The sequence below is a fragment of the Kitasatospora sp. NPDC001225 genome, assembly GCF_053597855.1.
Window position 1 is genome coordinate 1 of sequence record NZ_JBSFJC010000077.1, and the last position, 42,256, is coordinate 42,256.

32 protein-coding genes, 2 tRNA genes and 1 pseudogene are annotated in these 42,256 nt (G+C 74.9%); 21 read left to right on the top strand and 14 right to left on the bottom strand.

Going from position 1 to position 42,256, the window contains the following annotated elements; genetic code table 11:
• Positions 1 to 239: 239 nt before the first annotated feature.
• From ACWDCZ_RS24545 to ACWDCZ_RS24560, 4 genes are all read right to left on the bottom strand, one after another.
• Positions 240 to 914, bottom strand: a complete 675-nt coding sequence (locus ACWDCZ_RS24545) for a nucleoside/nucleotide kinase family protein (RefSeq protein WP_388047543.1) — start codon at positions 912 to 914, stop codon at positions 240 to 242.
• A gap of 99 nt (positions 915 to 1,013) precedes the next feature.
• Positions 1,014 to 1,970: a S66 peptidase family protein gene (locus ACWDCZ_RS24550; protein ID WP_449816971.1), complete on the bottom strand. Its 957-nt coding sequence runs from the start codon at positions 1,968 to 1,970 to the stop codon at positions 1,014 to 1,016.
• Between the two features lie 122 nt (positions 1,971 to 2,092).
• Positions 2,093 to 3,100, bottom strand: coding sequence for a tryptophan--tRNA ligase (gene trpS, locus ACWDCZ_RS24555; protein WP_234348619.1), 1,008 nt, complete (start codon positions 3,098 to 3,100; stop codon positions 2,093 to 2,095).
• 269 nt (positions 3,101 to 3,369) lie between these two features.
• Positions 3,370 to 4,944 (bottom strand): APC family permease, encoded by a 1,575-nt coding sequence (locus ACWDCZ_RS24560; protein WP_049657998.1) that lies wholly within the window; start codon positions 4,942 to 4,944, stop codon positions 3,370 to 3,372.
• A 324-nt stretch (positions 4,945 to 5,268) separates the two neighbouring features.
• Here ACWDCZ_RS24560 and ACWDCZ_RS24565 point away from each other — a divergent pair, with 324 nt between their 5' ends.
• Both ACWDCZ_RS24565 and ACWDCZ_RS24570 read left to right on the top strand, forming a co-directional pair.
• Positions 5,269 to 6,381 carry an ABC transporter substrate-binding protein gene (locus ACWDCZ_RS24565; protein ID WP_449816972.1) on the top strand — a complete coding sequence of 371 codons (1,113 nt, stop codon included), beginning with the start codon at positions 5,269 to 5,271 and terminating at the stop codon, positions 6,379 to 6,381.
• 319 nt (positions 6,382 to 6,700) lie between these two features.
• Complete coding sequence (locus ACWDCZ_RS24570; protein WP_449816973.1) at positions 6,701 to 7,885, top strand: hypothetical protein; 1,185 nt, start codon at positions 6,701 to 6,703, stop codon at positions 7,883 to 7,885.
• Positions 7,886 to 7,988: 103 nt separating this feature from the next.
• Here the strand turns inward: ACWDCZ_RS24570 and ACWDCZ_RS24575 are convergent, their stop codons facing one another.
• On the bottom strand, positions 7,989 to 8,522 hold the full coding sequence (locus tag ACWDCZ_RS24575) for an NUDIX hydrolase (RefSeq protein WP_049660777.1): 534 nt from the start codon (positions 8,520 to 8,522) through the stop codon (positions 7,989 to 7,991).
• Positions 8,523 to 8,646: 124 nt separating this feature from the next.
• On the opposite strand from ACWDCZ_RS24575, the gene ACWDCZ_RS24580 reads away from it, so the two are divergent.
• On the top strand, positions 8,647 to 9,654 hold the full coding sequence (locus ACWDCZ_RS24580; RefSeq protein ID WP_449816974.1) for an ATP-grasp domain-containing protein: 1,008 nt from the start codon (positions 8,647 to 8,649) through the stop codon (positions 9,652 to 9,654).
• A 98-nt stretch (positions 9,655 to 9,752) separates the two neighbouring features.
• Here ACWDCZ_RS24580 and ACWDCZ_RS24585 read toward each other — a convergent pair whose 3' ends face one another.
• On the bottom strand, positions 9,753 to 13,820 hold the full coding sequence (locus ACWDCZ_RS24585; protein ID WP_449816975.1) for an ABC transporter ATP-binding protein: 4,068 nt from the start codon (positions 13,818 to 13,820) through the stop codon (positions 9,753 to 9,755).
• Positions 13,821 to 14,269: 449 nt separating this feature from the next.
• Entirely contained in the window at positions 14,270 to 14,971 is a 702-nt protein-coding gene (locus tag ACWDCZ_RS24590; RefSeq protein WP_449816976.1) for an SACE_7040 family transcriptional regulator, read from the bottom strand.
• Between the two features lie 131 nt (positions 14,972 to 15,102).
• On the opposite strand from ACWDCZ_RS24590, the gene ACWDCZ_RS24595 reads away from it, so the two are divergent.
• From ACWDCZ_RS24595 to ACWDCZ_RS24610, 4 genes are all read left to right on the top strand, one after another.
• Entirely contained in the window at positions 15,103 to 16,815 is a 1,713-nt protein-coding gene (locus ACWDCZ_RS24595) for a carboxyl transferase domain-containing protein (protein ID WP_449816977.1), read from the top strand.
• A 142-nt stretch (positions 16,816 to 16,957) separates the two neighbouring features.
• Positions 16,958 to 19,237: an ATP-binding protein gene (locus tag ACWDCZ_RS24600; protein ID WP_449816978.1), complete on the top strand. Its 2,280-nt coding sequence runs from the start codon at positions 16,958 to 16,960 to the stop codon at positions 19,235 to 19,237.
• Entirely contained in the window at positions 19,234 to 20,226 is a 993-nt protein-coding gene (locus ACWDCZ_RS24605) for a hydroxymethylglutaryl-CoA lyase (protein WP_449816979.1), read from the top strand. The genes ACWDCZ_RS24600 and ACWDCZ_RS24605 overlap by 4 nt, the downstream gene beginning before the upstream one ends.
• A 178-nt stretch (positions 20,227 to 20,404) precedes the next feature.
• On the top strand, positions 20,405 to 21,595 hold the full coding sequence (locus ACWDCZ_RS24610; RefSeq protein WP_387968197.1) for an acyl-CoA dehydrogenase family protein: 1,191 nt from the start codon (positions 20,405 to 20,407) through the stop codon (positions 21,593 to 21,595).
• Positions 21,596 to 21,777: 182 nt separating this feature from the next.
• Here ACWDCZ_RS24610 and ACWDCZ_RS24615 read toward each other — a convergent pair whose 3' ends face one another.
• Positions 21,778 to 22,254 carry a universal stress protein gene (locus tag ACWDCZ_RS24615; RefSeq protein ID WP_049653914.1) on the bottom strand — a complete coding sequence of 159 codons (477 nt, stop codon included), beginning with the start codon at positions 22,252 to 22,254 and terminating at the stop codon, positions 21,778 to 21,780.
• Positions 22,255 to 22,710: 456 nt separating this feature from the next.
• Between ACWDCZ_RS24615 and ACWDCZ_RS24620 the strand changes: the two genes are divergently transcribed.
• A complete protein-coding gene (locus ACWDCZ_RS24620) occupies positions 22,711 to 23,022 on the top strand; it encodes a hypothetical protein (RefSeq protein ID WP_449816980.1) in 312 nt (103 codons plus the stop codon).
• A gap of 434 nt (positions 23,023 to 23,456) precedes the next feature.
• Positions 23,457 to 24,605: an HAD family hydrolase gene (locus ACWDCZ_RS24625; RefSeq protein ID WP_449816981.1), complete on the top strand. Its 1,149-nt coding sequence runs from the start codon at positions 23,457 to 23,459 to the stop codon at positions 24,603 to 24,605.
• Positions 24,606 to 24,766: 161 nt separating this feature from the next.
• Here ACWDCZ_RS24625 and ACWDCZ_RS24630 read toward each other — a convergent pair whose 3' ends face one another.
• Positions 24,767 to 25,573 (bottom strand): GNAT family N-acetyltransferase, encoded by an 807-nt coding sequence (locus tag ACWDCZ_RS24630; protein WP_449816982.1) that lies wholly within the window; start codon positions 25,571 to 25,573, stop codon positions 24,767 to 24,769.
• Positions 25,574 to 26,592: 1,019 nt separating this feature from the next.
• Here ACWDCZ_RS24630 and ACWDCZ_RS24635 point away from each other — a divergent pair.
• The 5 genes and pseudogenes from ACWDCZ_RS24635 to ACWDCZ_RS24655 form a co-directional block, all read left to right on the top strand.
• Positions 26,593 to 27,598 (top strand): annotated as a pseudogene (locus tag ACWDCZ_RS24635) (helix-turn-helix domain-containing protein); the annotation flags it as partial.
• A gap of 847 nt (positions 27,599 to 28,445) precedes the next feature.
• Entirely contained in the window at positions 28,446 to 29,048 is a 603-nt protein-coding gene (gene orn / locus ACWDCZ_RS24640; RefSeq protein ID WP_117487861.1) for an oligoribonuclease, read from the top strand.
• A gap of 196 nt (positions 29,049 to 29,244) precedes the next feature.
• Positions 29,245 to 29,320, top strand: a tRNA-His gene (locus ACWDCZ_RS24645).
• Positions 29,321 to 29,537: 217 nt separating this feature from the next.
• Positions 29,538 to 29,984: a DUF4442 domain-containing protein gene (locus tag ACWDCZ_RS24650; RefSeq protein WP_049660764.1), complete on the top strand. Its 447-nt coding sequence runs from the start codon at positions 29,538 to 29,540 to the stop codon at positions 29,982 to 29,984.
• Positions 29,985 to 30,093: 109 nt separating this feature from the next.
• A complete protein-coding gene (locus ACWDCZ_RS24655) occupies positions 30,094 to 31,011 on the top strand; it encodes a hypothetical protein (RefSeq protein WP_449816983.1) in 918 nt (305 codons plus the stop codon).
• Between the two features lie 117 nt (positions 31,012 to 31,128).
• On the opposite strand, the gene ACWDCZ_RS24660 is transcribed toward ACWDCZ_RS24655, so the two are convergent.
• From ACWDCZ_RS24660 to ACWDCZ_RS24670, 3 genes are all read right to left on the bottom strand, one after another.
• A complete protein-coding gene (locus ACWDCZ_RS24660; protein ID WP_449816984.1) occupies positions 31,129 to 31,587 on the bottom strand; it encodes a GNAT family N-acetyltransferase in 459 nt (152 codons plus the stop codon).
• 169 nt (positions 31,588 to 31,756) lie between these two features.
• The gene (locus ACWDCZ_RS24665) at positions 31,757 to 32,662 is read right to left on the bottom strand and encodes a spermidine synthase (RefSeq protein ID WP_449816985.1); all 906 of its coding nucleotides are present in this window, start codon (positions 32,660 to 32,662) and stop codon (positions 31,757 to 31,759) included.
• A 105-nt stretch (positions 32,663 to 32,767) separates the two neighbouring features.
• Positions 32,768 to 33,283 (bottom strand): hypothetical protein, encoded by a 516-nt coding sequence (locus tag ACWDCZ_RS24670; protein ID WP_310593138.1) that lies wholly within the window; start codon positions 33,281 to 33,283, stop codon positions 32,768 to 32,770.
• 262 nt (positions 33,284 to 33,545) lie between these two features.
• Here ACWDCZ_RS24670 and ACWDCZ_RS24675 point away from each other — a divergent pair, with 262 nt between their 5' ends.
• Positions 33,546 to 35,168, top strand: a complete 1,623-nt coding sequence (locus tag ACWDCZ_RS24675; RefSeq protein WP_449816986.1) for a tetratricopeptide repeat protein — start codon at positions 33,546 to 33,548, stop codon at positions 35,166 to 35,168.
• Between the two features lie 55 nt (positions 35,169 to 35,223).
• Here ACWDCZ_RS24675 and ACWDCZ_RS24680 read toward each other — a convergent pair whose 3' ends face one another.
• Positions 35,224 to 35,880 carry a histidine phosphatase family protein gene (locus ACWDCZ_RS24680; protein WP_074005115.1) on the bottom strand — a complete coding sequence of 219 codons (657 nt, stop codon included), beginning with the start codon at positions 35,878 to 35,880 and terminating at the stop codon, positions 35,224 to 35,226.
• Between the two features lie 253 nt (positions 35,881 to 36,133).
• Here ACWDCZ_RS24680 and ACWDCZ_RS24685 point away from each other — a divergent pair, with 253 nt between their 5' ends.
• From ACWDCZ_RS24685 to ACWDCZ_RS24695, 3 genes are read left to right on the top strand one after another with little or no spacing between them, the layout of a single operon-like run.
• Entirely contained in the window at positions 36,134 to 37,363 is a 1,230-nt protein-coding gene (locus ACWDCZ_RS24685; RefSeq protein WP_449816987.1) for a hypothetical protein, read from the top strand.
• A complete protein-coding gene (locus ACWDCZ_RS24690; protein WP_074005113.1) occupies positions 37,360 to 38,958 on the top strand; it encodes a hypothetical protein in 1,599 nt (532 codons plus the stop codon). The genes ACWDCZ_RS24685 and ACWDCZ_RS24690 overlap by 4 nt, the downstream gene beginning before the upstream one ends.
• Positions 38,958 to 40,319, top strand: coding sequence for an AAA family ATPase (locus tag ACWDCZ_RS24695; protein WP_074005112.1), 1,362 nt, complete (start codon positions 38,958 to 38,960; stop codon positions 40,317 to 40,319). Before ACWDCZ_RS24690 ends, ACWDCZ_RS24695 begins: the two co-directional genes overlap by 1 nt.
• A 24-nt stretch (positions 40,320 to 40,343) precedes the next feature.
• Here ACWDCZ_RS24695 and ACWDCZ_RS24700 read toward each other — a convergent pair whose 3' ends face one another.
• On the bottom strand, positions 40,344 to 40,670 hold the full coding sequence (locus ACWDCZ_RS24700; protein WP_449816988.1) for a hypothetical protein: 327 nt from the start codon (positions 40,668 to 40,670) through the stop codon (positions 40,344 to 40,346).
• A gap of 281 nt (positions 40,671 to 40,951) precedes the next feature.
• On the opposite strand from ACWDCZ_RS24700, the gene ACWDCZ_RS24705 reads away from it, so the two are divergent.
• The 3 genes from ACWDCZ_RS24705 (at position 40,952) to ACWDCZ_RS24715 (ending at position 42,177) form a co-directional block, all read left to right on the top strand.
• The gene (locus ACWDCZ_RS24705) at positions 40,952 to 41,305 is read left to right on the top strand and encodes a hypothetical protein (protein ID WP_074005111.1); all 354 of its coding nucleotides are present in this window, start codon (positions 40,952 to 40,954) and stop codon (positions 41,303 to 41,305) included.
• A 184-nt stretch (positions 41,306 to 41,489) separates the two neighbouring features.
• Complete coding sequence (locus ACWDCZ_RS24710; RefSeq protein ID WP_380777990.1) at positions 41,490 to 42,035, top strand: bifunctional DNA primase/polymerase; 546 nt, start codon at positions 41,490 to 41,492, stop codon at positions 42,033 to 42,035.
• 68 nt (positions 42,036 to 42,103) lie between these two features.
• A tRNA-Lys gene (locus ACWDCZ_RS24715) sits at positions 42,104 to 42,177 on the top strand.
• The last annotated feature ends 79 nt before the right edge of the window (positions 42,178 to 42,256 follow it).

The window sequence follows — 42,256 nt, forward strand, 5'->3', positions numbered from 1 at the left end:
TCCAACTCGCCGGTGTCTTCCGGGGTTTGACGCCCTGTCCGACGTTTCAAACTCTAGCCGATCCCCGCTCCGAAAAGCGAATCCGACCGCAACCCGATAAAACGAGCACGCCGAATAAGCACCAGGTCACAGCGCCGAAAAGCGCAAACGACCGGCACGAACCGGAAGTGGTGTTTCAGAGGATTGGCCGCTCCGGGACCGTCCGCGCAGACGCGTGTCCGGTGCTCCCTGCCGAGCGACTAGGAAACACTACCCCTGTCCGGCGCCGGAGGCAAACCCGTCCCGGAGACGGTGCGGGTGCAGAGCGCCCGGCCCGGCTTCACGTACTCGCCGTTGGGGTGGTCGTTGCCGGTGACCCAGTGGCGGGCGGTGGCCTCGTCACGGCCGCCGTCGCGGTGCCGCCGGAGCAGGCGCTCCTCGCGGACCTCGTCCTCGGCGTGGACGTACCAGAGCTCGTGCAGCAGGCGGCGGGCGTCGGGCCAGGGGGTTTCGGCGGAGGCGAGGTAGTTGCCCTCGGTGATGACGAGCCGGGTCCGCGGGCGGACCACGTGGCGGGCGGCGACCGGCTCGTCCAGGGTGCGGTCGAAGTCCGGGACGTAGATGTCCTGGAACCGGTCGCCGGCGATCCGGCGCAGCAGGGCGACGTAGCCGTGGGCGTCGAAGGTCGCCGGGGCGCCCTTGCGGTGGGTCAGGCCGAGGCGGTCGAGCTGGGCGCCGGAGAGGTGGAAGCCGTCGAGCGGGACGTAGGCGGCGGTGCCGGGGCCTTCGGCCCGCTCGACCTCGGCGACCAGGTGGCGGGCCAGGGTGGACTTGCCGGCGCCGGGCGGGCCGGCAAGTCCGAGGATCGTACGGGCGTTGCTGCCCGGGCCTCGGAGGAAGCCGAGGGCAAGGGCGGTGAGGCGGTCCTCGTTCATGGCCGCACCCTACTCAGCGCGCGCCTCCTGTTCAGTGCGCCTCTTTGCTCAGTGCGCCTCTTTACTCAGTGAACCTCTTCGCTCGGCGGTCGGCTTTGCTCAGCGGTCGGCGAGGGCGGGCAGGTCCAGGGTGAGGGTGCCGGCGTCGGCGTCGAGCAGGGCGGGCACGCCGAGCGGGACGGTGAGGGTGGAGGGGCAGTGGCCGAAGCCCAGTTCCCAGAGCACGGGGACGCCGAGCCCGCCGAGCCGGTCGAGCATCACGTCCCGGACCCGCTGGGGCCGTCCGCAGCCCTCCCAGGAGCCGAGGGCCAGGCCGGCCACGCCGTCGAGGGCTCCGGAGCGCAGGAGCTGGGTCAGCAGCCGGTCGAGCTGGTAGGGGTGCTCGTTCACGTCTTCGAGCAGCAGGACGGTGCCCTCGTACGAGGGACGGGCGGCGGGCGTGCCGCGCTCGGCGGTGAGGACGTGGAGGCAGCCGCCGGCCGTGACGCCGCGGGCGCGGCCGGGGACGAGCGGGGCGGCGGTGGGCGAGGTGAGGACGGTGACGGCGGCGGGGGCGAAGAGGGTGCGGCGCAGGTGCTCGGCGGTCGGGCCGTCGGAGACGAAGGAGGCGCCGGCGGCCAGCGGTCCGTACAGGGTGGCGAGGCCGAGCCGCCGGGCGAAGGCCTCGTGCAGGGAGCTGACGTCGCTGAAGCCGATGAAGGGCTTGGGGGCGGCGGCGCGCATCGCGGTCCAGTCGAGCAGGTCGACGATGCGGTGCACGCCGTACCCGCCGCGGGCGCAGATGACGGCGTCGACGGTGGGGTCGAGCCAGGCGGTCTGGAGGTCGGCGGCGCGGTCGGCGTCGGTGCCGGCCAGGTAGCCGAGGGTGGGGTGGGTGTCGAGGACGTGCGGGGCGACGGTCACGCGGAGCCCCCAGGAGCGGAGGATCGCGCACCCGGCGGTGAGACGTTCGGCGTCGACGGGACCGCTGGGGGCGACGACGGCGACGTGGTCGCCGGGGCGCAGGTGCGGCGGGCGGGTCAGCCCCTGGCCGGGTGTGGTCGGGTGCTGGTCCATGGGCCGGGCCACCTTTCGGACGCGGAAGCGGGGTTCGGGCGGTCGCGCCGTGGCCGCGACCGCCCGGTGACGATATGCCCCGTGCCGACCGGCCGATGTCCGCCGGCCGGCGTGAGGGCTCTTCAGATCGCCGCCCCCATCACCTCCCGCACCTCGGCGAGGGTGGCGTCGGCGACGGCGTTGGCCCGTTCGGCGCCGTCGCGCAGGACCTGCCGCAGGTGGCCCCGGTCGGCGGCGAGTTCGGCGCGGCGGGCGCGCAGCGGGCGGAGGAACTCGTTGACGGACTCCGTGACGGTGCGCTTGAGCGCGGCGGCGCCGCCGTCGCCGATCTCCTCGGCGACGGCCTCGGGGGCCCGGTCCTGGCAGAGGGCGGCGAGCAGGACGAGGCTGGAGACCTCGGGCCGGTCGACCGGGTCGTAGCCGATCCGGCGGTCGGCGTCGGTCCTGGCGCCGCGGATGATCCGGGCGGTCTCGTCCTCGGTGGCGCCGAGGGCGACGGCGTTGCCCCGGCTCTTGCTCATCTTTCCGCCGTCGGTGCCGAGCAGCATCGGGGCTTCGGAGAGCAGGGCCTGCGGACGGGGGAAGACGGCGCTGCCGTCGGCGTGCGGGTAGCGCTCGTTGAAGCGGCGGGCGACGGTGCGGGCGACTTCGAGGTGGGGCAGCTGGTCCTGGCCGACCGGGACCAGGTCGGCCTTGCAGAAGAGGATGTCGGCGGCCTGGTGGACGGGGTAGGTGAACATCAGCCCGCTGACGGCGGACTGCCGGGAGTGGGTGATCTCGTCCTTGACGGTGGGGTTGCGGCCCAGCTCTGCGACGCTGACCAGGCTGAGGAAGGGGAGCAGCAGCTGGTTGAGGGCGGGGACGGCGCTGTGCGGGAAGATCGTCGCCCGCTCGGGGTCGAGGCCGGCGGCGAGGTAGTCGAGGACGAGGTTCTCGGTGTGCTCGGCGAGCCGGTCGGCGAGGTCGCGGTCGGTGATGACCTGGTAGTCGGCGACCACGACGAACATCTCGACGCCCTGGTCCTGGAGCCGGACCCGGTTCCGCAGGGTGCCGAAGTAGTGGCCGAGGTGGAGCGGTCCGGTGGGGCGGTCCCCGGTGAGGACGCGGTGGGCTGCCGGGTCGTCGGACAGGACGGACGCGGCGGCGACGGCGGTGGCCGCGGCGGCGGCGGGACCGGCAGTGGTGGGGACGGTGGCGGTAGGGACGGTGGCGGTGGTCAAGGTGTCTCTCCTCGGTACGGCGGTGGTGGCGGCCGTCCGGGGCGAGGGGCCCGTCCTACGGAAAACGCAGCAGGGCCGTCCATCCCGGACGGCCCTGCTCAGGCGAGTGGTGTGGCCGTCCTAGGACGGCCACCAGCACAGGCCGATGAAGCGCTTCATGCGCCCCACGGTAGCGGCAGTCAGTCCTCCACGACCAGTGCCGGGGTGTCCTTGTGCAGCGTCTCGCCGCGGAAGAACTCCGGCCGGATGAAGCCGTACCAGGTCATCAGGCCCGCGCCGAGCAGCAGGATGCCGACGCCGATCACGAAGACCGAGCCGATGCCGAAGACCGAACCGCTGCCGTAGTCGGGGGCCCAGGCGTCGGTGAGGGTCTGGAGGAAGACCGCGGTGAGCAGCACGCCGCCGACGAACGGGGCGACGCCCTTGAGCAGCAGCGCGCGGACACCGGTGCGCAGCGAACCGCGGAAGTACCAGACGCAGGCGAAAGCGGTCAGTGCGTAGTAGAAGCAGATCATCAGACCGAGCGCCAGGATGGTGTCCTGGACGACGTTCTCGCTGATCAAGCTCATCCCGACGTAGAAGACCGCGGTGGCGATGCCCGCCGCGACGGTGGCGTAGCCGGGGGTGCGGAAGCGCGGGTGGACGGCGCCGAAGCGCGGCGGCACGGCGCGGTAGGCGCTCATCGCGAGCAGGGTGCGGGCCACCGGGATGAAGGTGGTCTGCAGGCTGGCGGCGGCGCTGGCGACGACGGCCAGGAAGAGCAGGATGCTCCACGGCGAGCCGAGCACCGGACGGGCCAGCGCGGAGAAGACGTTGTCGGCGGTGGCCGGGTTGCCGAGGCCGTTGCCGGTGCTGCCGACGCCCGCGAACATCTGGGAGGCGATCGCGACCAGCAGGTACGAGCCGACCAGGGTGACCATGGAGATCATCGCGGCGCGACCGGGGGTCTTGGCGCTGCCCTGGGTCTCCTCGTTCATGGTCAGGCAGGTGTCCCAGCCCCAGTACATGAAGATCGACAGCGACAGCCCGGCGGTGAACGCGCTGAACGAGCTGACCTCGAGCGGGTTGAGCCAGGAGAAGGAGAAGCCGATCGAGTCGGGCAGGTCGCCCGAGGCGGCCTTCCCGATGGCGATGACGGAGAAGAGCAGCAGCACGGCCAGCTGGAGGCCGACCAGGCTGTACTGGAACCACTTGGTCGCGGTCATCCCCCGGTAGCTCATCGCGGTGGCGCCGGCGATCAGCAGGACCACGGTGAGCAGGTGGACGGCCTTGTTCTGGTCGAGTTCGGTGACCCAGCTGCTGCCGGTCATCTCCCCGAGCATCAGGTACAGGAAGTCGGTCGCGACCCCGGCCAGGTTGGAGAGCACGATGATGGTCGCCACCGTCAGGCCCCACCCGGCCATCCAGCCGACCCGGGGACCGAAGGCCCGGACGCCCCAGGTGAAGGACGTGCCGCAGTCCGGGAAGTCCTTGTTCAGCTCCTTGTACGCGAACGCGACGAGCAGCATCGGCAGGAAGCCGGCCAGGAACACCGCCGGCATCTGCACCCCGACCGCGGTGACGGTCGGGCCGAGTGTGGCGGTCAGGCAGTAGACCGGGGCGACCGTCGAGACGCCCAGCACCACACTGCTCAGCAGGCCGACGGAACCGCCCCGTAGACCCTTGTCCCCCGCTCCCCCAGCGGTCCCCTGATCGACGGGGACCCCACCACTGATGCCACTGACCGGGGCACCCTGCGGAGCGCCGGGCGCCATTGCCCGGCCGCTGCTCGTGTGCTCTGAGAGCTGCTGATCAAACACCAGCGCACCCTAGAGGCGGGCGTGGAAGGTTGAGTAGACCAACCCTTGGTGATCTAAACCACTTGCTTCGATTCGTTCTCGTGACGGCTGTTCGGGTGGATGTATTTACGGCTTGTTAACCCATGTACCTTTGTTTCAAAGGAGTTGGGCCAAGAAAATTTCTCCCTTTTGCCAAGGTTCGACCAGGTTTGCCCCCGGCCCGGACGGGCCGCTCCCCCCACCGCTCCCCGAGTCGGATAGGTTTGCCTAACCTAATTTCGATCGTGAAAGGAGCGTCGCGTGCCCCCCACCTCCGACGACCCGGTCCTCTCCCCCCGCACCTCCGGCCGTCGCCGGTTCCTCACCGCCGGGATCGCCGGCGGGGCGGTGCTCGGCCTCGGCGGACTCCTCACCGCCTGCGGCAGCTCCGGCGGATCAGGCGGGTCGGGCAGCAGCGGTTCGACCCCGGCCGGCGGCGGCTCCTCCCCGAACCAGAAGTCGGTCAAGCAGGGCGGGGACGACTACGCCGCCGTGATCGAGAAGATGAAGGGCTTCGGCACCGACGCCGCCCCCGGCGTCTACCCGCGCACCCTCAGGCACGCGATGGGCGAGACGGTGCTCCCGGCCAGGCCCACCCGGGTCGTGGTGCTGGACACCGGCGAGCTCGACAACGTCGTCGCCCTCGGCATCCAGCCGGTCGGCATCGTGTACACCGACGGCTCCAAGTCCCTGCCGTCCTACCTCAAGGACAAGGCCGGCAGCCCCGCCGCCGTCGGCACCATCAACAGCCTCAACCTGGAGGCCATCGCCGCGCTCAAGCCCGACCTGATCCTCGGCAGTCAGCTGCGCGCCCAGGACCAGTACGCGCAGCTCTCCAAGATCGCGCCGACCGTCTTCTCGCTGCGCCCCGGCTACCCGTGGAAGCAGAACTTCCTGCTCAACGCGAGCGCCTTCGGCCTGGAGGCCGAGGCCAAGACCCAGCTCGACGCGTACCAGGCGGCCGCCGCGGCGATCGGCGCGAAGCTCGGCGACAAGCGGCCCACCATCACGCCGCTGCGCTTCATGCCGGGCCGTACCCGGCTCTACGCGGAGCTCTCCTTCATCGGCACCATCCTCACCGACGTGCCGCTGCCGCAGCCCGGGATCGAGCAGGTCAAGGAGCTCGCGGTGGAGGTCAGCCCGGAGCAGATCGACAAGGCCGACGCCGACTGGATCTTCTACGGCGTGTACGGCAGCCCCAGCTCGACCAACCAGGACGCGGTGCTCGGCGGCGCGCTCTGGAAGACGCTCGGTGCGGTCAAGTCCGGTCAGGCCCGGCCGGTTTCGGACGAGACCTGGTTCCTCGGGCTCGGCGTCATGGCGGCGAACGTGGTGCTCAACGACCTCAAGGGCTTTGTCGCGCCCGGCAGTTGAGCCAGGTAGGTGAATCCGCCGGGTGAGTCCGTCGGGTGAGCCCGGGTGTGAGCCCGGAGTGAACCCGGCCGGCCGGGCCTGGTCGGCGTCGGCGGGCGGAACGGGGCGGCGTTCCGGTCGTACGGCAACAGTGCCCGCCCGGCGCCGTCTTGGGCGATCCCCGGGTGGGCCCGGGTGGGCCCGCGACGGTCCCCGGGTGATTCCGTGGTGGTATCGCGGCGGTGTCGCGGTGGTATCGCGCACACCACCGGGTTGGACGCTTGGAGCTGATCGCGTGGTGCGGGAGGATCGTCGGGACCGTTTCCCGAAGGGCCCGCAGATGACCTCGCTCCACCCCGCCGCAACCGACCCGTCCCTGCCCGGCCCGCCCCGGGACAGCGCCGGATCCTCGCCCCCGCCCGCCCCGACCGGCCCGCCCGGCTCGCCCGTACCGATGTGCTCGATCGCGACCGCCACCGAGCCCGGTGCGGCCGCGCCCGGCACCCCGGAGGCGACGGCCCGCCCCGACTCGGTGCCGCAGCCGCGCAGCCGGTACGACGCGGAGGCGCCGCCCGTCCTGCCCGCGGCCGCTCCGGAGGCCGGTGGCGAACCGGCGGACGGCGACCGGACGGACGGCGACCCGCACGACGATGATCCGACCACGGCACGGCTGCGGGCGGCGTTCGCCGAGCGGCTGCGGGCCGCGCACTTCCAGGGCCGCTCCGTCGCCGAGCTGGCGGCCGCGTGCCGCCGACCGGTCGCGGAGGTGCGGGCCCTGCTCGGCCTCGACGCGGAGGCCGAGGACGGGTTCGTCCGGTTCGGGCCCGCCACCGCAACGGCGGAGGGCGGCCCGTCCGTCCCGGCGCAGCGCCCGGCGCACGAGGAGCCGCGGATCCTGGGATCCCGGCGGCCGTCACCCTCCCGGCGCCTGCGCCGGATGCACCCGCAGGCCTCCCGGACAGGGCAGGAGGCGACCGCACGGGAGACGGCCGCGTCCGGCCCGACCGGGCCGGCCCTGCCGGGGGCCACCGGACGGGTGGGCGAACCCGCCGATGCGGCGGAAGTGGCGGCGCGGACGCCGTCGTTCGGGACTGGCATCGGGGGTGGGGCCGGCGCTGCCGCCCCTTCTGCTGTCGACACCGGTGCTGTCGACGCCGCTGCCGTCGGGTCCGCCGCAGCGGTCTCGTGGGCCGAACCGCCGCTCGGCATCCTGATCGGCGGCAGCCCCGGGCCCGCCGAGGCCCTCGGCCGACCGGAGGAGCGCGCACCGGTCCGCGTGGCGGCCCAGCCGATCCGGGTCGGCCGCGGCACCTGCCTGGTGGTACTGCCCTCCTGGCGGCCCGCCATCGCCGTCTCGGTGCCGACCGAGCAGCTGCTGTCCGCCACCGGGCTCGACCTCGAGCAGCTGGCCGGCGCCCAGCTGACGGTGCTGATGAACCCCGCCGCACTGCACGACCGGGAGCTGGAGCTGCACGGCTGGGAACCCGGTCCGGCCGGGCGGCCCCGGCGCGGCGGGCGCACCTGACCGCTCCGCCGGGCCCGTTCGGCGACTGGCCGAGCGGGCCTGGCGGGGCTTGGCCGGCCTGGTGGATCTGGTGGGCCGAGCAGGTCTGGCGGACTCGGCGGGCCTAGCGGGTGGCCGGGGCGTTCGGGATGTACCCGAGGTCGACGGGCACCGGCGGCCGCCCGTCCACGGCCCAGCCCGTACGGACCGCGTCCAGCAGTTCCGGCAGCGCGGGCGGCCAGAGCGCGTCGGCGTTCTCGTCGGCGAGGTCGGCCGGGGTCCACCAGCGCCAGTCCAGGATCCGGTCGACGGCGTGCACCGCGCTGACGTCGCCGACCGGACCGCGGTGCGGGCCGCCGGTGAGGTAGATGTGCTCGTGCTGGCGGACCGGGGTGCCGTGCCAGGTGAAGTCGTGCTCCCAGGTGCAGAGCAGCGGGCCGGGTTCGAGGTCGCTCCAGCCCGTCTCCTCCCACAGCTCGCGCCGGGCGCCGTCCCACGGGGTCTCGCCCGGTTCCAGGCCGCCTCCCGGCATGGTCCAGTGCACGCCGACCTCGTCGTTGTCCGAACGGAGCAGGAAGACCGAGCCGTTCCCGTCCAGGACCACCGTGCGGGCGGCCTGCCTCGGCCTGCGTTTGCGGGGGCGCAGCAGATTTCGCATCGGGTCACTCTCCCAGCGACCGTCCGGGGCCGTCGAGCGGTTTCGGCACTCCGGTCGGGTGCACGAGCCGACCGGTCCGTCGTGGCGGGCGCCGGGCCCACCGGTCCGCCGTACCCTGACGGCCATGCCCGCACCCGCGATCATCTTCCCCGCCGATCCGCTCAACCCGCGCCGGCCCGACCCGCACTTCGCCTGGGAGGCCAGGACCCTGCGGGAGTTGGGCGGCGAGCTGCACCTGGTCGACCACGACGGGCTGCTCGCCGGGCGGGCCGAGGAGGCCGTGCTGCGGGTGCCGCGGGACAGCGGCCCGCTCTGGTACCGGGGTTGGATGCTGCCCTCCGCCCGGTACGCCCACTTCGCCGCCGCGCTCACCGCCCGCGGCGGCACCCTGCTGACCAGCGCGCCCGGGTACGCGGCCGCCCATGAACTGCCCGGCTGGTACGGCGTGTTCGAGGGCGCGACCCCGGCCAGCGCGTGGATCCCGTCCGAGGGACCGGTGGCGCCCGGGCCGGCGGAGCTGGCGGAGGCCGCGGCCCGGCTCGGCGGGCGCGGGCCGGCGATCGTCAAGGACTACGTGAAGTCGCGCAAGCACGAGTGGTACGAGGCCTGCTACGTACCCGAGTTGGCCGACCTGGCGGCCGTCGGCCGGGTGGTCGGACGGTTCGTCGAACTACAGGGCGAGTTCCTGGCGGGCGGCGTGGTGCTGCGGCGGTACGAGGAGTTCGAGGGCGCGGACCTCCCGGCGGCGGGACCGGTCGGCGCGTACGGCGCGCACGGTGCGAGCCGTACGGGCGGTGCGGCCTGTACGGCTGGTGCGGCCGGGCCGGAGCGGGCGGACGGCGGCGCGCCGGGGAGCGGCGGGCGGGCCGTGGAGGCCCGGGTGTGGTGGCTGGACGGCCGGCCCGTCCTGGTCGGGCCGCACCCGGACGCCCCGCGCCGGGCCGTCGAGCCCGACCTCACCGACGTCCCGGCGCTGGTCCGCCGGCTCGGCTGCCGCTTCGTGACCACCGACCTCGCCAGCCGGGCGGACGGCTCCGGCTGGCGGGTGGTCGAGGTCGGGGACGGGCAGGTGAGCGACCTGCCGCGCGGGATCGACGCCTCGGAGCTGCTGGCCTCGCTGATCACCGCCTGACTGCCTGACGGTCCGCGCGGGGGGACCGTCAGGCGGCTCGGAGTGTTCGGGCTCCGGGTTCGGGGCCACGCGTGCGGGCGTCCGGGTGCGGGGCCGCCCTACCCGGCGGCGACGGCCTCGGCCGCCGGGTGGCCGTCGGCGATGAACGCCTGCCAGAGCCGGCTGTAGGTGCCGCCCCGGGCGAGCAGTTCGGTGTGCGTGCCGTCCTCGACCACCCGGCCGTGGTCCAGCACGACCACCCGGTCGGCGCGCTCGGCGGTGGTCAGGCGGTGGGCGATGACCAGGGTGGTCCGGCCGCCGCTGAGCCGGTCCGCGGCCTGGTTGACGGCCGCCTCGGTGGCCAGGTCGAGCGCCGCCGTGGCCTCGTCGAGCAGCAGGATGTCCGGGTCGACCAGTTCGGCCCGGGCCAGCGCGATCAGCTGGCGCTGGCCCGCCGAGAGGTTGCGCCCGCGGCCGGCCACCTCGTGGTCGTAGCCGTCCGAGAGCCGGACGATCATGTCGTGCGCGCCGACCGCCCGGGCCGCCGCCTCCACCTCGGCCGCCGAGGCGCCCGGCCGGCCGTAGGCGATCGCCTCGCGGACCGTGCCCGCGAAGAGGTACGCCTCCTGCGGCACCACGCCCAGGCGGTGGCGGTACTGCGCCAGGTCGTAGCGGGTGAGGTCGACCCCGTCCACCCGGACGGTGCCCTCCGTCGCGTCGTAGAACCGGGCGACCAGCTTCACCAGCGTCGACTTGCCGGCGCCGGTCTCGCCGACCAGCGCCACCGTCTGCCCGGCCGGGATGTGCAGGTCCACGCCGCTCAGCACGGTCGGGGCGCCGTCCGCGCCGCCGTTGTAGGCGAAGCCGACCCCCTCGAAGGAGATCTCGCCGCGCAGGCCCCCGGCCACCGGGACCGGGTCTGCCGCCTCGGCGGTGGCGGTCGGGGTGCGCAGCAGCTCGCGGATGCGGCCGAGGCCCACCGAGGCCTGCTGGTACCCGTCGAACACCTGGGACAGCTGGTTGACCGGCGCGAAGAACAGGTCGATGTAGAGCAGGTACGCGACCAGCGCACCGACCGTCAGCGTCCCGGCGTCGACCCGGGAGGCGCCGACGATCAGCACCAGCGCGGCGGCCACGCTGGAGAGGAACTGGACGAACGGGAAGTACAGCGAGATGTAGAGCTGGGCCCGGACCCGGGCCTCGCGGTAGGCGATGCCGCGGGCCACGAAGCGGTCGGTGTTGGTGTCCAGGCGGCGGAAGGCCTGGACGATCCGCATGCCGGCCACGTTCTCCTGGAGGTCGGCGTTGACGGTGCTGATCAGGTCGCGGGAGCGCTCGTACTGGTCCTTGGACTTCTTGCGGAACACCAGGGTGGCGATCACCAGCAGCGGCAGGACCGCGAAGACCACCAGGGCCAGGCCGGCGTCGATGATCAGCAGGGCGGCGAAGATCCCGGCGAAGGTCAGCAGGCTGACCACGGCGGTGACCATGCCGGTCTGGAGGAAGGAGGTCAGCGAGTCCAGGTCGGTGGTCATCCGGGTCATGATCCGGCCGGTCAGCTCGCGCTCGTAGTAGTCCAGGCCGAGCCGGTTGAGGTGGGCGAAGATCTTGAGCCGAAGTGTGTAGAGGACCCGCTCGCCGGTACGGCCGCTGACCCGGTTCTCGGCGCTCTGCACCACCCAGTCCAGCAGGACCACGACGAGAGCGGCGAGCGAGGCCACCGCGACGCCGGACATCAGGCCCTTGCGGACGCCTTCGTCGATGCCGTGCCGGATCAGCACCGGCAGCACCAGCCCGGCCGCCGCGTCCAGGGCGACCAGCAGGAGGGCGATGAGCAGCGGGGTGCGGAAGGGGCGCAGCAGGCGGCTCAGGCTGAAGTCGGGGTCACCGGCCTCGGCCTCGGCGCGGGGGACGGCCGGGGCGTCGGAGGCGGGCGGGAGGGCCGCGACCTTGTCCAGCAGGTCGGGGTCGGCGGTGCGGGCGGCCTTGGCCAGGGCGGGGGTGGGGAGGACGGGGGCGGCCGGGGTCGCCGGGGTTCCGGGGGTTGCGCCGGCTCCGGTGGTTGCGCCGGTTGCGGCGGTTGCGCCGGTTCCGCTGGCTACGGGGGTTCCGGGTGCCTCTGCGGACGCCGGTTCATCGGACGCCGGTTCGGAGGCGGACTGCCGGTCGGCGTGACCGGCCTCGGGATCGGTGATCAGGGCCCGGTACTGGGGACATCGGGCTTCGAGTTCCTCGTGCGTTCCGAGGTCCAGCAGCCGGCCGCGCTCCAGCACGGCGATCCGGTCGGCGAGTTGGAGGGTCGAGCGGCGGTGGGCGATCAGCAGCGTGGTGCGGCCGGTCATCACCGAGCGCAGCGCGTCGTGGATCTCCGCCTCGATCTGCGGGTCGACCGCCGAGGTGGCGTCGTCCAGCAGCAGGATCCGGGGGTCGGTGAGGATCGCCCGGGCCAGCGCGATGCGCTGGCGCTGGCCGCCGGAGAGCGTCAGGCCCTGCTCGCCGACCTTGGTGTCGTAGCCGTCCGGCAGCGCGCGGACGAACTCGTCGGCCTGGGCGGCGCGGGCGGCGGCGACCACCTGCTCGTCCGTCGCGTCCGGGCGGCCGTAGGCGATGTTGGTGCGGACCGTCTCGGAGAAGAGGAAGCTCTCCTCGGGGACGATGCCGACCGTCGCGCGGACCGAGTCCAGGGTGAGGTCGCGCAGGTCGTGGCCGTACAGGCGGACGGTGCCGGCGGCCGGGTCGTAGAAGCGGGGCACCAGCTGGGCCACCGTCGACTTGCCGGAGCCGGAGGCGCCGACCAGGGCGAGGGTCTCGCCGGGGGCCAGCTTCAGGCTGAGGCCGTGCAGGACGTGGGCGGGGTGCTCGGGGTCGTAGCGGAACTCGACCCGGTCGAACTCCAGGGCGATGTCGGGGGTCCGCGGGCCGACGAGCGCTCCTCCCGGAGTGCTCTGCGGCGCGCTCTCCGGGCTCTCGCCGTGCGCGAGGTCCAGGGTGCGGGCGTCCGGGCGCTCCTGGACCAGCGGGCGCTCGTCGATCAGCTGAAGGACGCGCTCCACCCCGGCCCGGGCCTGCTGGCCGACGGTGATGACCATGGTCAGCATCCGCACCGGGCCGGTCATCTGGGCGACGTACGTGGAGAAGGCGACGAATGTCCCGAGGGTGACCCTGCCGTCGACGGCCAGCCAGCCGCCGAAGGCCAGGACGCCGACCTGGGCGAGCGCCGGGATCGCCTGCATCGCCGGGTTGTAGCGGGCGTTGAGCCGGATCGACCGGAGCCGGGCCGCGAAGAGGTTGCGGGAGGCCGTCTCCAGCTTGTCGAGCTCCTGGGCCTCCTGGCCGAAGCCCTTGACGACGCGGACGCCGCCGATCGCGCCGTCCACCACGCCCGCGACGGCCGCCGCCTCCTGCTGGGCGGCCCAGGTGGCGGGGAAGAGGCGCTTGCGGCTGAACGCCGAGACCCACCACAGCGCGGGGGCCATGACCACGGTGATCAGGGTGAGCGGCGGGGACAGCCAGACCATCACGACCAGCGACATGACGAACATCAGCAGGTAGCCGGTCATCATCGGCAGCATCGAGAGCAGGCCGTTGACCAGTTGGAGGTCGGAGGTCGCGCGCCCCACCACCTGCCCGGTGTCCAGCCGGTCCTGGCGGTGGCCGTCCAGCCGTCCGAGCGAGCGGAACAGGTCGCTGCGCATCTCGTGCTGGACGTCCACCGCGAGCTGGCCGCCGTAGTAGCGGCGGACCTGGGTGCAGCCGAAGACCACGAGGGCCGCGAGCAGCAGCACCACCGCCCAGGGGGCCAGCGAACGGGTGCGGGCGACGATGACGTCGTCGATGATCAGCTTGGTGACCAGCGGCACCAGTGCGGTGACGGCCATGCCGAGGAGCGAGGCTCCGAAGGCGAAGAGCAGGCTGCGGCGGGACCGCCAGCTGTAGCCGACCAGGCGGCTGAGCCAGCCGGCCGACTCGGCGGCGCTCTCGGGGGCGGGCTCGGGGGCGGGCTCAGGCGCCTCGGCGCGCTTGGCGGCGGGCCGGACGTTGTCGGGGGCGGGCTCGGCGTCTTCGGCGGCTGGCCCGGTGTTCCCGACGGCGGCCTGCGGGCTGTCGACGGGGGCCTCCGGGGTCGTGCCGGGGGCCGGGGGGCCGCTCGGGGATTGCTCCACCGTGGATCCGTGAGTCTCAGGCATATTTAGGGATGCTAACCATTTCGTCGGGTGGTCGCCACGGCGTTTTCCGCCCCGGGCGGGTTCGGAACGGGCCCTGACAGCCCGGATCATCCGGTCCGGCGGACTCGCCAACAGTCGATGGCCTGCGGTGATTCCCGGCCGAACACTCGCATGGCCCACTCCGCCCGGGCCATTTCCAGAGTCGCCGACGACCCTCGCGACACCCAGCGGCCACGGGCGGACGGGCGCCGTCCTTTGGGACTAGGCCTCCGGACGGGCCAACGGGGCGGGCTGCGGGCGGGCTCCGGGCGGGCTACCGATGGGGACGTTCACCGGCAGACCTTCGCTCCCGACCATTCTCCGCCGGGCCGCTCTTCGTCGAAAACGAAGCCGGGAACGGAGCCGGGAACGGAGCCGAGGGCGCAACCGGAACCGTGGTCGGAGCCGGAGCCGGAGCCGGGGATGCGGGCTCAGGCCTCCGCGGCCGCCGGACCGCCGACGGGAGCGACAGCGGCGCCGGGGGCGACAGGGACGACAGGGACGCCGGCCGAGCCCGCAGCCGCCGCGAACGCGCCGTGGGCGAGGGCGTGGAGCAGGGCGGCCATGCCGTCGCGCTGGAGGGCGGCGCGCTCGCCCTGGTCGGGGTTCGGGCCGAGGCTGTGCGGGGTCGAGTTGATCAGGCCGAAGACGGCGTGCACGGCGGCCCGGGCCACCGGCTCGGCGGCGGGGTCGGCCAGCGGCGGGTAGGCCTGCCGGACCACGTCCACCCACAGTTCGACGTAGCCGCGCTGGAGCCGGCGGACGGTGCGCCGGTCCTCCTCCTTGAGGTTCAGCAGCTCGCGGTCGTGCAGGGTGATCAGGTCCCGGTCGCCCAGCGCGAAGTCGACGTGGCCGCTGATCAGCGCGTCCAGCGTGGCGGCCGGGCCCTCGCCGCCGCCCGCGCGGCGGCGCCCCTCGTCCAGCAGGCGCTCGCTGATGCCGATCAGCAGGTCCGCGAGCATCGCGTCCTTGCCGGCGAAGTGGCGGTAGAGCGCGGGGCCGCTGATGCCGACGGCCTTGCCGATCTCGTCCACGCCCACGCCGAGGAAGCCCCGGGCGGCGAACAGCCTCGCGGCCTCCCGGCGGATCTGGTCACGGCGGGGGAGCGCGGAGGCGGCGGGGACGTTGGGCATGCCGTCCATCGTAGACAGTCGGGTTATCGGCCGTTAACCTGGGCGCGTAAGTTAACGTTAATTAACGTGGCGATCACGGGCGGACCGCACCCGGCTGCCCACCTGGTCCGAGGGCAAGGGAGCTCTTGGGAATGGTCAACTCAACCGCCGGCACACCCACCGGCGTCCGGCTCGTCGCAGCGACCGGCACGGCGGTGGCGCCCGGCGCCGCCCCGGCCGCGGCAGCCGCACCGGCACCCCGGCTCGGCAGCTCCGCCGACCCGGGCTCCGAGGCGTACCGCGCCAACACCGAGGCGCACCGCGCCCTGGTCGCCGAGCTGCGCGCGAAGCTCGACGCGGCCGCCCTGGGCGGCGGTGCCAAGGCCCGCGCCCGGCACACCTCACGCGGCAAGCTGCTGCCCCGCGACCGCGTGGACACCCTGCTCGACCCGGCCTCCCCCTTCCTGGAGCTGGCCCCGCTGGCCGCCGACGGGATGTACGACGGCGCGGCCCCCGCGGCCGGAGTGATCGCCGGCATCGGCCGGGTCGCCGGGCGCGAGGTGGTGGTGGTCGCCAACGACGCCACCGTCAAGGGCGGCACCTACTACCCGATGACGGTGAAGAAGCACCTGCGTGCCCAGGAGGTCGCGCTGGAGAACCGGCTGCCCTGCGTCTACCTGGTGGACTCCGGCGGCGCCTTCCTCCCGATGCAGGACGAGGTCTTCCCGGACCGCGACCACTTCGGCCGGATCTTCTACAACCAGGCCAGGCTCTCCGCCGCGGGCATCCCGCAGATCGCCGCCGTGCTCGGCTCGTGCACGGCCGGCGGCGCGTACGTCCCGGCGATGAGCGACCAGGCCGTGATCGTCCGCAACCAGGGCACGATCTTCCTGGGCGGTCCGCCACTGGTGAAGGCCGCCACCGGCGAGGTGGTCACCGCCGAGGAGCTGGGCGGCGGCGAGCTGCACTCCCGCACCTCGGGCGTGACGGACCACCTGGCCGAGGACGACACCCACGCCCTCTCCATCGTCCGCACGATCGTGGCCGGGCTCGGCCCGCGCGAGGCCAGGCCGTGGCCGCTCACCCCGGTCGAGCCGCCGGCCGTCGACCCGGCCGGCCTGTACGGCGCCGTGCCGGTCGACCCGCGCACGCCCTACGACGTGCGCGAGGTGATCGCCCGGCTGGTGGACGGCAGCCGGTTCGCCGAGTTCAAGGCCGAGTACGGTGCCACCCTGGTCACCGGCTTCGCCCGGATCCACGGCCACCCGGTCGGTATCGTCGCCAACAACGGCGTGCTGTTCGCCGAGTCCGCCCTCAAGGGCGCCCACTTCATCGAGTTGTGCGACCAGCGCGGCATCCCCCTCCTCTTCCTCCAGAACATCACCGGGTTCATGGTCGGCCGGCAGTACGAGGCGGGCGGCATCGCCAAGCACGGCGCCAAGATGGTCAACGCCGTCGCCTGCACCCGCGTCCCGAAGCTGACCGTGGTGATCGGCGGATCGTACGGAGCCGGCAACTACTCGATGTGCGGCCGGGCCTACTCACCCCGCTTCCTGTGGATGTGGCCGGGCGCCAAGATCTCCGTGATGGGCGGCGAGCAGGCGGCCTCCGTCCTCGCCACCGTCCGCCGCGACCAGTTGGAGGCGCACGGCGAGCAGTGGCCGACCGAGGCGGAGGAGGAGTTCAAGCGCCCCGTCCGCGAGCAGTACGAGCGCCAGGGCAACGCCTACTACGCCACCGCCCGGCTCTGGGACGACGGCGTGATCGACCCGATGGACACCCGCACCGTCGTCGGTCTCGCCCTCACCGCCTGCGCCAACGCCCCGCTGGCGCCGCCCGCTCCGTACGGCGTCTTCCGCATGTGACGCCTCCTCGTGTCACCCCCGCGTCCGTGAATCCTCCCTTCCGGGTGTGACTCCCCGCGGCGCCGGCCCACCCGGGCCGGCGCCCGACCGCCCACCGCCACCTCCTTCGTACGGCTCCCCTCGACCCGGAGGAACGCCTCCCATGTTCGACACAGTTCTGGTCGCCAACCGCGGCGAGATCGCCCTGCGGGTGATCCGCACCCTGCGACGGCTCGGCGTCCGTTCGGTCGCCGTGTTCAGCGACGCGGACGCCGACGCGCCGCACGTCCGCGAGGCCGACGTCGCGGTCCGGCTCGGCCCGGCCGACCGCAGCGACAGCTCGGCGACCGAGACGTACCTGCGGACCGACCAGATCCTGGCCGCGGCCCGCCGCACCGGCGCCCAGGCCGTCCACCCCGGCTACGGCTTCCTCGCCGAGAACGCCGGCTTCGCCCGCGCCTGCGCCGACGCGGGCCTCGTCTTCATCGGACCACCTCCCGGTGCGGTCGAGCTGATGGGCGACAAGATCAACGCCAAGGAGGCCGTCCGGGCCGCCGGCGTCCCGGTGGTCCCCGGCAGCCAGGCCACCGCGCCCACCGACGAGGACCTCGTCGCCGCCGCCGACGAGATCGGCTACCCGGTGCTGCTCAAGCCGTCCGCCGGCGGTGGCGGCAAGGGCATGCGCCTCGTGCGGGACCGCGCCGACCTGCCCACCGAGATCGCCGCCGCCCGCCGCGTCGCCCGCACCGCCTTCGGCGACGACACCCTGCTGCTGGAGCGCTGGGTCGACCGGCCGCGCCACATCGAGGTGCAGGTGCTCGCCGACGCCCACGGCACCACCGTCCACCTCGGCGAGCGCGAGTGCAGCCTGCAGCGCCGCCACCAGAAACTGATCGAAGAGGCTCCCTCCGTTCTCCTCAACGCCGAGACCCGTGCCGCGATGGGCGCCGCGGCCGTCCGCGCCGCGGAGTCCTGCGGCTACACCGGTGCCGGCACCGTGGAGTTCATCGTTCCCGGCATCGACCCGGACGCCCCCGCCTCCGCCGCCGAGGGGGTGCGGGACTTCTTCTTCATGGAGATGAACACCCGCCTCCAGGTGGAACACCCCGTCACCGAGCTCGCCGTCGCCGTCGGCGCGGACGCGGCCCGGCTCGACCTGGTCGAGTGGCAGGTGCGCGTCGCCGCCGGCGAAGCGCTCTCCCTCGCCCAGTCCGACGTCTCCTTCCTGGGCCACGCCATCGAGGCCCGCATCTGCGCCGAGGACCCGGAACGGGACTTCCTGCCCACCGGCGGCCGCATCCTCACCCTGGACGAGCCCCGGGGCGAGGGCATCCGCGTCGACTCCGGGGTCGCCCCCGGAACCGTCGTCACCAGCGCCTACGACCCCATGCTCGCCAAGGTCATCGCGTACGGGCCCGACCGCCCGACCGCGCTGCGCCGGCTCCGCGCGGCGCTGGCCGACACCCGCATCCTGGGTGTCACCACCAACACCGGCTTCCTGCGCCGACTGCTCGCCCACCCCGAGGTCGCCGCCGGCCGGCTGGACACCGGCCTCGTGGAGCGGACGGCCCAGGAGCAGCCGGCCCTGCTCACCTCGCCGTACTCCCCCACGAACGCGACCGACCCGGACGCGGCCGACCCCGACGCGGCCTCGGCGGCCGAACCGCCGTCGCCCGCTCACCTCCTCTACTACGCGGCCGCGCTGGCACGGCACCTGGAACTCACTCCGCCCGCCGATCCCGGCGGCTGGACCGACCCGTTCTCCCTTCCCTCCGGCTGGCGCCTGGGCGGCACCCCTGCCTGGACCACCCACCGACTCCGCACCCCCGGCCAGGACCCGGTGGCGGTGAGCATCCGTTCGATCACTGCGGGCAACGTAGCCGATGCCACTGACAATTCCGCCGGGCCCGTCCGCGAGCTGGAGCTCCGGCTCGACGGGGGCCCCGCGCACCGCGCCCGCGCGAGCCTGGCCGGCGACCGGCTGCACCTGACCGTCGACGGCCTCCGGACCACGTTCTCGCTGGCCACCGACGCCACCCCCGGCCCCGCCGCCGGACCGGCGACCTGGCTCGGCGTCGAGGGCGACGCCTGGCCGCTGCACGCCTACGACCCGGTCGTCGAGAGCGCCACCGGGGCCGGCGCGCACCACGGCGCCCTGACCGCCCCGATGCCCGGCACCGTCACCGTCGTCAAGACCACGGCGGGCGAGACGGTCCGCAAGGGACAGCCCCTGCTCGTGCTGGAGGCCATGAAGATGGAACACGTGATCGCCGCACCGCACGACGGCGTGGTGGCCGAGCTGCGGGCCACCGCCGGCGCCACCGTCGCGATGGAGGACCTGCTGGTCGTGGTCACCCCGGTCGAGGACGCGTCGGTCGAGGGCGCCCCTGCCGGGCCGGCCGCCGCCACCGTCCCCGCCGGGCCCGCGGAGGTGCGGTCGTGACCACCCCCGCCCCCGCCCGCGAGCCCGACGCCCTCGACCTGGGCCTGCCCGATCCGGTCCGCGCCCCCGGCCTGCCCGAGGAGGTCCGGATCCACGAGGTCGGGCCGCGCGACGGCCTGCAGAACGAGAAGTCCCTGGTACCGGTCGAGGTCAAGGCCGAGTTCATCGCCCGGCTCGCGGCCGCCGGGCTGCGCACCGTCGAGGCCACCAGCTTCGTTCACCCGAAATGGGTACCGCAGCTGGCCGACGCCGAGGAGCTGGTCCCCCGGCTCGCCGGTCTGCCGGAGCGCCACCCCGGCCTGCGGCTGCCGGTGCTGGTGCCCAACGAGCGCGGCCTGGACCGCGCGCTCGCCCACCACGCCACCGACATCGCGGTGTTCGCCAGCGCCACCGAGACCTTCGCCCGCCGCAACCTCAACCGCTCGGCGGACGAGGCCATGGCGATGTTCCGCCCGGTCGTGGGCCGGGCCACCGAGGCCGGGGTCGCGGTCCGCGGCTACCTCTCGATGTGCTTCGGCGACCCGTGGGAGGGCCCCGTCCCGGTCGACCAGGTGGTCCGGTACGGCGTGCGGTTGCTGGAGCTGGGCTGCGCGGAGCTGAGCCTCGGCGACACCATCGGGGTCGCCACCCCGGGCCAGGTCACCGCCCTGCTGGCGGGTTTCGCGCGGGCCGGCGTCCCGGTCGACCGGCTCGCCGTGCACTTCCACGACACCTACGGCCAGGCGCTCAGCAACACCCTGGCGGCCCTGCGCGAGGGCGTCACCACGGTGGACGCCTCGGCGGGCGGCCTGGGCGGCTGCCCGTACGCGAAGAGCGCCACCGGCAACCTGGCCACCGAGGACCTGGTCTGGATGCTGCACGGGCTCGCCATCCGGACCGGCGTCGACCTGCGCTCCCTCGTCGCGACCAGCGGGTGGATGGCCGGGCGCCTCGGCCGCCCGAGCCCGTCCCGCACCGTCCAGGCCCTGCTCGGCTCCGCCGGGGGCTGACCACCCGCTCCCGTCCCCGGCGCCGGCCGCCCGCACCATCCGGCCGGCGCCCCGCACCACCCGCACCGATCGACAGTCCATCCCTCAATCGCACCGTGCGACCGTCACACCGTCCGACGGACGCCGGTCACCCCGCTCACGTCCGCGGCCGGCCCGGCCGGGCGCCAGGAGGATCACCGTGTTCGACCACAGGCTCAGCAGCGAGTACGAGGAACTGCGGCGCACCGTCGCCGAGTTCGCCCAGGACGTGGTGGCGCCGAAGATCGGCGGGTTCTACGAGCGGGAGGAGTTCCCGTACGAGATCGTCCGGGAGATGGGGCGGATGGGCCTGTTCGGCCTGCCCTTCCCGGAGGAGTACGGCGGCATGGGCGGCGACTACTTCGCCCTCGGCCTCGCCCTGGAGGAACTCGCCCGCGTGGACTCCTCGGTGGCGATCACCCTGGAGGCCGCCGTCTCGCTCGGCGCGATGCCGATCTACCGGTTCGGCACCGAGGAGCAGAAGCGCGAGTGGCTGCCCCGGCTGACCTCGGGCGAACTCCTCGGCGCCTTCGGCCTCACCGAGCCGGAGGGCGGGTCGGACGCGGGGGCCACCCGGACCACGGCGCGGTACGACGAGGCCACCGACGAGTGGGTCATCAACGGGACCAAGTGCTTCATCACCAACTCCGGCACCGACATCACCGGCCTGGTCACCGTCACCGCGCTCACCGAACCGATCGCTCGTTCGAGTGAAGAGGGCGAATTCCGCTCGCCTGCACGGGAGATCTCCTCCATCATCGTGCCCACCGGGACCCCCGGCTTCCAGGTCTCGAAGAAGTACTCGAAGGTCGGGTGGAACGCATCCGACACCCGCGAACTGTCCTTTACCGACTGCCGCGTTCCCGCGGCCAACCTGCTGGGCGAGCGTGGCCGAGGCTACGCCCAGTTCCTGCGGATCCTCGACGAGGGCCGCATCGCGATCGCGGCCCTGGCCACCGGCCTGGCCCAGGGCTGCGTCGACGAGTCCGTGAAGTACTCCGGCGAGCGCCGGGCCTTCGGCCGGCCGATCGGCGCCAACCAGGCCATCCAGTTCAAGCTTGCCGACATGGAGCTGCGCGCCCACACCTCCCGCCTGGCCTGGCGGGACGCCGCTTCCCGGCTGCTGCACGGCGAACCGTTCAAGAAGGAGGCCGCGATCGCGAAGCTGTACTCGTCCGAGGCCGCCGTCGACAACGCCCGCGAGGCGACCCAGATCCACGGCGGGTACGGCTTCATGAACGAATTCCCGGTCGCCCGCTTCTGGCGCGACTGCAAGATCCTGGAAATCGGGGAGGGCACGTCTGAGGTCCAGCGCATGCTCATCGCCCGGGAGCTCGGCGTCGGTTCGTGACGACCGCATCCTGACGGTCGCCTCCTGAGCCACGCCCACCGGGCCGGCACACCGGTCAACACACCGCTCCGCGACGAGAGTTGGGGAGCGCCACGGCGAAGGAGGCGTCAGGGGAAGGCGTCAGAAGGAGGCGTAGGAGGAGGTGTCGCGGCGGCTTCGGGAGAAGCCGCCGGAACAGGGCCTCAGGGGATCACGATCACCGGGCGGTTGGCCCGCCGCGCCAGCCGTCCGGAGACCGAGCCGAAGATCTTGCCGAGAAGGCCGTGCGTCGTGCCGACGACGATCGCGTCGGCGGCGTACTCACGGCCGACCTCCTCGATCTCGTGGCAGATGTCCCCTCCGCGCTCGACCAGGATCCACGGCACCCCGGTGAGGAAGTCCGCGCAGGCGAGCTCCAGGCCGAGGACCTCGGTCCGGTGGTCGGGGAGGTCGACGAAGACGGGCGGCTCGCAGCCCGCCCAGACCGTGGCGGGCAGGCGGTTGGCGACGTGCACGATCACCAGGCCGCACTGCGAGCGGCGCGCCATGCCGACGGCGTAGGCGAGGGCGCGCTCGCTCGACAGCGAGCCGTCGAAGCCGACCACCACACCGTGCTGGAACACCGGGTCGAGGGACGGCGCCGGGGTGTCCTGCCCGGACGGCTCGGTGGGCCCGCCCAGCGGGCCGGCCGCGCCGGAAGCCGCCTCCGGGTGCTCGGCCCCCGGGCCCAGGCGGCCCGTCACCGGAACCCCGGCGGGGTCGGCCGGAGGCTCGCCACGCCGCTGGCGGGGCCCCGGGCGGTCACGGCGGGCGAGGCTGCCCCGACGGGCGAGGCCGCGCAGAGCGCGTGCGAAGCCCAGCGGGCCGTCGCGCCCGGGGCCGGGCTCCCCTGGCTCCGCGGGCTGTGGCACGTCGGCCGCCGGCCGGGCCGCGCGGGCCGCTCCGGCCGCCTCGAACCCTTCCGCGTCGTCGGCGACGCCGCTGTCGTCGTCGACCCGCTCGTGGCCCGTCCGCACGCCCGGGATGCGGCCCGAGGCCTCGGCGCGCGCGTCGGCTCGTTCGCCGGCAGTGTCGGCAGGCCCGTCGACAGACCCGCCCGCGCTGTCGTCCCCGCGGCCTCCGTCGCGTTCGCCGCCATGGCCACGGTCGCGTTCGTCGCCGTGGCTGCCGTAACTACCGTGACTGCCGTCCTGGTCGTCGTGGTCGTCGCCGAGGTGGTCACTGTGGCGGTCACGGCCGTCCTCGCCGCGCTGGTCGGCGCACAGCTCGGCGCGGCCGTCGGAACGATCGGCGGCAGGCCCGCGGGCCGGGTCCACGCTGCGGGACGTGTCCGGTTCAACCGGTCGGGGAGGCTCAAAACCAGCCATGGCTCACGGCTCTTCGATGGAGAGGGGCCGACAGGAGAGGAGGACAACGCTGCCCGGGCAGCAGGCCCGCCCACGGGATGACGTCGGTCTGCGCCGCGCAGCACCGTATGTGACCTGTTCCTTTCAGAGTACGACGGGCTTGGGGCCCCGCCCAGCGAGGAAGCCCCGGAGCGACGTTCTTCCCGCGAAAGGGGGATGCGCCCGCCGAGGCTGTGCGCCCCGCCCACAGGCGATCGCGCCCCCTCCGGAAAGGAGGTTCCCTGGAGCTTGACTGAGCGGACCGGGCGGCGCAACAGCCCCACGGGACACCGTGACCGGACTGTCATGGATCGGCGACGATCCGTTGCGGCGCGTCGCGAACCGTGACGTCCGACCTGCCCCGACAGTCCCGGTGAACCCGTGCCTCACCGCCCGCCACGGGGGTGCGGAGGCCGTTTCAGCCAACGCGTACGGCTTCGCGACGCCGTCTGGCATTTGCCATATGCATAGGCGCGGCCGCTGGCACCATGCTCGGCATGTCCCTGCTCCTGTTCGACCTCGACAACACCCTGCTGCCCCGGGACGCCGCCTACCGGGCCTGGGCGCAGGACTTCCTGTCCGAGCACGACCTCCCGCCGGTCGACCTCGACTGGTTCGTCACCCTCGACGGCGGCGGCTACGTACCGCGCAGCACCGTACTGTCGGCGGTCCGGCGGCGCTACGGGCTGGACGTCTCCGCCGACTTCCTGACCGCCCACTACCGACGCGGCATCAACTCCCACATCCACTGCCCGCCCCGGCACATCGAGGCGCTCCGGGTCGCCCGGGCCGCCGGGTGGACGCTGGGGATCGTCAGCAACGGCGGCACCCGACCGCAGTTGGAGAAGATCCGGCGGACCGGGCTCGGCCCCCTGGTCGACGGCTGGGTCATCTCCGAGGAGGCCGACTGCGTCAAACCGGACCCGCTGATCTTCGAGATGGCGGCCCAGCGGTGCGGCATCGCCCCCACCGGGGACTGGGCCGAGCACACCTGGATGATCGGGGACCACGCGCCCGCCGACATCGCCGGTGCCGAACTCACCGGACTGCGCAGCGTCTGGCTGCACCACGGCCGGCCGTGGGCGGAGAGCGGCTACCGGCCGACGCTGAAGGCGGCCGGTCTGCCGGAGGCCGTCGGCCAGGTCCTCGCCGCGCGGAACGCGCCCTCGCCGCGGCCGGACGTCCGCTCCGGCGGGCCGCTCCGGAAGGCCGCGGCGGGAGCACCGGTTCACGCGACGGCGCTGGTCGGCGCACGGTCCGGCGCACGTCCCGCGGTGGCCGCCGTGGACGGCCCGAGTGCATCCGTTCCCGCGGCCGCCGGGACCGCCGGCCAGGCCACCGCCGCAGGTGGGCCGGGTGTCCGAAACCGATCCGGCGGGTTTGCCCTGATCGCCGAGGCCCGTCCGGAGACCGGCCCGGGCTCCGGGACCAGGACGGGGAGCAGACCGGGTCCGGCCGCGGACGGCCTCCGGCCCGCACCGACCGCGGCCGGCGCCGCGGCCAACGCCACGGCCGGAGCCGTCCGTCCGAAGCCCCTCGGCAGCGGGCCCGACGGCGCCGTCCCCGCCCGGACCGCCTTCGCCGCCGTGCCCCCTGCGGCCTCGTCCGCGGCCTCGTCCGCGGCCGCCGTGGCGGCCGCCCGGTAACGCCTCGGCCACACCCCGCCCGAGCCCCCTCCGCTTCCCCGCCCCCTACTTCCCTGCCCCGCTCCGGCCCCGCTCCCCCACCGCCCCTGCCGCCGCCCCTGCCCGCCCCCGCGCCGCCGTCAGCCGTTCGCCCGCCCCACCGACTCCACCCGCCGCCCCGGCTACGCCGTCGCCGCCACCGCCGTACGGGTCCACCAGCAGGTGCGGGCCTGCTCGACGAACCCGAGCTTGCGGTAGAGCGGTTCGCCGAGCGCGGTGGCGACCAGGGTGGCCGGGCGGTCCGGGTGCGCGTGGGCCAGGGCGGTCCGGAGGACGGCGCGGGCCGCGCCCCGGCCGCGCTGCTCGGGCAGGGTGGCGACCCAGTACACGCCGGTTGCCTGGCCGTCGTCATAGGTGAGGCAGGTGCCCGCCACCGCGCCGTCGACGCGGCCGAGCCAGCCCCGCCAGCCGGGTACGTCCAGCAGTCGCTCCGGGAGGGCCTCGCCCCGGACCCAGGGCTGTCGGGCGGGCAGCGGGAAGCCCTCCACGATCGTCCGCTCGACCAGGGCGAAGCTGTCGCCGTCCCGCGCCTCATCGACCGTCAGGACGCCGCCCCCGTGCGCCTCCGAGACCACGGGCAGGTCGGTGGTCGCTCCCTCGACCGGTCCCGGGTCCCGGACCATCACCGGCATGAGCGGCATCCGGGTGGCGCCGAGGCCGGTGAGGTCGAGCCCGTCGTACGGGTCCTCCACGGTGCAGCGTATGGTCGACCAATCGGCCATCAGCTCCGCCAACTCCTGCTCCACGGCGGCCGGTTCGTCGTAGGGGCGGGTCACCACGATGCGGTGCGCGTCGTCCGGGGTCCGGGCGCACCGGACCGCGGTCAGCCCCGGGCGGGTGCGGGACTGCCAGCCGTGGACACGGGCTTGGGCGAGCCAGAAGGCGGCGGCGTTGTCGTTGGCCCGTTCGAGCCGGCTGTTGGTGTTCACGGCAGGACCGTAACCCGGTGCTCCGGTTCCCGGTTCCGCCGTCCCAGGCTTGGCCGGATGAAGCCTGGGAGGCGCACGACTTCTCCCCGTGCGCCCCCTCGTGCACCGCCGATTTTCGGTCAATTTCGCGTCGATCCCTCCCGCTTGGGCAAATCCGCAGCCCAGACCAGCCGGCCGGGCGCACCGGAGCCGGACGCCCCAGGAACCGTTCCGCGACAACCAGCCACCGTTGCCCTGGCCCTCTTCCCAGAAAGGTCGACGGGTGCCACGCTTCGTGATCGAATGCATCACGCCAAATTGCCATGTCGACATAGCGTCGGATGGTGAACTTGTCACAACGGCAATGGTCCACCCGATAGATTTCGATCTTGGCCAGCAGTGCCGCACCACCCACACCACACCACCGAGGGGGCTTGAGCGCCTTGAGCAGGGTGAGCAGGAGCGACGCGGGTCCTGACAGCGGCCAGGCGGCGGCCGGCAGCTCGGGTCGGTCCGCGAGAAGCACTGGCACCGCCGCGATCGCCACCACCCGCACCTCCGGCACCCCGGGCGCCGCCTCGCACTCCTCGTACTCCGCGGTGCCTTCCCCCGGGGCGGGCACCGGCATCGGCCCCGGCGCGGCGCCGGCCACGGCGGACCACGGCGCGGCGGCATCCTACGGAGGACAGCCCGCCTACGGGGGCCAGCCGGCCTTCGGCGGACAGTCCTTCGGCGGACAACCCGTCAGCCGAGGACCCGTCAGTCCCGGCCAGACCTACGGCGGCGAGCACTCGGGCCATTCCAGCCACCCGGGACATCCCGCCCACCCCGGTCATTCCGGCCACCCGGGCTACGGCGGCCAGCTCGGTCACCCCGGTCATTCCGGCCACCCCGGCTACGGCGGCGGCGCCCCGGGCCCGAACGGCGGCGGCACCGTCGCCGCCGGGCCGGGCGGCGGTCCGCTCGGCGGCCTCGCGCTCGGCTCCGGCCACGGCCCGCTGGGCCACGGCGGGCCCGGCGCGAACGGCTCCCCGACCCCGGTGACGGCCTCCGCCCCGCGCAAGCTGTCCGGCCGGCGCCGCCGGGAGACCGTCGCGGTGCTGATCTTCGGCGGCGCCCCGATCTTCGAGAGCTCCATCCCGCTCTCCGTCTTCGGCGTGGACCGCCAGGACGCCGGGGTGCCCCGCTACCGCCTGCTGGTCTGCGCCGGCGAGGAGGGCCCGCTGGCCACCACCGGCGGACTGACCCTCTCCGCGCCGTACGGCCTGGAGGCGCTCGCCCGGGCCGGCACGATCGTCGTACCGGCCTGGCGCTCGATCTCCCAGCCCCCGCCGGTCGAGGCGATCACCGCCCTGCGCAAGGCCCACCACGAGGGCGCCCGGATCATCGGGCTCTGCACCGGCGCCTTCGTACTGGCCGCCGCCGGCCTGCTCGACGGCCGCCCGGCGACCACCCACTGGATGTACGCGCCGACGCTGGCCAAGCGCTATCCGCGGGTCCACGTCGACCCGCGCGAGCTGTTCGTCGACGACGGCGACGTGCTCACCTCGGCCGGTACCGCCGCCGGCATCGACCTGTGCCTGCACGTGGTGCGCAGCGACCACGGCGCCGAGGCGGCCAATGCGCTGGCCCGCCGCCTGGTGGTGCCGAGCCGCCGCGGCGGCGGAGGACAGGCCCAGTACATCGATCAGTCTTTACCTGAAGAGATCGGCAACGACCCGCTGGCCGAGGTGGTCACCTGGGCGCTGGAGAACCTCAACCAGCAGTTCGACGTCGAGGTGCTGGCGGCTCGCGCGTACATGAGCCGGCGCACCTTCGACCGGCGGTTCCGCACGCTCACCGGCAGCGCGCCGTTGCAGTGGCTGATCACCCAGCGGGTGCTCCAGGCGCAGCGGCTGCTGGAGACCTCGGAACTGTCGGTGGACGACGTCGCGCGCCGGTGCGGGTTCCGTTCGCCGGTGGCGCTGCGCGGGCACTTCCGCCGCCAGCTCGGGGTCTCCCCGGCCGCGTACCGGACCAGCTACCGGGCCCGCCGTCCCGGTCAGCAGCCGACCGCGCCGGCCGGTGCGCTCGGCGACCTGCGGCTGTCCGGAGCGATCCCGCACCCGGCGGGCGCGGTCGTCCCGGCGGGCGGTCCGCTGTTCGGCGGGGCCCACGGCATGCCGTCGGGGCAGCCGTTCCCGGCCGGTCCGGGCGCGCCGCTCCCGGTCGGTTCGCACGGGCAGCCGGTGCCGCACGGTCAGCACGGGCAGCCGGGCGGCCACGGCCAGCCCGGCGGGTTCGGTCCGGGCCAGGTCGGGACGCCGACCGGCCAGGCCTTCCACGCCCGCGGCGGTCAGCCGTACCCGCACCAGCAGGCCTCGCAGCAGTCGCACCCCGGGCAGCAGGGTGCGGCTGGGCGCGGTCCGCTGCGGCCGCCGGTGGTTCCGCCGCAGGCCGGGTCGGGGACCGGTCGTCCGCCGCGCACCGCCGAGCACGCGGCGGCGGAGGACGGCCTCCCTCAGCCGGGGGTGCGCGGTCAGGGCCAGGGGCACCGGAGCGCGGCCGAGCGGCCCGCGGACGACCCCGGTTCGGCCGGGCGCGGCCACGGCGCGGCCACCGGACGGATGCCGGCCCCCGCCGGGCAGCCGGGCTCCGGCCCGGGCGAGCTCCGCGGCCGCCAGGCCCGGGCTCCGCAGGTCCGCGGCCAGGCCGGCCGGCCCGCGCCCGAGGGCGCCCGGGCGGCGCGCGAGGTCCGGACCGGACGGGACGGCCACACGGTCCTGACCGGCCGGGAGGGCGAGCACCCGGACGGCCACGGCACGCACGACGGACCGGAGGAGCACCAGGCCGAGGCACCCCGCTCGGCTCCACCGGTCCCCGCGGCGCGTGATCGCGCCGTAGGGTGAGTTGTGTGAATGACCGTTTGGTATGGATCGACTGTGAGATGACCGGCCTCGACCTCGACCAGGACGCCCTGGTCGAGGTCGCGGTGCTGGTGACGGACTCCGAGCTGAACATCCTCGGCGAGGGCGTGGACGTCATCATCCGGCCGCCGGCCGAGGCGCTGGCGAACATGCCCGAGGTGGTGCGCGAGATGCACACCGCCTCCGGGCTGCTGGAGGAGCTGGAGCAGGGCGTGACCCTGGCCGAGGCCGAGGAGCGGGTGCTCGCCTACGTGCGCGAGCACGTGCCGGAGGCCGGGAAGACCCCGCTGTGCGGCAACTCGGTGGCCACCGACCGCGGCTTCCTGGCCCGGGACATGCCGGCCCTGGAGAAGCACCTGCACTACCGGATCGTGGACGTCTCCTCGATCAAGGAGCTGGCCCGCCGCTGGTACCCGAAGGCGTACTACAACAGCCCGCAGAAGGGCGGCAACCACCGGGCGCTCGCCGACATCCGGGAGAGCATCGACGAACTGCGGTACTACCGCGAGGCGGTGTTCGTCCCGCAGCCCGGCCCGGACGCCGACACCGCGCGGGCGATCGCCGGGAAGTACCAGGCCCCGGGGAGCTGAGCCCGGGCCCGCCCCGGGCGGGCCGCCCCGGAACCGCCCGGAACCGCCCGGAACCGCCCGGCGGACCCCTGTCGGAGGGACCGGGAAGGTGCCCGCGTTCGCCGGAGCGAAACCCTGGCGCGAGCACCCTCTCGGATCCTGTAGAGTTCTTCCTGTCGGAACGGGAACGCGAGAGCGGGAACGGGCCGGACAGATGGTGGGTGTAGCTCAGTTGGTAGAGCACCTGGTTGTGGTCCAGGTGGCCGCGGGTTCGAGTCCCGTCACTCACCCCAGAGCCTGAGGGGCCGATCTCTTCAAGAGATCGGCCCCTCAGGCGTTTTCGCCTCCCTCGGTCAAACACGGCCTCGGTCGAACACCACCTCAGCCGGACACGGCCTCAGCTGCGCACGCGCCCCCTCGTCCGCGTGTGCGCTCCCTCACACGCGCCCGCCGGATCGGCTTTGCGGCGACCCCTGCCCCCAGAAGCTACCGACTAGTAACATCGTCGCCATGACCACTCCCACGATCGGCCAGATGCTCGACTCCACCGTGCCGATGGCGCACACCCTCAAGCTGGAGTACCTGGAGACCACCCCGGAGCGCGCCGTGCTCCGCCTCCCGGACCAGCCCGCGTACCACAACCACGTCGGCGGCCCGCACGCCGGCGCGATGTTCACGCTGGCCGAGTCCGCCAGCGGCTGCATCGTGCTCGCCGCCTTCGGCGACCAGCTGTCCCGGGCCGTGCCGCTCGCCGTGAACGCCGAGATCGCGTACAAGAAGCTGGCCATGGGCGAGGTCACCGCCACCGCGCTGCTCGGCCGCCCGGCCGCCGAGGTCGTCGCCGAGCTGGACGCTGGCGGCCGCCCCGAGTTCCCGGTCACCGTCGAGATCACCCGCGCCGACGGAGCCGTCACCGGCGTGATGACGGTCACCTGGACCCTGCGCCCCAACTCCTGACCGCCCCCCGGTCGGTGGCCCCGGGAGAACAGGCCCGGGGCCACCCGTACGATGACTGTCCGTGACGGCGGGCGTGACCTCACCGCCCGGCCGCTCGTTCTCGATTCACGTGCGAGCCAATCACGCGACCAAGCCCCAGGAACCCGTCCCCCGCGGCGCCCCGCGCGGCGTCGCCGGCGCCCGCCGCGGGATCGCCCGGCGGCTGCCCCGCCCCCGGGTCCTCGCGGCCGCCGGGGCCCTGCTCGCACAGCTCTGGGGGTTCGGCGCCCCCGGGGCGTACGCGGCCACCGCCGACCCGGTACCGGCCCCGGCCCGGCCCACCGTCCGCCGCGCGCTGCAGGCCGCACCGGCACTCGACCGGCCGGCACTCGACCGGCCGGTGCTCGACAGGCCGGTGCTCGACGGACCCGCCCTCGACGGGCAGTCAGCCGAACGTCCCGTCGGGTCCGGGCCGCCGGGCCGCTCCCCCGGGCCCGCCGGGGAGCCGACCGGCAACGGCCCCGCCGAGGGGATCACCGGCGTCGCCGGAGCCGTCGGCGGCACCCTCCAGGAACGCATCCGGGCCGGCGGCCTGCCCCTGCCCGGCCAGCGGGCGGCCGTCCCCGACGCCTTCGCGCTCGCCTCCGGCCTGCTCGGCACCGTCCCCGCCCAGGCCCGGCCCGACGGCCCCCGCGCCTCCCGCGAGGGCGAACCCGCCGACCCGCCCTCCGCCACCCGGCACCGCGGCGGCGCCCTCTCCACCGTCCCCCGGCAGCGCGAGGCCGCGACGGAACCCCTGCTCCAGGAGGCGACCACCGCCGTCGACGAGGGCGGACCCACCGCCGAAGCCGGCAGCACGGCGGACTCCACCTCCGCCCCGGATCACGACAGCACGCCCGAGACGACGGCCATCGCCGACACCGCCACGGCGGCCGGCTCCGGAGACGGCTCCGCCACCGCGACCGCCGTCCTCGTCCCCATCGCCGCCGGACTCCTGCTCACCGGAGCGGCCATGTGCAAGCACCGCGGACTGCCACGCGGCCACTGAGCGGCCCCGGCCGTAGCGGACCACCCTGTAGGCATGGGGACGCTGCGCAGCCGCGAGAAGGCGGCGGGACACCTCCGGCCACCGGGCCCAGGGCCGGGCGGCAGCGCTCCGCCCCACCTAAGGCGTGGCCAGGTCCACGGCCAGCAGCGGGAGTTCGCGCCCCGGGATCGAACCGGACGGGACGGCGCCGATCCGGATGGCGCCCATCGCGAGGTAGAACGGCTCGGCGTTCGGGTCGGATTCGATGGTGAGCCGAGACAGGCCGAGTGCCACGGCCAGGCCCCTCGCCCGTTCGAACAGCGCGCGGCCGACGCCACGGCCGATCGACTCGGGCTCGATGAAGAGCAGGTCCAGCGACCCGGTCGGCGGCGCCCCGGAGAGCGAGACGAAGCCCAGGACCCGCCCGTCGTCCTCGGCCACCGCCGTGGCCGACCGCTCGATCACACCGGCGTCCACCGTCAGCTCCGCCCGACAGTCGGCCATGAACGCCTCGTCGTAGCCCCAGTACGCCTTGGACCGCAGCGCGATGCCGGTGAGCAGCGCGGCCTCCTCCGGCCGGGCCGGTCTGATCTCCATGACGCCCCCTCGGGTCGCTGGCCGGACGGCAGCGCCATTGTCGACCGCGACTCGGTCGTCGGCAAACGGTTTTACGGCCGGCGGAGCGGGTGCGGAGAAGCGGTGCGGAGAAGCGGTGCGGAGAAGCACCCGCAGGACCGCCGAACCCCCTACCGCGACGAGCGGCCCGTCAGCGGAACACCCCCGGCGGCGGTTCCGGGGACGGGGCCGCCGTGGCGTCCGTCGCCGGGACGGCGCCGGCCGCGAAGTCGGTGAGGGCGCGGCCGTGTTCGACCCGGGCGTGGGCGGAGTCGGAGGCGGCACGGCGGGTGAGTTCGGCGATCGGCAGCGGGGTGTGGGCGGCGGCGAGGACGAGGTTGCCGAAGCGCTTGCCGCGCAGCACGGCGGGGTCGGCGATCAGGCAGAGCTCGGGGAAGACCGCGGCGAGGGTGGCGACCTGGGAGCGGGCGAAGGGCAGGGCGCCGCCGTCGGCGATGTTGGCGGCGTACCAGCCGCCGGGGGCGAGAGCGCGGGCGGCGAGGGTGGTGAACTCGACGGTGGTGCAGTGGGCCGGGGTGCGGGCCCCGGAGAAGACGTCGGTGATCACCAGGTCGACGCTGTCCTCGGGGGTGCGTTCCAGCACGCCGCGGGCGTCCGCGCCGCGCACCTTGATCTGCCAGCCGCGTTCCAGGGGGAGTTCGGCGCGGACGAGTTCGGTGAGCGCGGTGTCGATCTCGGCGACCTGCTGGCGGGAGCGCGGCCGGGTCGCGGCGGTGTAGCGGGCGAGGGTGAGGGCGCCGCCGCCGAGGTGCAGGACGGTGAGCGGGCGGCCGGGCGGGGCGACCAGGTCGATCAGGTGGCCGAGCCGGCGCTGGTACTCGAAGCCGAGGCGGGTGGGGTCGGCGAGGTCGACGAGGGACTGCGGGGCGCCGTCGATCAGCAGCGACCAGGCGGCGGGGCGGTCGCGGTCGGGGCGCAGCTCGGCGAGGCCGGAGCCGACGGGGCGGCTGAGCGGGCCCTGGGCGTGGCTGCGTCCGCCCGGTCCGGTGGTGGCCTCGGGTTCCGGTCCGCGTGCGGCTCTGCTGCTTCGTCCCATGGCGGCCATTATCGCCGCCGCCGGGGGACGTCCGCTGGTCAGGGGCGTGCCACGGGGGCCCGGCCGGAGGTCGACTGGCCCGGCGGGGTCCGCGCGGCACGCCCGCTAGAACGGGCCGAGGCCGCCCGCGGTGAGTGTGCAGGCGGCCTCGCAGAGGGCGGATCGGAGGACCCAGGCGTCGGTGGGGCGGGCGGTGCGGCCGGTGCCGGAGGGCGGGATCACCCAGCGCGGGTCGGTGGCGGCGGGCAGCAGGGCGCCCGCGGTACAGGAGCTGCCGGGCAGGTGCCAGGTCTCCCAGGTGCCGGCCGGGACGAGGAAGGAGACGGTGCTGCCGTTGCGGCTCTGCAGGACGACTCCGCAGGCGCGGCGCAGTCTCAGGATGTCGACGGCCTCCAGGCCGTGCCGCAGGGCGACGGTCACGGTGTCGCAGGCGCTGACGACGGCTCCCTCCTCGGGGACGGTGCGCTCGCGCCGGTGGCCGCCGCGGGGGAGGCGGCCGCCTTCGACCGGTCCCCGGCCGGAGAGCCGGTCGTCGGCGGGTTCGGGGAGCAGGGCGGGGGCCGCGCCGGCGAGCACTCCCCCGGGGACGGGTCGGTACTGCGGCAGTCCGGTGGCCATCATGGGCTCTCCTGTACCTCGTCGGGTCCGGAAGCACAGCCGTTGGGAGGGGCCACCCGGCTGGGACGGGCCGGGCGACGGCGTGGGCTTCTTCCTCGTACCAGGACAACGCGGGGGTCGTGGCGCAGGCCACGGGGCGCATTACAGCAAGGCATGGCATTTCATGGCGGATACCCCGCAACATCGCCCTTTTTACCCGGGGTTGACACGAGATGTCCCGCCAACCGAATGTGTCTGCTCGGTGACTCCGAGTACTCTCGGCGCCATGGCAGCCACCCCACCGGCCGAGCCGAACCGTCCGTCCCCCAACGCCGTGATGCGCGCACTGCGCGGCGACCGCTCTCCCGGCGAGTTCGCCACGGCCGTCCGCAGGGCCGCCCGCGAGATCGGCGAGCACGTGTCCTGCGACGCCCGGTACGTCGGGCGGGTCGAGTCCGGTGAGATCCGCTGCCCCAACTACGCCTACGAGCGGGTGTTCCGGCACATGTGGCCGGACCGCGCGCTCACCGACCTCGGCTTCGCCCCCCGGACCTCCGTCCGCCGCCGCCCGGCGGACCGGTCCGTCGGGTGGAGCGAACCCCCTCCGCTCCACCCGACGTTCCCGCCCCCGCCCGCCCCGCGCTCACCTCTCTCCACTCAACTCCCGTACGCTGCCTCGCCGTACACGGATCCAGCCGCACCGGACGGGCCCCCGTGGCCGAGCCGCGGGACGGTGCCCAGGGGGCCCGATGGATCGCCCAATCTCGACGAGGAGAACGACGACGTGCGTCGCCGTACGTTCCTGGCCGGCGGCACCACCGCGCTGGCCTCCGTGATCGGCATCGACCGACCGGCCTCGGCGGCCGGCCGGCAGGCCGGCGCCGACGGCGCCCCCGGTGCGCTCGCCGGCCAAGGCGCCTTCCCCGGTGCGGAGTTCACCGCGCCGTCGCTGCTCGGCGGCGAACCGATGGTGCCCGGCCGGCCCGGGCCGGTGGGGCCGCTGCGCCGGGTCGGCGCCGCCGAGGTGCTCGGCGTGGAACAGGCCGTCCGGGAGATCCGGCTGGCCGACGACGCGCACGGCGCCGACGCCCTGTACGAGCTCGCCGGGCGGTCGCTGCGCAACGCGTACGTACTGCTCAACGAGTGCGAGTACAGCCCGGAGACGGAACGCCGGCTGCAGACCGGGGCGGGCGAACTCGCCATCTCCGTCGGCTGGTTGGCCCACGACTCGAACCGGCTCGCGGACGCCCGCTCGTTCTACTCCGAGGCGCTCGCCACCGCCCGGATGGCCGGGGACTCCGCCCTGGAGGCGCACGTCTTCTGCAACAGCGCCTTCCTGGCCAGGGACGCCGGCCGCCCGCGCGAGGCGCTGCGCGCCGCCCAGGCCGGGCAGGTCGCCGCCCGGGGCCTGGGCTCCGAGCGGCTGCTCGCCCTGCTGGCCATGCGCGAGGCCGGCGCCTGGGCGCTGCTCCAGGACCGCGTCTCCTGCGAGCGCGCGCTCGGCCGGGCGTACGCCCTGTTCGACCGGGGCCCCGGCGGGCGGGACCCGGAGTGGATGTCCTTCTTCGGCGAGGCCGAGATCGCCGGCCTCCAGTCGCAGTGCTGGTCGGCGCTCGGCGACTGGGACCGCGCGAGCGAGCAGGCCGGGCTGGCGATAGCGCTCCAGAAGCCGCACTTCGTCCGCAACCGGGTGCTGTACACCGCCGAGCTGGCCCACGACCGGCTCGGCCGCGGGGACCTGGCGGGGGCGGCGCACCACGGCTCGGCCGCCGTCGCGCTGTTCGGCGCCGTCCGCTCGGCCCGGATCCGGAGCATGCTCGCGGACACCGCCGGACGGCTGCGCCCGCACGTCGCGGTGCCCGAGGTGCGCCGGTTCCTGACCGACTACGACCGGGCGGCGGCCGCCTGAGCCCCGCCGCCCGGCCTAGCCTCGACGGGCCCCGAAGCCGCCCGGCACAGCCGGCTCAGTGCCCGGCGGCCAGGCCCTCCAGGTGGGACAGGTCGTTCCAGACCTCCACCGCCGGGGCGCCGTACTCCCAGGACAGCACGCACAGCGCGGCCGTACCGAGCTTGAACCGCTGGGCGTACTCGGGCGGCAGGCCCAGCCAGCGGGCGGTGAGGATGCGCAGCAGGTGGCCGTGGGCGAACAGGATCACGTCCCGGTCGGCGCAGTGCATCACGGTGGTGTCCGGGGCGGGGACGCCGTGCTCCTCGTTGAGGCCGGCCAGGAAGGCGTCCACCCGGGCGGCCACCTCGGAGAGCTTCTCGCCGCCGGGCACCCCGTCGCGCCAGATCAGCCAGCCGGGCTGGTCGCTGGAGCGGATGTCCGCGCCGGTGCGGCCCTCGTAGCGGCCGTAGTCCCACTCCATCAGCTCCGGACGCTCCACCGCGCGGTCGCCGAAGCCGGCCAGCTCGCAGGTCTCCTTGGCCCGGCCGAGCGGGCTGGTGTAGACGAGCGCGTCCGGCAGCCCGTTCCAGGGGGCCTTGGCGAGGCGGGCGCCGAGGGCCCGGGCCATCGCCCGGCCCTCCTCGGTCAGCGGGATGTCGGTGCGGCCGGTGTGGCGGCCGGTGGCGGACCACTCGGTCTCGCCGTGGCGGACCAGCACGATGCGGGCGGGCATGGGGACTCCTAGCGACGGGGCGGTGGCAACGGTCGGTCGGTCTCACCATTGAGCACCGGGCTCCATGATCCCCCACCCGGGCGGCGACCACGATCGAGGGGCCCGTCCCGGCGGCCGCGGGACCGGGGGCGGCAGGTGTCCGGTTCCGGCCGCGGCCCGGGGGCGGCGGACGTCCGGTTCCGGCCGCGGACCGCCTCTCCAACGGCCGGTCCGCACCGCGTTGTCGGACCCGGATGCGACACTGGGCCGCACCATGAACGTCTCGACGAACGTCCCGCCGCGCGGGCCCGCTGAGCCGCTCGCCCAGCGGCTCGCGGAGCTGCGCGGACCGGCCCCGCAGCGCAGTCTGAACGCCCGCTCCCTCGCCGCGCTGGCCGCCAACCCGGGCTGCCACCGCCGCGCCGTGCTCGACGCGGCCGGGGTGGACAAGTCGGTGCTGGCGGCCCGGCTCGGCCGCCCGGCCCCCTTCGGGCAGTCCCCCTTCGCCATCGCCCGCGGCGTGATCTTCGAGTCCCGGCTGAAGGCCGACGGCTACGCCCCGCTGCTGGAGCCGCTCCGCCACCACCTGGGCCTCCCGGTGGACGGCCACGCCCCGCTCCTAGTGCCGGACCTGCTGCACCGCTCGGGCCCGGCCGTGCGCGCCGACCGGACGGCCGAGGCGCTGGCCCTGGCCGCCGCCGACCCGGAGGCCTGGACGCTGCTGGACCACCCGATGCTGCGCCTGGGGGTGGCCGGCAGCACCGCCTACCTGGAGCCGGACGCGCTGGTGGTGCACGGCGGGCGGTGCACCGTGGTCGAGATCAAGTCCTTCCCGGTGCTGGACGGCGGCGCGGACCCGGCCAAGGTGGGCGCCGCCGCCCGGCAGGCCGCCGTGTACGTGCTGGCGCTCCAGCGGCTCGCCGCCGCGGCGGCCGGGCAGCCGCTCGCCGAGGACCCGTACACCGAGCAGCGGCTGCCGGGCAGCCCGCGCACCAGCGTGCTGCTGGTCTGCCCCAAGGACTTCGGCAACCGGCCGACCGCGGTCGCCGTGGACGTCCGCCGCGAACTGGCCACCACCCGCCGCCAGCTGGGCCGGATGACCGGCATCGGCCGGCTGCTGGCGGCGCTGCCGCCGGACGCCGACTTCGACCTGGCCGCCGACGAGGACGGCGCGCCGGCCCGGACCACCGAACAGCTGGCCGCCTCGGTCGAGGCGGTGCCCGCCGCGTACAGCCCGGACTGCCTCTCCACCTGCGAACTCGGCTTCCACTGCCGCGCCCGGGCCCGCTGCGACGACCGGGTCGAGCAGCTCGGCCGGGGCGTGCGCGGTGAGCTGGGCAGCATCCGTACGGTCGCCGAGGCGCTGGCCGCCGCCGGCACCAAGAGCGAGGACCTGGACGGCGCGGACGACGCCGCCGAGCGCCTGGCCTACGCGGCCGCCCTGCGCGCCGAAGCCCTGGGCGCCGGCGCCGTGGGGGCGGAAACCCAAGGGGCTCGCGCATGAGTCTGCTCACCACCCTCGCCCGGCTGGAGGCCGTCCGCAGCGGCCGGGCCGAGCCGCTGGCCACCGTCCGGCACCGGCACCTGTCGGACCGCCCGATGGTGCTGGTCCCGCTGACGGCCGCCGGCGAGTCCGGCGCGCCGCTCGCGGTGATGCTCGGCACCGACCGGGACGCGCCCCGGCTGCACCTGGTACCGCAGCCGCTCAACCGCACCCTGCGGTTCGACTTCCTGGCCGAGCTGGCCGCCGACCTGCTGCCCTACCTGGAGTCCTTCGCCGAGGACGTCGAGCAGATCGAGGGCTCCGAGAAGGACCCGGAGACCGGCGAGAAGACCCAGGTGTTCCGCGAGCTGTGCGCGGACGCCCCGCAGCTGGTGGTGCCGAACGGCGCGGGCGTGCACCACCTCGCCCTGATCGGCCGCTCGACCCGCTTCCGCCGCACCGCCGAGGACGAGGAGCCGGGCCCGTACCCGGCGCCGGTCCGGGTGCCGCTGCTCGGCCGCTGGCTGACCCACCTCACCGACCGCGCCCAGGTGCCCGGCTCCTCGCTGCTGCTGCCGATGACCGGCCTGCTGGCCCGGCACTGGGCGACCGGCCAGAGCCACCTGGAGGACCAGCACCTGGCGGCCCGGCTCGCCTGGCACCGCCCGCCGGACGGCCTGACCGGCGCGCAGGCGGCCGAGCTGGCCGAGTCCGCCCGGGACGACCGGGGTCAGCTGCTGCACCCGCCGGCCGGCCCGGCCACCGACCCGCGCTTCGACGAGTTCGTGCTGGCCCCGGCGATCACCCGCTACGACTCCGCCGTGGGCGCCCTGCAGCACAGCGCCGAGCAGCGCGACGAGGCCGCCGCCGCGCGCGCCCGGGCGGCCGTGCGGGCGGCGGTGACGGCGCTGGAGGAGGCGCTGGCGTCGGTCCTGCTGCCCACCTGGCGGGACGTCTGGCAGGGCCTGGACCTGCTGCGCGCCCTGCCGCCGGCCGGTCACCTGGCGGAGCGCTGGACGGGCGACCGCTGGTCCTACACCGGCCACCGGGACCGGCTGGCGGCCGGCGAGCCGCCGCAGCCCCGGCAGGACGACGCCGTCACCGCCGCCCGCAAGCTCGCCCAGCGCGAGCGCGAGCAGGCCCGCCTGGACGTCCAGGAGGCGCTGGACGACCCGCTGGCGATGGCCGAGCACCGGCTGTCCGGCGAGGCGTTCAGCGGCGTGGTGACGGAGGTGGTGCCGGACTGGGACACCACCGGCCGCTCCCCCAAGCCGCGCCCGCTGGTCACCCTGCGCACCGCCGACCGCCCGCACGCGGACCTCGGCCGGGAGGTGCACCGGGTGCACGGCCCGAGCCCGCAGAAGGCCGAGATCGTCGCGGTGGACACCGCCGAGGGCACCCTCACCCTGCGGGTGCTCTCCGGCATGGGCCGCAGGAAGGAGCCGGAGCCGGGCAGCCTGCCCGAGCCCGGCGAGCCGGTCACCTTCACCCTGTTCGAGCTGACGGTGCGCCAGTCCGCGCCGCTGCCCGAGCCGGACGACACCCCCTGGACCCACGGCGGCCCGCCCGGCGCCGCGCCCGTACCCGCCCCGTCCGTCTCCGAGGAGTGGGAGTGATGACCACTTCGATCCCCGAGCAGGCCCCGGGCGCGGCCGCCGACGCCGCGGTGGCCCGGATCCTGGCGGCCACCGTCCGTCCGCCGGCCGGCGCCCCGCGCGGCGTGGTGGTGGACTCCCCGCCCGGCGCCGGGAAGTCGACGCTCGTGGTGCGGGCCGCCCGCGAGCTGGTCGGGGCCGGCGAGCGGCTGATGATCGTCGCCCAGACCAATGGCCAGGTGGACGACCTGGTGGGCCGACTGGCCGAGAAGGCACCGGAGTTGACGATCGGCCGGCTGCACGCCGCGGACTCCCGGCCCGGCCCGGAGGTGCTGAAGCACGCCAACGTCACGCCCTCCGACAAGGTCGCCGACCTGGTCGAGCACGACGTGGTGATCTCCACCTCGGCCAAGTGGCAGTGGGTGCGGACGGAGGCGCCCTGGCGGCACGCGATCGTCGACGAGGCGTACCAGATGCGCTCGGACGCCCTGCTCGCGGTGGCCCGGCTGTTCGAGCGGGCGCTGTTCGTCGGCGACCCGGGCCAGCTGGACCCGTTCACCGTGGTCGGCACCGAGCAGTGGGCCGGGCTGTCGTACGACCCGTCCGGCAGCGCGGTGGTCACCATGCTGGCGCACAACCCGGAGATCGAGCCGCACCGGCTGCCGGTCTCCTGGCGGCTGCCCGCCAGCGCCGCGCCGCTGATCTCGCGGGCCTTCTACCCGTACACGCCGTTCCGCTCCGGCACCGGCCCGGACGACCGCCGGCTGACGGCCGCCGTCCGCCCGGACGGCTCGGCGCTGGACGCGGTGATCGACCGGGCCGCCGAGCACGGCTGGGCCCTGCTGGAACTGCCCGCCCGGCACACCGTACGGACCGACCCGCAGGCCGTGGCGGCCGTCGCGGCCACCGTCCGCCGGCTGCTGGAGCGGGGGCTGACCGCCCACTCCGAGCAGGGCGAGGCCCCGCTCACCGCGGACCGGGTCGCCGTCGGCACCGCCCACCGGGACCAGGCGGCGGCCGTGCGCGCGGCCCTGCTCAAGGCGGGCGTGCCAGTGGACGGCGCGGCCGGTCCGGCCGTCACGGTGGACACCGCCAACCGCCTGCAGGGCCGCGAGTACGACGTCACCGTGGTGCTGCACCCGCTCTCCGGGCGCCCCGACGCGACCGCCTTCCACCTGGAGACCGGCCGGCTCTGCGTGCTCGCCTCCCGGCACCGGCACGCCTGCATCGTGGTGGCCCGGGCCGGGATCGCCGAGCTGCTGGACGAGCACCCCGCGACCGAGCCGGTGCAGCTGGGCGTCCCGGTCGCCTTTCCGGACGGCTGGGAGGCCAACCACGAGGTGCTGGAGCACCTGAGCCGCCACCGGGTCCACCTGCGCTGAGGCCCGTCCGGCCGGCCGCCGGGGTCAGTCCTCGGTCTCGCAGACGGCGTAGGCCACCACCGACCCCCGCTCCGCCCGCGCGCTCCAGCCGCGCGCGTCGGCGGTGGGGCCGTCGGCGCGCACCGGACCGTCCGCGTCCGGCTGGAGCCGGTAGCCGCCGCCGGTCAGGTGGGTGCCGGCCGGGCAGGTCGCCGTCGAGGCGCCGCCGGGGGCGCTCGGCTCCCCGGTGACCACCAGCGCCGTCTCGGCGGCCGCGGCGGGCGGGGCGACGGAGGCGGCGACCGTGAGCAGGGCGCCCAGCAGGGACAGGACGGACAGGGCGAGGGCCGTCAGGCCTCTTCTCACACGCATGGGGGTTCTCTCCGGTTCGTCGGCTTCATCGGCTGCCTCGGCTTCGTCGGGCAGCCCGGGCGCACCGGGTGCACCGGGCGCACCCGGACAACCGGTTCGCATGCGATCCGGAAGCGCGGCGCACGAGTCGCGCGCCCGGCGTGCGCCGGGGAATAGCGCTCGCGTGCGCACCGTTCCGCTACGGGCCCCCGCCGCGAGACAATGGACGGCGGCCACGACCGGGCGGCGCAGCCCGGAGCAGATTTCCCCCACCCCCACCCGAAACCCGGAGGTGTCCGTCCATGCCCGACTCCCCAGAGTCGTCCGAGCCCACCAGGCGCCTGCGTCCGGTGCAGCTGCTGTTCGAGCCGCAGTCCGCCGAACCCGAGCCGGAACGATTCTTCGACCTGGAGTCGATCGAGGACCCGGCGGAGCTGCTGCGCCGCTCCACGGAGCTGGCCCTGGCCTTCCGGGCCGCCGCCGAGCGGGCCACGGACTTCCAGGCGGTCGCCGCCGCGCAGCTCGCCGACCCGCGCCGGTTCGACGCGCTGTCCGACGCCGAGGTCGCCCGGCGGGCGGACTGGACCCCGGACTACGCCGCGAAGATGATCGAGTACGGCCGCACCCTGCTCCAGCCGCGCCGGCACGAGGACTGAGCGCCCGCGGCCGACACTGGCCCCTGGCATATGCGCGGCGGGGAAGGGTACGCCGTCCCTCGCCGCGCTGTCCGGCGAACCGCGCTTTCCGTCGCACCGGGGGCGTGCGCCGCACAGGCTGCTCTCCGTGGAGATCTGGACGCAGCAATCGGTGACGCAGCAGTCGGTGTCGTACCCGTCGGTGATGCACCCGTCGGTGGAGTGCGTCGGCGCGGCCGGGGAGGCCTGGCTCGCTTCCGCCAGCGAGTACCCGCGCAGCATGCGCGCCCTGTGGGAGAGCCGCCCCTGGGCGCCCTCGGTACTGCCCTGCGGGCGCGCCTTCGACGTGATCAGCATGCCGGCGCTGTTCGGCCGCCGGGTGCTGGACGAGCTGTGGGCGTCCGGGCCGGGCTGCGGGCCGGTGGCCGTCCACCGGGGACGGCTGCTGCTGTTCGTCCAGCCGGGCGCGGCGCCCCGGCTGCGCCGGCTGCTGGCCTGGGAGGAGTGGGCCCGGGACGTACCGCCGCTGCTGTGCCACGGCAAGGGCGACGCGGTGACCGTGCCGCCCCTGCAGCGGATGGTGAACAGCCCGGACTCCCCCGGGCAGGGCGCCGGCCGGTGGATCGTCGCGCCGGAGCGGCGCGACCCGCGGCTGCCCGGCGCCGCGGTGGTGCTGTGGGCCTGCGTCCGGGCGGCGCGCGAGCCGGGCGCGCCGGTTGCCGCCGGGGCGGCCGTCGTGACCGGGGGGTGAACGCGGGGCGGCCGTTATTCGATTTTGGCTCGGCCGCACGGCGCTGCTAGAGTCTTCTCTGTCAGCAGGCGCCGCTAGCTCAGTTGGTTAGAGCAGCTGACTCTTAATCAGCGGGTCCGGGGTTCGAGTCCCTGGCGGCGCACAGACAGTCGGAAGGCCCTTCGCGAGAGCGAAGGGCCTTGTCGCCGGCGAGGGCGGCGCCGCTGATGCCGCCGAGGTCC

Excerpts from the sequence above, each read along its gene's own strand:
- ACWDCZ_RS24590 (WP_449816976.1), bottom strand. The coding sequence starts at position 14,971 with ATGCCCAACGTCCCCGCCGCCTCCGCGCTCCCCCGCCGTGACCAGATC.
- ACWDCZ_RS24625 (WP_449816981.1), top strand. The coding sequence starts at position 23,457 with ATGTCCCTGCTCCTGTTCGACCTCGACAACACCCTGCTGCCCCGGGAC.
- ACWDCZ_RS24575 (WP_049660777.1), bottom strand. The coding sequence starts at position 8,522 with ATGCGAAATCTGCTGCGCCCCCGCAAACGCAGGCCGAGGCAGGCCGCC.
- ACWDCZ_RS24695 (WP_074005112.1), top strand. The coding sequence starts at position 38,958 with ATGACCACTTCGATCCCCGAGCAGGCCCCGGGCGCGGCCGCCGACGCC.
- ACWDCZ_RS24670 (WP_310593138.1), bottom strand. The coding sequence starts at position 33,283 with ATGATGGCCACCGGACTGCCGCAGTACCGACCCGTCCCCGGGGGAGTG.
- ACWDCZ_RS24685 (WP_449816987.1), top strand. The coding sequence starts at position 36,134 with ATGAACGTCTCGACGAACGTCCCGCCGCGCGGGCCCGCTGAGCCGCTC.
- ACWDCZ_RS24595 (WP_449816977.1), top strand. The coding sequence starts at position 15,103 with ATGGTCAACTCAACCGCCGGCACACCCACCGGCGTCCGGCTCGTCGCA.
- ACWDCZ_RS24650 (WP_049660764.1), top strand. The coding sequence starts at position 29,538 with ATGACCACTCCCACGATCGGCCAGATGCTCGACTCCACCGTGCCGATG.
- ACWDCZ_RS24560 (WP_049657998.1), bottom strand. The coding sequence starts at position 4,944 with ATGGCGCCCGGCGCTCCGCAGGGTGCCCCGGTCAGTGGCATCAGTGGT.
- ACWDCZ_RS24705 (WP_074005111.1), top strand. The coding sequence starts at position 40,952 with ATGCCCGACTCCCCAGAGTCGTCCGAGCCCACCAGGCGCCTGCGTCCG.
- ACWDCZ_RS24700 (WP_449816988.1), bottom strand. The coding sequence starts at position 40,670 with ATGCGTGTGAGAAGAGGCCTGACGGCCCTCGCCCTGTCCGTCCTGTCC.
- ACWDCZ_RS24710 (WP_380777990.1), top strand. The coding sequence starts at position 41,490 with ATGCACCCGTCGGTGGAGTGCGTCGGCGCGGCCGGGGAGGCCTGGCTC.
- ACWDCZ_RS24580 (WP_449816974.1), top strand. The coding sequence starts at position 8,647 with ATGCCCGCACCCGCGATCATCTTCCCCGCCGATCCGCTCAACCCGCGC.
- ACWDCZ_RS24550 (WP_449816971.1), bottom strand. The coding sequence starts at position 1,970 with ATGGACCAGCACCCGACCACACCCGGCCAGGGGCTGACCCGCCCGCCG.
- ACWDCZ_RS24675 (WP_449816986.1), top strand. The coding sequence starts at position 33,546 with ATGGCAGCCACCCCACCGGCCGAGCCGAACCGTCCGTCCCCCAACGCC.
- ACWDCZ_RS24600 (WP_449816978.1), top strand. The coding sequence starts at position 16,958 with ATGTTCGACACAGTTCTGGTCGCCAACCGCGGCGAGATCGCCCTGCGG.
- ACWDCZ_RS24570 (WP_449816973.1), top strand. The coding sequence starts at position 6,701 with ATGACCTCGCTCCACCCCGCCGCAACCGACCCGTCCCTGCCCGGCCCG.
- ACWDCZ_RS24620 (WP_449816980.1), top strand. The coding sequence starts at position 22,711 with ATGGCCACGGTCGCGTTCGTCGCCGTGGCTGCCGTAACTACCGTGACT.
- ACWDCZ_RS24680 (WP_074005115.1), bottom strand. The coding sequence starts at position 35,880 with ATGCCCGCCCGCATCGTGCTGGTCCGCCACGGCGAGACCGAGTGGTCC.
- ACWDCZ_RS24665 (WP_449816985.1), bottom strand. The coding sequence starts at position 32,662 with ATGGGACGAAGCAGCAGAGCCGCACGCGGACCGGAACCCGAGGCCACC.
- ACWDCZ_RS24690 (WP_074005113.1), top strand. The coding sequence starts at position 37,360 with ATGAGTCTGCTCACCACCCTCGCCCGGCTGGAGGCCGTCCGCAGCGGC.
- ACWDCZ_RS24660 (WP_449816984.1), bottom strand. The coding sequence starts at position 31,587 with ATGGAGATCAGACCGGCCCGGCCGGAGGAGGCCGCGCTGCTCACCGGC.
- ACWDCZ_RS24545 (WP_388047543.1), bottom strand. The coding sequence starts at position 914 with ATGAACGAGGACCGCCTCACCGCCCTTGCCCTCGGCTTCCTCCGAGGC.
- ACWDCZ_RS24585 (WP_449816975.1), bottom strand. The coding sequence starts at position 13,820 with ATGCCTGAGACTCACGGATCCACGGTGGAGCAATCCCCGAGCGGCCCC.